Origin of the sequence: Streptomyces sp. NPDC127595 (assembly GCF_042671685.1) — a bacterium.
Lineage (GTDB): Bacteria > Actinomycetota > Actinomycetes > Streptomycetales > Streptomycetaceae > Streptomyces.
This window is the reverse complement of sequence record NZ_JBHXWK010000001.1, coordinates 1,067,832-1,114,904: the sequence shown is the minus strand read 5'-3', so window position 1 is coordinate 1,114,904 and position 47,073 is coordinate 1,067,832. Positions and strand designations below refer to the sequence as shown.

At 68.9% G+C, this 47,073-nt stretch carries 43 protein-coding genes and 4 pseudogenes (1 of these 47 cut by a window edge); 20 read left to right on the top strand and 27 right to left on the bottom strand.

The genetic code is table 11. The annotated features are described in order from the left end of the window. Positions 1–138: 138 nt before the first annotated feature. From ACFVKT_RS04795 to ACFVKT_RS04780, 4 genes are all read right to left on the bottom strand, one after another. Positions 139–2,190, bottom strand: coding sequence for a DUF1996 domain-containing protein (locus ACFVKT_RS04795; RefSeq protein WP_385727519.1), 2,052 nt, complete (start codon positions 2,188–2,190; stop codon positions 139–141). A 250-nt stretch (positions 2,191–2,440) separates the two neighbouring features. Continuing rightward, positions 2,441–3,892 carry a glyceraldehyde-3-phosphate dehydrogenase gene (locus ACFVKT_RS04790; protein WP_385727517.1) on the bottom strand — a complete coding sequence of 484 codons (1,452 nt, stop codon included), beginning with the start codon at positions 3,890–3,892 and terminating at the stop codon, positions 2,441–2,443. 68 nt (positions 3,893–3,960) lie between these two features. Further along, positions 3,961–4,164 carry a hypothetical protein gene (locus tag ACFVKT_RS04785; RefSeq protein ID WP_385727515.1) on the bottom strand — a complete coding sequence of 68 codons (204 nt, stop codon included), beginning with the start codon at positions 4,162–4,164 and terminating at the stop codon, positions 3,961–3,963. 63 nt (positions 4,165–4,227) lie between these two features. After that, complete coding sequence (locus ACFVKT_RS04780) at positions 4,228–5,088, bottom strand: aldo/keto reductase (RefSeq protein WP_385727513.1); 861 nt, start codon at positions 5,086–5,088, stop codon at positions 4,228–4,230. Between the two features lie 106 nt (positions 5,089–5,194). Between ACFVKT_RS04780 and ACFVKT_RS04775 the strand changes: the two genes are divergently transcribed. Further along, positions 5,195–6,097, top strand: coding sequence for a LysR family transcriptional regulator (locus ACFVKT_RS04775; RefSeq protein WP_385727511.1), 903 nt, complete (start codon positions 5,195–5,197; stop codon positions 6,095–6,097). A gap of 17 nt (positions 6,098–6,114) precedes the next feature. Here the strand turns inward: ACFVKT_RS04775 and ACFVKT_RS04770 are convergent, their stop codons facing one another. Together ACFVKT_RS04770 and ACFVKT_RS04765 are read right to left on the bottom strand one after the other, a co-directional pair. Beyond that, on the bottom strand, positions 6,115–8,604 hold the full coding sequence (locus ACFVKT_RS04770) for a SpoIIE family protein phosphatase (RefSeq protein ID WP_385727509.1): 2,490 nt from the start codon (positions 8,602–8,604) through the stop codon (positions 6,115–6,117). Between the two features lie 303 nt (positions 8,605–8,907). Next, a complete protein-coding gene (locus tag ACFVKT_RS04765) occupies positions 8,908–9,582 on the bottom strand; it encodes a response regulator (RefSeq protein ID WP_385727507.1) in 675 nt (224 codons plus the stop codon). Between the two features lie 185 nt (positions 9,583–9,767). Here ACFVKT_RS04765 and ACFVKT_RS04760 point away from each other — a divergent pair, with 185 nt between their 5' ends. Next, complete coding sequence (locus ACFVKT_RS04760; protein ID WP_385727505.1) at positions 9,768–10,913, top strand: DUF475 domain-containing protein; 1,146 nt, start codon at positions 9,768–9,770, stop codon at positions 10,911–10,913. Positions 10,914–10,944: 31 nt separating this feature from the next. On the opposite strand, the gene ACFVKT_RS04755 is transcribed toward ACFVKT_RS04760, so the two are convergent. Next, positions 10,945–12,060: an AI-2E family transporter gene (locus ACFVKT_RS04755; protein WP_385727502.1), complete on the bottom strand. Its 1,116-nt coding sequence runs from the start codon at positions 12,058–12,060 to the stop codon at positions 10,945–10,947. A gap of 117 nt (positions 12,061–12,177) precedes the next feature. On the opposite strand from ACFVKT_RS04755, the pseudogene ACFVKT_RS04750 reads away from it, so the two are divergent. Further along, a pseudogene (locus tag ACFVKT_RS04750) lies at positions 12,178–12,507 on the top strand (APC family permease); the annotation flags it as partial. Between the two features lie 61 nt (positions 12,508–12,568). Here the strand turns inward: ACFVKT_RS04750 and ACFVKT_RS04745 are convergent. Next, positions 12,569–14,839: a M4 family metallopeptidase gene (locus tag ACFVKT_RS04745; protein ID WP_385727500.1), complete on the bottom strand. Its 2,271-nt coding sequence runs from the start codon at positions 14,837–14,839 to the stop codon at positions 12,569–12,571. A 545-nt stretch (positions 14,840–15,384) separates the two neighbouring features. Here ACFVKT_RS04745 and ACFVKT_RS04740 point away from each other — a divergent pair. The 4 genes from ACFVKT_RS04740 (at position 15,385) to ACFVKT_RS04725 (ending at position 17,090) form a co-directional block, all read left to right on the top strand. Next, the gene (locus ACFVKT_RS04740) at positions 15,385–15,957 is read left to right on the top strand and encodes a hypothetical protein (RefSeq protein WP_385727498.1); all 573 of its coding nucleotides are present in this window, start codon (positions 15,385–15,387) and stop codon (positions 15,955–15,957) included. A 72-nt stretch (positions 15,958–16,029) separates the two neighbouring features. Then, on the top strand, positions 16,030–16,455 hold the full coding sequence (locus ACFVKT_RS04735) for a VOC family protein (RefSeq protein WP_385727496.1): 426 nt from the start codon (positions 16,030–16,032) through the stop codon (positions 16,453–16,455). A gap of 50 nt (positions 16,456–16,505) precedes the next feature. Beyond that, a complete protein-coding gene (locus tag ACFVKT_RS04730) occupies positions 16,506–16,631 on the top strand; it encodes a hypothetical protein (protein ID WP_385727494.1) in 126 nt (41 codons plus the stop codon). A gap of 276 nt (positions 16,632–16,907) precedes the next feature. Further along, complete coding sequence (locus ACFVKT_RS04725) at positions 16,908–17,090, top strand: alpha-L-rhamnosidase C-terminal domain-containing protein (protein ID WP_385728149.1); 183 nt, start codon at positions 16,908–16,910, stop codon at positions 17,088–17,090. Between the two features lie 174 nt (positions 17,091–17,264). On the opposite strand, the gene ACFVKT_RS04720 is transcribed toward ACFVKT_RS04725, so the two are convergent. Continuing rightward, positions 17,265–17,966, bottom strand: a complete 702-nt coding sequence (locus tag ACFVKT_RS04720) for an SDR family oxidoreductase (RefSeq protein ID WP_385727492.1) — start codon at positions 17,964–17,966, stop codon at positions 17,265–17,267. A 94-nt stretch (positions 17,967–18,060) separates the two neighbouring features. On the opposite strand from ACFVKT_RS04720, the gene ACFVKT_RS04715 reads away from it, so the two are divergent. After that, positions 18,061–18,624 (top strand): TetR/AcrR family transcriptional regulator, encoded by a 564-nt coding sequence (locus tag ACFVKT_RS04715; protein WP_385727490.1) that lies wholly within the window; start codon positions 18,061–18,063, stop codon positions 18,622–18,624. A gap of 163 nt (positions 18,625–18,787) precedes the next feature. Then, the gene (locus ACFVKT_RS04710; RefSeq protein ID WP_385727488.1) at positions 18,788–19,249 is read left to right on the top strand and encodes a hypothetical protein; all 462 of its coding nucleotides are present in this window, start codon (positions 18,788–18,790) and stop codon (positions 19,247–19,249) included. Positions 19,250–19,425: 176 nt separating this feature from the next. Here the strand turns inward: ACFVKT_RS04710 and ACFVKT_RS04705 are convergent. From ACFVKT_RS04705 to ACFVKT_RS04650, 12 genes and pseudogenes are all read right to left on the bottom strand, one after another. Beyond that, positions 19,426–19,689, bottom strand: a pseudogene (locus ACFVKT_RS04705) (HIT family protein); the annotation flags it as partial. 50 nt (positions 19,690–19,739) lie between these two features. Beyond that, a complete protein-coding gene (ssuE, locus tag ACFVKT_RS04700) occupies positions 19,740–20,369 on the bottom strand; it encodes an NADPH-dependent FMN reductase (RefSeq protein ID WP_385727485.1) in 630 nt (209 codons plus the stop codon). Between the two features lie 119 nt (positions 20,370–20,488). Continuing rightward, the gene (locus ACFVKT_RS04695; RefSeq protein WP_385727482.1) at positions 20,489–21,256 is read right to left on the bottom strand and encodes an alpha/beta hydrolase; all 768 of its coding nucleotides are present in this window, start codon (positions 21,254–21,256) and stop codon (positions 20,489–20,491) included. A 1-nt stretch (position 21,257) separates the two neighbouring features. Then, positions 21,258–22,286 (bottom strand): LLM class flavin-dependent oxidoreductase, encoded by a 1,029-nt coding sequence (locus ACFVKT_RS04690; protein ID WP_385727479.1) that lies wholly within the window; start codon positions 22,284–22,286, stop codon positions 21,258–21,260. A 127-nt stretch (positions 22,287–22,413) separates the two neighbouring features. Then, positions 22,414–23,754, bottom strand: coding sequence for an LLM class flavin-dependent oxidoreductase (locus ACFVKT_RS04685; protein WP_385727477.1), 1,341 nt, complete (start codon positions 23,752–23,754; stop codon positions 22,414–22,416). A 23-nt stretch (positions 23,755–23,777) separates the two neighbouring features. Next, positions 23,778–24,773, bottom strand: coding sequence for an ABC transporter ATP-binding protein (locus tag ACFVKT_RS04680; RefSeq protein ID WP_385727475.1), 996 nt, complete (start codon positions 24,771–24,773; stop codon positions 23,778–23,780). Then, a complete protein-coding gene (locus ACFVKT_RS04675; RefSeq protein WP_385727474.1) occupies positions 24,770–25,708 on the bottom strand; it encodes an ABC transporter ATP-binding protein in 939 nt (312 codons plus the stop codon). The genes ACFVKT_RS04680 and ACFVKT_RS04675 overlap by 4 nt, the downstream gene beginning before the upstream one ends. Beyond that, positions 25,705–26,595, bottom strand: coding sequence for an ABC transporter permease (locus tag ACFVKT_RS04670; RefSeq protein WP_385727472.1), 891 nt, complete (start codon positions 26,593–26,595; stop codon positions 25,705–25,707). The genes ACFVKT_RS04675 and ACFVKT_RS04670 overlap by 4 nt, the downstream gene beginning before the upstream one ends. Before the next feature lie 2 nt (positions 26,596–26,597). After that, positions 26,598–27,575 carry an ABC transporter permease gene (locus ACFVKT_RS04665; RefSeq protein WP_385728147.1) on the bottom strand — a complete coding sequence of 326 codons (978 nt, stop codon included), beginning with the start codon at positions 27,573–27,575 and terminating at the stop codon, positions 26,598–26,600. Positions 27,576–27,659: 84 nt separating this feature from the next. Then, positions 27,660–29,222, bottom strand: a complete 1,563-nt coding sequence (locus tag ACFVKT_RS04660; protein ID WP_385727470.1) for an ABC transporter substrate-binding protein — start codon at positions 29,220–29,222, stop codon at positions 27,660–27,662. Between the two features lie 481 nt (positions 29,223–29,703). Further along, positions 29,704–30,606, bottom strand: coding sequence for a DsbA family protein (locus tag ACFVKT_RS04655; protein WP_385727468.1), 903 nt, complete (start codon positions 30,604–30,606; stop codon positions 29,704–29,706). Continuing rightward, the gene (locus ACFVKT_RS04650) at positions 30,603–31,037 is read right to left on the bottom strand and encodes an RrF2 family transcriptional regulator (protein WP_385727466.1); all 435 of its coding nucleotides are present in this window, start codon (positions 31,035–31,037) and stop codon (positions 30,603–30,605) included. The genes ACFVKT_RS04655 and ACFVKT_RS04650 overlap by 4 nt, the downstream gene beginning before the upstream one ends. A 138-nt stretch (positions 31,038–31,175) precedes the next feature. On the opposite strand from ACFVKT_RS04650, the gene ACFVKT_RS04645 reads away from it, so the two are divergent. Together ACFVKT_RS04645 and ACFVKT_RS04640 are read left to right on the top strand one after the other, a co-directional pair. After that, positions 31,176–31,682, top strand: a complete 507-nt coding sequence (locus tag ACFVKT_RS04645; RefSeq protein WP_385727465.1) for a cupin domain-containing protein — start codon at positions 31,176–31,178, stop codon at positions 31,680–31,682. A 627-nt stretch (positions 31,683–32,309) separates the two neighbouring features. Further along, positions 32,310–32,870, top strand: coding sequence for a DUF4232 domain-containing protein (locus ACFVKT_RS04640; RefSeq protein ID WP_385727463.1), 561 nt, complete (start codon positions 32,310–32,312; stop codon positions 32,868–32,870). 21 nt (positions 32,871–32,891) lie between these two features. Here the strand turns inward: ACFVKT_RS04640 and ACFVKT_RS04635 are convergent, their stop codons facing one another. The 3 genes and pseudogenes from ACFVKT_RS04635 to ACFVKT_RS04625 form a co-directional block, all read right to left on the bottom strand. After that, positions 32,892–33,380: a beta-class carbonic anhydrase gene (locus ACFVKT_RS04635; protein ID WP_385727461.1), complete on the bottom strand. Its 489-nt coding sequence runs from the start codon at positions 33,378–33,380 to the stop codon at positions 32,892–32,894. 377 nt (positions 33,381–33,757) lie between these two features. After that, positions 33,758–35,242: pseudogene (locus tag ACFVKT_RS04630) on the bottom strand (glycoside hydrolase family 30 beta sandwich domain-containing protein); the annotation flags it as partial. Between the two features lie 150 nt (positions 35,243–35,392). Further along, entirely contained in the window at positions 35,393–36,358 is a 966-nt protein-coding gene (locus tag ACFVKT_RS04625) for a YihY/virulence factor BrkB family protein (RefSeq protein ID WP_385727459.1), read from the bottom strand. A 304-nt stretch (positions 36,359–36,662) separates the two neighbouring features. Here ACFVKT_RS04625 and ACFVKT_RS04620 point away from each other — a divergent pair, with 304 nt between their 5' ends. The 4 genes from ACFVKT_RS04620 to ACFVKT_RS04605 all read left to right on the top strand — a co-directional run bounded on the left by ACFVKT_RS04620 (position 36,663) and on the right by ACFVKT_RS04605 (position 42,385). Continuing rightward, a complete protein-coding gene (locus ACFVKT_RS04620; protein ID WP_385727457.1) occupies positions 36,663–37,997 on the top strand; it encodes a glycoside hydrolase family 18 protein in 1,335 nt (444 codons plus the stop codon). Between the two features lie 237 nt (positions 37,998–38,234). After that, positions 38,235–40,214: a glycosyl hydrolase family 28-related protein gene (locus tag ACFVKT_RS04615; protein WP_385727455.1), complete on the top strand. Its 1,980-nt coding sequence runs from the start codon at positions 38,235–38,237 to the stop codon at positions 40,212–40,214. Positions 40,215–40,869: 655 nt separating this feature from the next. Beyond that, positions 40,870–41,691 (top strand): DUF1996 domain-containing protein, encoded by an 822-nt coding sequence (locus tag ACFVKT_RS04610; protein WP_385728145.1) that lies wholly within the window; start codon positions 40,870–40,872, stop codon positions 41,689–41,691. 70 nt (positions 41,692–41,761) lie between these two features. Further along, positions 41,762–42,385: a DUF305 domain-containing protein gene (locus ACFVKT_RS04605; RefSeq protein ID WP_385727453.1), complete on the top strand. Its 624-nt coding sequence runs from the start codon at positions 41,762–41,764 to the stop codon at positions 42,383–42,385. Between the two features lie 6 nt (positions 42,386–42,391). Here ACFVKT_RS04605 and ACFVKT_RS04600 read toward each other — a convergent pair whose 3' ends face one another. Further along, a complete protein-coding gene (locus ACFVKT_RS04600) occupies positions 42,392–42,928 on the bottom strand; it encodes a DUF2269 domain-containing protein (protein WP_385727451.1) in 537 nt (178 codons plus the stop codon). Between the two features lie 287 nt (positions 42,929–43,215). Here ACFVKT_RS04600 and ACFVKT_RS04595 point away from each other — a divergent pair, with 287 nt between their 5' ends. From ACFVKT_RS04595 to ACFVKT_RS04575, 5 genes are all read left to right on the top strand, one after another. Then, positions 43,216–43,392: a hypothetical protein gene (locus tag ACFVKT_RS04595; RefSeq protein ID WP_384384592.1), complete on the top strand. Its 177-nt coding sequence runs from the start codon at positions 43,216–43,218 to the stop codon at positions 43,390–43,392. A 136-nt stretch (positions 43,393–43,528) separates the two neighbouring features. Continuing rightward, positions 43,529–44,662 carry a YihY/virulence factor BrkB family protein gene (locus ACFVKT_RS04590; RefSeq protein ID WP_385727449.1) on the top strand — a complete coding sequence of 378 codons (1,134 nt, stop codon included), beginning with the start codon at positions 43,529–43,531 and terminating at the stop codon, positions 44,660–44,662. 98 nt (positions 44,663–44,760) lie between these two features. Beyond that, a complete protein-coding gene (locus ACFVKT_RS04585; protein WP_385727444.1) occupies positions 44,761–45,180 on the top strand; it encodes a phage holin family protein in 420 nt (139 codons plus the stop codon). Next, the gene (locus tag ACFVKT_RS04580) at positions 45,177–45,665 is read left to right on the top strand and encodes a DUF3618 domain-containing protein (protein ID WP_385727442.1); all 489 of its coding nucleotides are present in this window, start codon (positions 45,177–45,179) and stop codon (positions 45,663–45,665) included. The genes ACFVKT_RS04585 and ACFVKT_RS04580 overlap by 4 nt, the downstream gene beginning before the upstream one ends. Beyond that, a complete protein-coding gene (locus ACFVKT_RS04575) occupies positions 45,662–45,919 on the top strand; it encodes a DUF4235 domain-containing protein (protein ID WP_385727440.1) in 258 nt (85 codons plus the stop codon). The genes ACFVKT_RS04580 and ACFVKT_RS04575 overlap by 4 nt, the downstream gene beginning before the upstream one ends. Positions 45,920–46,388: 469 nt before the next feature. Here ACFVKT_RS04575 and ACFVKT_RS04570 read toward each other — a convergent pair whose 3' ends face one another. Together ACFVKT_RS04570 and ACFVKT_RS04565 are read right to left on the bottom strand one after the other, a co-directional pair. Further along, a complete protein-coding gene (locus tag ACFVKT_RS04570) occupies positions 46,389–46,796 on the bottom strand; it encodes a DUF3662 domain-containing protein (RefSeq protein WP_385728143.1) in 408 nt (135 codons plus the stop codon). Positions 46,797–46,891: 95 nt separating this feature from the next. After that, a pseudogene (locus tag ACFVKT_RS04565) lies at positions 46,892–47,073 on the bottom strand (sortase); its annotated part runs 99 nt beyond the window's last position; the annotation flags it as partial.

The following is a 47,073-nucleotide window of genomic DNA, read 5'->3' as shown; positions in this document are numbered from 1 at the left end:
GTTTGGGGGGCGCCCCGCCGGGGGCGGCCGGGCTGGGGGGGCGAGCCGCCCCGGGCGGCGGGGCCGCCGGGGCAAACGGGTGGGGGGGCCGGCCGGGCCCGCCCCCACCACCGTTCAAGTGCTCCTCTGGGAGCTCCGTCAGATCTGTCCTCGCCTGATCCGGCGGAGCACGACGATGCCCGCAATCACGAAGACTCCGCCCAGCGCGGCCGGCCACAGTTGTGCTCCCGTTGCGGCGAGACTGCCCGAGCCCTCCGCTTGCGGTTCGATCCCCGATGCGGCGGACGGGTCCGTCCCACCGGGCGGCGGTGTCTGCGCGGGGCTGCCGACCTCACTGCCGTCATCGGCGTCCGAGCCGGCGGGGGACGACGGTGCCTCAGCCTCGTAAGTGGCCGAAGGCGTCTCTACCTTGGGTTCCACGTCGGCAGGGGCGTCAGGCGAGTCCTCGTCGGCCGGTTCGGTGGCCGGTGCGGTGGTCGCGGGCTCCGTGGTCTGGTCACCGCCGTTGTCACCACCGTTGTCGCCCCCGTTGTTGCCGGGCTCCTCGTTCCCCGGCGCCTCGGACGGGTCGTCCGCGGTGGGCGTCTGGGACTGCGGGGGTTCTTCGGAGGCGGGGGGCTCCTGCGACGGCTCTTCGGAGGCCGGGGGCTCCTGCGGCTCCTCGGTACCGTTGCCCGGGTCCACGCCCGCACCGCACTGACGGCCGCTGTTGATGCAGTCGACCATCTCCTGCATGAGGCCCTCGTCGAAGACGTTGATGAAGTCGCCGTGGTCCGTGACCGGCTTGTGGAGCTGCTCGGGGAAGGAGTCCACCGCGAACAACGGTGTCGTCCGGCCGCCGTCGTCAAGGCTCGGCGCGTCCACGTCGTAGACGAGGCGCTGCACCAGCTGCGGAATGGCGCGGAACCCGGCGGGGCAATTGCCCTGGGCGTCCGCGAAGGCCACGTGGGTGCGGTGGTTGGCGCTGTCGATGTTCGCGCCGTCCCAGCAGCTCTGGAACTTGAAGGTGCGCACCACATCGCTGCCCTGCGGGCAGATCGGGTACTTGTCCTTCAGCTGCCGGTCCTCGAGCCCGGTGCAGCTCCACGACGCGTTGGCGTTGGCGTTGCCGTTGACGAACGCCTTGGCGTCACCGGTGATGATGCGCAGCAGGCGCGGCATGGCGGTGACCTCGCTCTGCGGGCTGCCGACGAACGTCAGCGTGACCTGCTTGGGCGTGACGATCTCACCGGCGTTTCCTTCGATGCCGCCCCCCGCCGACCCGGCGTCCTGTTCCTGAGTTCCGTTCTGCAGCCTCAGTACAGGCCAGAAGTAGGACGACTTGTCGCCCTGGTCCTCGCAGGTCGTGTCGCTGTTGGCCAGGTCGTCGTCGCTGGCGAAGGCGTTGTTGGACTGGTTGCCGACGTAGTCGTGGAAGTGGTGGGCGCCGTTGGTGACGCCGGGAGCCACGATCACGTTGTCGGAGTTGAACAGGCCGTTGGCGTTCACACCGCAACTGGTGGCGAACTCGCCGGTGGAGGCGTTGTCCTGGTCCTGCGGGTTCCGCACGTTGGGCTGGACCGAGTTGATGTCCTGGAAGTCCGCGGCCACGGGGCCGTTGCCGACGGGGACGCTCTGCTGGTCATCCGCTCCGGCGTCGCCACCGCCCTGGTTCTGCTCCTCGGCGCCCTGGCCGTCGCCGGCGGCCTCGCCGTTCTCACCGCTGCCGGTCTCGTCGGCGGACTTGAGCAATGTGCACGTCGCGAGGGCCTCGAGTCCCTCCGGACGGTCCCCCGCACCATCGATGGCGAGCACGATGCGGTCGATCGCCGCCGCACGCTTCTCGGCCAGCGGATCCAGAATCTCGCTGTCGTCGACGGCGGCGCCCTGATCCGCGGCCTGCGCCGCGCTCTGCAGCTGCTGGTAGGCCTCGGTGATCTGCTGGTCCAGGACGGCGAGTTCCTTGTCGACCTCTTCCCTGGCGGCGTCCGGCACCGTCGTCAACTGGCTACCGACGTCGGGGCAGTCGATCGTGGCACCCGCCGAGGACAGGACCTGGTTGTCCGGGCCGGACTCGCTGCCCGAACCGCTTTCGGTCGCCGAGGCGTAGACGTTGACCGTTACGAGCCCGACTCCCCCCAATATCAGCGCGACCGCTGCAGAGGTCGCGCGCCGTGCGCCTGTCGGGCGTCTGCGCGTGTTGCGTCTCAAGGAAGGGCTCCTACGCGTGAAGGTCGGCTCGGTCGATGGTCGGCTCGGTTCGGCAATCCCCTGCCCCAATACGCAGCCGCGCCCCGCCGTGTTCAAACGCCTCACAGATTCATAGAAATCTCCTAGGAATCAGGTTTGGCTCCCGACTCCCCCACCCTCCGCGGGGTGCCGGTGTGGCGGCAACTCGATGCGGAACGGAATCAGTTGCCGCCCACCGTCCGGAATTCCCCGGTCCGGCAGTCCACCGAGGTCAGGCCAACGGCACCGGGTACGTCGGGTACTCCACCCCGGACACGTGCTGTACGACGCGGATCACCTGGCAGGAGTAGCCGAACTCGTTGTCGTACCAGAGGTAGAGGATCGCGTCGTCGCCCTCCACCTTGAGCGCCCCGGCGTCGATGATCGAGGAGTGGCGCGAGCCGATGAAGTCGCTCGATACCGCGTCGGGGGCGCTGATGAAGTCGATCTGGCGCTTGAGCGGCGAGGTCAGCGAGACGTCACGGAGGTAGTCGAGGACCTCCTCGCGGGTGGTCTCGCGCGCGAGCCGCAGATTGAGGATGGCGATCGAGACGTTAGGCACCGGGACGCGGATCGAGCTGCCGGTGATCCTGGCCTTGAGGTCGGGCAGCGCCTTGGCGACAGCGGAGGCGGCGCCGGTCTCGGTGATGACCATGTTGAGCGGCGCCGAGCGGCCGCGCCGGTCGGAATCATGGTAATTGTCCAGCAGGTTCTGGTCGTTGGTGAACGAGTGGACGGTCTCCACATGGCCACGCAGAACGCCGTACTCGTCCGCCATCGCCTTCAGCGGCGGGACGATCGCGTTGGTGGTGCAGGACGCGCAGGACAGGATCTGCTCGTCCGGCTTGATCATGTCGTGGTTGACGCCGTGGACGACATTGGGGACATCACCCTTGCCCGGCGCGGTCAGGACCACCTTGGCGATACCCGGGCGGAGGTGCTTCGACAGTCCCTCGCGGTCGCGCCATCTGCCGGTGTTGTCGATGAGGATGGCGTCCTTGATGCCGTACGCCGTGTAGTCCACCGATGTCGGGTCGTCGGAGTAGATCACCTTGATCTCGTTGCCGTTGGCGATGATCGTGCCGTTGGCCTCGTCGACGGTGATCGTGCCGTGGAACTGGCCATGGATGGAGTCACGGCGCAGCAGCGAGGCGCGCTTGACGATGTCGATGTCCTGGCCGGCGCCCTTGCGGACGACGATCGCGCGCAGTCGCAGGCCGTTGCCGGAGCCTGCCTTCTCGATGAGCAGGCGGGCGAGGAGGCGGCCGATGCGGCCGAAGCCGTAGAGGACGACATCGCGGGGCTCACAGCGTTCGATCTTGTTGACACCGGTGGCCCCGGCGACAGACCGAGCGGTGAACTCCTCCACCGACAGGCCGCTGTCGTGGGCCCTGTAGGTAGCGGCGAGCATGCCGATGTCGATCTGGGAGGGGCCGAGGTCGAGCGTGGTGAGGGCCTGCAGGAACGGCAGCGTCTCGGTGACCGAGAGCTCCTCACCGGCGATCTGCCGGGCGAATCGGTGGGTCTTGAGGATGCTGACCACCGACCTGTTCACCAAGGAGCGACTGTGGAGCAGGACCGTGACGTCCCGCTCGCGGTGCAGCTTTCCGATGATGGGGATCATCGACTCCGCGGTTTCCTCGCGGTTCTTCCAGTTGGTGAACGAGTCGTCGTTGACAGTCACAGATCCATCTTTCGAGCTAGGAGGCGCTCATATGCTAAGCCCCCGCCGTTTGGATCATTCAGGCGGTGTCACCTGAGGCGTGTGCCGTGAGCTGCGCCCTTGCCCGAGCGCTCGACGGTGCGTACCCCGAAGGGCTTGCGGTACGACGCCACATAAGGCGCCGCGGCGGGCAGTGCGGCCGGGTCGACGCAGGTCGTGCTGATCACCCAGTCCTCGGCCGCCGGGCCCGCCTCCGTGAGGAACGCGGCCTCCCGGACCGGTTCCGGCGCCATGCGCGTGCCCCGGAAGCCGGCAGCGGCTCCTGATACGGGCCCACCCCGCTCTTCGTCAGCTCATCACGCCCTGTCGAGGCGGGTCAGCTCCTCCGCGGACAGCTTCAGCTCCACCGCGCCGACTGAATCGCGGATGGTCTCGGGGCGCGAAGAGCCCGGAATGGGGATGACCACCGGTGCCTTCGCCAGCATCCACGCCAGGCTCACCTGCTGCGGGCTCACTCCATGTGCCTGCGCCACGTCCGCGAACACGGCGAACCGCGAGCCGAGGTCACCGGCGCGCGAGATCCCGCCCAGCGGGCTCCACGGCAGGAAGGCAATGCCCAGTTCCGCGCAGAGTTCCAACTCCGGCTCGCTCGACCGGAATGCGGGCGAGAACTGATTCTGCACGCTCACCAGGCGGCCGCCGAGGATCTCGTCGGCCTGCCGGATCTGAGCGGGATCTGCGTTGGAGATGCCGGCGAAGCGGATCTTGCCCTCGTCCAGCAGGTCGCGGATCGCCCCGACCGACTCCGCGTAGGGCACGCTCGGGTCCGGCCGGTGAAACTGGTAGAGGCCGATGGCCTCGACTCCGAGCCGCTTGAGCGATGCGTCGCACGCCGCCTTCAGATACTCCGGTGAGCCGTTCAAGGTCCAGGAACCATCGCCCGGACGCAGGTGACCGCCCTTCGTCGCGATCAGCACGTCCGATGTGTCGCCACCGAAGCCGGCCACCGCGCGGGCGATCAGGGATTCGTTGTGACCGACCTCGTCGGCGTCCCGGTGGTAGGCGTCCGCGGTGTCGATCAGTGTCACGCCCGCCTCCAGCGCGGCGTGGATCGTCGCGACCGAGCGCTGTTCGTCGGGGCGCCCCTCGATGGACATGGGCATACCGCCCAGACCGATCGAGCTGACCTGGACGTCGCCAATGGTGCGTGTCTGCATGGAGATTCCTCCTGGGGATTCTTTGGGTACGTCTCAGCCTCCACCCCGGCGTTTAAGCTGTCCAACATAAGAATCTGATCCCTTTGAGCGGCACCGGTGATGAATCATGGAGTTCCGGCAACTCGAGTACTTCGTCGCAGTCGCGGAGGAGTGCCATTTCACGAGGGCGGCCAAGCGCATGCATGTCGCGCAGTCCGGGCTGTCGGCCTCGATCCGGTCGCTCGAGCGTGAACTGGGCGCCTCGCTGTTTCTCCGCAGTACCCGGCAGGTCGAGCTGACCGCCGCCGGCCGGGCACTGCTGGTCGAGGCCCGGCGGGCTCTCTCGGCGACCGACGCCGCCAAGGACGCCGTAGCGGCAGTACAGGGTCTGCTGCGCGGCAGCCTGGCGATCGGCTCCCTTCAGTGCCTGCACGCGGTGCACCTTCCGACCGTGCTGGCAAGCTTCCGAGCCTCATACCCAGGTCTGGAGATCGGGTTGCGCCAGGGAGGGTCCGGCGAGCTGATCGACCATGTGCGTGCGGGGCGGCTCGACCTGGCGTTCGTCTCCCGTCCGGCCCGGTGTCCGGACGACGTCGTGGTGGAACCGCTGGCCAGTGAGCCGATCGTGCTGGCCTGTGCGCCCGGGCATCCGTACGCCGACCGGGCACAGGTCGAGCTGGCCGAGTTGGGCGAAGAGGAGTTCGTGGACTTCCACCCGGACTGGGGCACCCGGGACCTGGTCGACAGCGTGCTCGCCGCGGCACACGTCGAACGCCACGTCGCACTGGAGGTGACCGATACGCACTCTCTGCTGGACCTGGTCACCTGCGGGCTCGGCGTGGCACTCGTCCCACAGTCCTTCGCGGTCAAGACCGATCGAGTGCAGTTCGTCGGGCTTGCCGGGGCCGTTCCGGCGTGGGAGACCGTCACTGTCATGGGCAACCCGACGAGTGCGGCCGCGGCCGCCCTGCTGCGCGAGGTCCACATCGCGAAGAGCGGCCGCCGGGCCGCGGCCGTCATCGCCGACTGACACCGCACGGGGCGGCCCTACCCAGCACCGGTGCCCTCTCCGTCGGCCATCGAGTCCGCAGTGAGCCCTCGGGCGGGCAGTGTCTGCTCGCACCAGATGGTCTTGCCGAACGTCGTCTGTCTGCTGCCCCAGCCCTGGGTGAGCTGTGCGACCAGCAGCAGGCCGCGGCCGTTCTCGTCGTAGGCCCTGGCCCTGCGCAGATGGGGCGCCGTGCTGCTGGCGTCCGAGACCTCACAGATCAGGGTGCGGTCGCGGATCATCCGCAGCTGGATCGGCGGAGTGCCGTAGCGGATGGCGTTGGTGACCAGCTCGCTGACCACGAGTTCGGTGACGAAATCGAGGTCGTCGAGTCCCCAGGCGGCAAGCTGGTCGACAGCGAGCGTCCTGGCATGCGCGACCTGGGCCGGGTCGGGGTGGATGTCCCACGTGGCGACCTGATCCGGGGACAGAGCTACCGTTCGCGCAAGGAGAAGGGCGACGTCGTCGGACGGCCGGCCGTCGAGCAAGGTGTCGATCACCGTGTCGCAGGCGTCTTCCAGCGACTTCACCGGCGCCCCCAGCGCGCGGGTCAGCTCGGCGAGACCGTGGTCGATGTCGCGGTCGCGGGATTCGATCAGCCCGTCGGTGAACAGGGCGAGGACACTGCCCGCGGCCAGCTCCAGCTCGGTGGTCTCGAAAGGCAGGCCGCCGACGCCGAGTGGGGGTCCGATGGGGCCTGTCACCGGTTCCGGGACGCCGCCAGGAGTGACGAGGACGGGCATGGGGTGACCGGCGGTGGCCAGGGTGCAACGCCGGGAGACGGGGTCGTAGACGGCGTACAGGCAGGTGGCCCCCAGGTCGCCGCCGTTCGCAGCCGCGTCGCCCTCGGCGCTGCCCGGCTGTTCGTCACTGGTGAGGTGAATGACCAGGTCGTCCAGGTGCGTGAGGAGTTCGTCGGGCGGCAGGTCGACGTCGGCCAGGGTGCGCACGGCGGTGCGCAGCCGGCCCATGTCTGCCGAGGCGTGAATGCCGTGGCCGACGACGTCCCCGACGACGAGTGCGACCCGGGCGCCGGACAGCGGGATCACGTCGAACCAGTCGCCGCCCACTCCTGCCTGTGAGCCCGCCGGCAGGTATCGGGAGGCGATCTCCACAGCCGGCTGGGCCTGGAGCCGCTGCGGCAGCAGGCTGCGCTGAAGGGCGATCGCGGTGTCGCGCTCACGGGTGTAGCGGCGTGCGTTGTCGATGGCGAGGGCTGCCTTGGCGGCCAGCTCCGTGGCATAGGACAGTTCGGCCTCCTCGAATTGCCCGGTCGGACGGGAGCGCCAGAAGCTGACCACGCCCATCCGCATGCCCCGGGCCTGGAGCGGAGCCGTGATCAGCGAATGGATGCCGTAGTCCAGGATCCGTCGGTTCTGTTCCGGATTCTCGGACTGCCATACGGCGGAGGCCCCCAGGTCGGACTCGATCGCCGCGAGCCCGCTGTCGAAGCTGCGGGCCTGCGGCGTGGACCGGGACAGCGTGATCAGGGCTTCCGCCGGCCGGAGGGGAGAAGCCTTCACGATGCCCCCTATGGCGATCCGGCGCAGTTGCACGCCCTCGGCCGGCAGTTGCTCCCCGCTCTGCAAAGCGGACACAGCCAGGTCCACAGTGACGAAGTCGGCGAAACCGGGGACCACGACCTGCACCAACTCCCGTGCGGTCCGCCCCACATCAAGGGTGGTGCCGACCGCCACGCTGGCGCCGTACAGCAGCTTGAGACGTCTGTGCGCCACGTCCGTCGACTCGCGGCTCTCCTCGAGCGAGTTCCCCATGGTGTTGAACGCGGTCTCGAGCTCGCCGATCTCGCCCGCACCCGTTTCGGGCATGCGCGCCGAGAGTTCTCCGTCGGCGAGCCGCGACGCAACGGCCGCCGCCCTGCGAACCGGGCCGACGATCGCCCGCGAAAGATATCCGGCATACGCGGCAACGAGGAGGACCGATCCCCCGAGCCCGGCCGTCGCCGCGGCGATCGACCACCGGACCCTCTCCTCCGCGACCTCCTCACGCGCCGCAAGAATGAAGCGCGCATCTCTCTCGAAACGGTCGAACTCAGCCCTCAACCCATCGACCCGGTCCTGCCCCTCGGCCGTCGTCGCCACGCTCCGGGTGGCAGGATCTCCCCGCTTTGCCGCCTCTACGAGCGGGATCGAATAGTTCTGGATGAACGACTCTCCGTCACGGGTGATCTGAAGCGCCAGTGTCCGCAGGTCGGCAGGGTCGGTGACCCGCACGAGCTGCCGTGCCTGCGCCGGAAAGTCGCGCCTGGCGGTTTCCCACGGCTCCAGGAAACGGTCCTGCCGGGTGATGACGAAACCGCGCTGGCCCGTCTCAACGTCGAGAACGAGCTTCTCGAGCCCGGCGGCCTCCACAAGCGCGGTCCGGATGCTCTTCCTTGCGTCCGTCGACGCACGCATGTCGGCGATCGCCCACAGCAGCACGCCGAAGGCGAGGCCGATGAGCAGCGCGAGCAAGGTGCTCGCGACCACCGTAAGGCGCGTCAGGCCCCATCCAACGCGCCGCTTCGATCGGGTTGCGGTCATGATCGACCTGTCACTGGCAGCGCTACCGTTTCCTCAGTCTAAGGCGGGTCTGTCCGCCTCCCGAGTCGAACGCAAGCACACAGGCGGTGATTCGTCAGTCGCACAGCGGCCCTGCGGCTGGAGATGCCACTGGTACAGACCTGCTGCTGGTCCGTCGCTTCCTCGCCGTGCTGTCCGGCACGCGCCGCTTCCTACGGCCTTCGCGTTCCTTCGGTCTCTCGCGGGGAACCCACCCGCCCCCGGCATCTGTCAGGCATGCCAGTGGTAGCGGCGTTCCGGGCGGCCCGCGTGTCCGTAGCGCAGCGACACCATCGCCCGGCCCGTGGCGCTCAGGTATTCGAGGTAGCGGCGCGCGCTGACGCGGGAGATGCCGGCCGGCGTCGCGCACTCGGCCGCGGACAGGTTCCCGTCGGCCGCGCGCAGCGTGCGTTCGACCAGCTCAGCGGTCTCCACGCTCATGCCCTTGGGGAGCGCGGGCGTCACGGTCGGTGCCGTCACCCTGCCCAGCGCCCGGTCCACGTCGGCCTGCCCGCTGACCTGGACGGCGTGCGGATTGCCGCGCCGGGCGCCGCAGCGCTCCAGCCGCTCCTTGAGGTCGTCGGCGTCGAACGGCTTCAGGAGGTAGTCGACCAGGCCGTGCCGGACGGCGCCCCGGACCGCCTCCGCCTCCCGAGCGGCGCTGATCACGAGCACATCGCAGTCATGTCCCGCCGTCCGCAGCCGGGGGATGACCTCCAGGCCTAACATGTCGGGCAGATAGAGGTCGAGCACCACCAGGCCGGGCTGGAGTTCGGCGGCGGCGGTGAGCGCCTGCTCCCCGCAGTTCGCCGATCCGACGACACGGAAGCCGTCGACGGCGTCGACGAATCCACGGTGGATCTTCGCCACCATGAAGTCGTCCTCGACAACCAGGACTTCGATCATCGGACTTCCTCCGTCTCCCGGTCTGTCAGCCGGCCCACGGACATCCGGCGGTGAACATGGCGCCCGCGTGTGTGTTGCTCACCGACACCTCACCGCCTCTGCGTTCGCCGTGAAGGCTCCTTCCTGACACAGTCGTCGGGGGTTCCCAGCCCACTCTGAAGTCACCCTCATCGCATGGGAAACAGATGATCCTCAGAACATTTCGCTGGCCGTTGGCCGTCACGGCGCTCGGTCTCGCCTTCGCCGCGTGGCAGTGGGGATGGGAGGCCTTCGGGATCGTACTGATCCTGTCGGTTCTCGAGATCTCGCTGTCGTTCGACAACGCGGTCGTCAATGCCGGAATCCTGAAGCGGATGAATGCCTTCTGGCAGCGGCTGTTCCTCACCGTCGGCATCCTGATCGCCGTGCTCGGTATGCGGCTGCTGTTCCCGGTCGCGATCGTCGCCATCAGCGCCCAGGTCGGCCCCGTCGAGGCGGTACGGCTCGCCCTCGATGATCCGGACCGGTACGAGCACCTGGTGACCGACGCCCACCCGGCGATCGCGGCCTTCGGCGGCATGTTCCTGTTGATGATCTTCCTCGACTTCATCTTCGAGGACCGTGACATCAAATGGCTCGGCTGGATCGAGCGCCCGCTGGCCAGGCTCGGCAAGGTCGACATGCTGTCGGTCTGCATCGCGCTGATCGTCCTGCTGGTCACGGCACTGACCTTCGCCGCCCACGCCCATGTCAGCACGGGCCACGCGGACAAGTCCGCCACGGTACTGCTCTCCGGCGTCGCCGGCCTGATCACTTACCTCGTGGTCGGCGGCCTTTCAGGATTCTTCGAGAACAGGCTCGAAGAAGGGGACGAGCGCGAACAGGAGGAAGAGGAGAAGGCCAAGGCGGAGGGTAAACAGGTACCGGTCGTCGCCCTCGCCGGCAAGGCCGCGTTCTTCCTCTTCCTCTACCTGGAGGTGCTGGACGCCTCCTTCTCCTTCGACGGTGTCATCGGCGCCTTCGCCATCACCAACCACATCTTCTGGATGGCGCTCGGCCTCGGTATCGGCGCCCTGTACGTCCGGTCGCTCACCGTCTACCTGGTCCGCCAGGGCACCCTCGATGACTATGTCTACCTGGAGCACGGCGCGCACTACGCCATCGGCGCTCTCGCCGCGATCCTGCTGATCACCATTCAGCACCAGATCAGCGAGATCATCACCGGCCTGGTCGGCGTGGTCCTGATCGCGGCCTCCTTCCTGTCCTCCGTCCGCCGGAACAAGGCACTCGGATCAGGCGAGCCGCATGACTTCACCCCGGACGAGACGACCGAGGTCCCGCCCGGGACATGAGCGGTGGTGACGGCCCCCGGTCGGCAGACCGCTACGACGGGACTGCGGCGCCGGGCGGCGCGTCATCGGCCTCCGGCTCCTCCGGTGGGTCGCTGAGCTGCTCGCGCAGATAGTTCCAGAAGACCGCGATCATCGCGGCGACCGGTACCGCGAGCAGGCTTCCCACGATGCCGGCCAGGCTGCCGCCCAGCGTCACCGCCAGCAGGATCACCGCCGCATGCAGGCCCAGCCCCCGGCTCTGGATCATCGGCTGGAACACATTGCCCTCAAGCTGCTGCACCACCACGATGATCGCCAGTACGAGCAGCGCGTCCGTCAGGCCGTTCGACACCAGCGCGATGAGAACGGCGACGAAGCCCGCGAACAGTGCGCCGACGATCGGAATGAACGCGGAGACAAAGGTCAGCACCGCCAGCGGAAGCACGAGTGGGATATCCAACGCCCACAGGCCGATGCCGATCAGGACGGCGTCGAGCAGGCCGACGATTGCCTGGGAACGCACGAACGCGCCCAGAGTGTCCCAACTGCGGGCCGCCACGATCGGAACGTCGATGGCGAGCCGACCGGGCAGCTGCCGGGTGAGCCACGGCAGGAACCGGGGGCCGTCCTTGAGGAAGAAGAACATCAGGAACAGCGCCAGCACAGCGGTGACCACGCCATTGATCACAGTGCTCACGCCCGTGGCGAAGGCGGTGACCAGACTGCCGGCACTGTCCTGAAGGCGGGTGATCGCGGCGTCGGAGGCTTCCGCGATCTGGTCGTCGGCGATGTTCAGCGGTGGCCCGGCGGCCCAATCGCGCACCTTCTCGATGCCGTCGACCACGCCGTCGGTCAGATCGCCGGACTGGGACGCCACCGGCACCGCGATCAGCGCCACGATACCCACGGCGACCAGGAGGAACAGCAGGGTCACCGCCGACGCGGCCAGAGCGGGGCGCCACCCGCGCCGCAGCAGAAACCGAGCCAGGGGCCAGGTCAGCGTGGTGAGGATCAGGCCGACTATGAGCGGCCATACGACGGACCACATCCGGCCGAGAAGCCAAAGGGCCACCCCGGTCATCACGAGGACCAGCAACAAGTCGACGGAGACGCGCGCTGAAGTGCGGAGCGCGGCGCGGGCTTTCGTGGAACTCAAGGCGGCGGACATGGGGTCACCCTATGGGTACGTCGGTCGTACTCCGTCGTCGCTACCGCCGAGCGTCCAACCGGACGGCCGGAGTGGCGAGTTGGCTGGTGACGGGGTTCCCGACGGGCTTTCGGCGTACGCCATCCGACGGAGAGCGTGCGCTACTTCGTGCTCGCCGGCCCCGGCCCACTGGTCTGCGCCGGTCCGCTGGCGTGGCTGCTGGTGGAAGCCGTCTCCGACATGGCCGACCCCGCGAACTCCTACAGCGGCGTCTCGTGGTTCGGGCTCGGTCCCCCAATCGTCATCGGCATCGGTATCGCCGGCACGGGTGTGGTCATCATGGTCGTGTGGCGGCTGATCTCACCGGCCTTCTGGTCGGAACGCCCGGGTGTGGCCGACCCCGGGCTTGTCCACGGCAAGGGGTCGGGAGGGGCACTGCCGGGGCCCACTCCCCACTGGCTGGGATGAAAGGGACTGCCCGTCCGGCCCGCGCGAGGCGGTCCGGACGGGCAACGTGGCTCGGGGGAGGTCAGGGGGTGAGCTGCCACCGCTCGATGTAGCCGACATCGATCGAGGCCAGGTCACGGACCCGCAGCTTCCAGGTGCCCTCGATCGGCTGCGCCGAGGCGTCGACCGTGAAGGTCTGGTCGACGTTGTCGGCGGAACCGCCGCTGCGGTTCAGCAGCGAGTAGACGGTGCCGTTGGGGCCCACCAGGTCGACCGTCAGATCACCGCGGTACGTGTGGACGATCTTGACGTAGACCTGGGTGGTGGCCGAGGCGTTGCCGCTCAGGCCGCTGATGACGATCGGGGACTCCACCGCGGCGCCGACGTCGGGGATGTCGACGCGCGTGCCGTTGGCGTAGATGTACGCCACCCGCCAGTCGAAGGTCACCGGGGCGGTCGCTCCGGTGCTGTCGGTGACCGTCAGCGTCACCTCGCTCGTACCGGCAGTGGTCGGGATACCCGTGATCAGCCCCGTGTCACTGAGCGTCAGACCGTCCGGCAGGCCGGTGGCCTCGTAGGTCAGGCTGGCGCCGGAGTTGGTGGTGTAGGCCTCGGCCTGGAGGGAGACCGTCTGGCCCACGCCGCTGGTCTGGTCGGCGATCGGGGCCACGTTGACGCCGAGCGCTATCCGGTCACCGACGTTGATGCCGGCCCAGGCGGCGGCGACGGCGAGGTAGGTGTCGCTGTAGGCGCCGAACAGGTCCGCCGCTGCCCGCAGGGTCGCGGTCCGGGCGCCGGCGTAGTTGGTGGTGGAGGTCATGTACGTGGTGAGGGCCCGGTACCAGATCTGCTGGGCGTTCTCGATGCCGATGCCGGTCACGGCCACGCCGTCGTAGGTCGGGCTGTCGTAGGCGACCCCGTTGACGGTCTTGGTGCCGCTGCCCTCGGAGAGCAGGTAGAAGAAGTGGTTGGCCGGGCCCGACGAGTAGTGGACGTCGATGCTGCCGAGCGTGGAGTCCCAGTTGTCGCGGGACACCCCGTCCTTCGAGGGCTTGTCCATGTACCGCAGCGGGGTGCCGTTGCCGCGGATGTCGATCTTCTCGCCGACGAGGTAGTCGGGGACGTCGGCGGACAGGTTGGCCTGGAACTCCACGGCCGCGGCGAAGATGTCCGAGGTCGCCTCGTTCAGGCCACCGGACTCGCCCGAGTAGACCAGGCCGGCGGTGGCGCTGGTGACGCCGTGGGTCATCTCGTGCGCGGCGACGTCCAGCGAGGTCAGCGGGTGGGTGTTGCTCGCGCCGTCGCCGTAGGTCATGCAGAAGCAGCTGTCGGACCAGAAGGCGTTGACATACGCGTTGCCGTAGTGCGCCCGGCTGTAGGCGGCCACTCCGTCGTTGCGGATGCCGTTGCGGCCGAACACGTCCTTGTAGTAGTCCCAGGTGGCCGCGGCGCCGAACGCGACGTCGACACCGGCTGTCTGGCGGTTGGCCGGAGTACCGTCGCCCCAGACATCGTTGTCATCCGTGAAGAGGGTTCCGGTGCCCGAGGTGCCCTGGTTCAGGTCGTAAGTCTTCTGGTCGGCCCGGTCGGGGTCCTGCAACTGGTAGGTGGTGTCGGTGAGCGTGCTGCCGACCTCGACCGTCCCGCTGTACTGCCCCGTGCCGCTGCCGGTGTGCACCTGCTCGAAGTCGAAGAGGGCCTTGCCCGAGGCGGCGTCGGTGATGACGTGGAGCTCGCTGGGCGTGCCGTCGTGCTGCAGGCCCTCCACCACCGACTCCCAGGCCAGGACCGGCTCGGCGTCGCCGGCCCAGACGACCAGTCGCGGCGCACCGTCGACCGCGGGGCTCTTGGCGTCGGCCTTCTTGGCGGCGGCAAGTGCCTTGCCCGCGGCGGTCTTGGAGGTGATGCGGGGGGTGATCGTAGGCACCTTGATGGCGGCCTCGGTGGCCTCCGACACTGTGGTGCGGCCGTCCTTGACGTGCACGACCAGGTCGCCACCGAGGACCGGCAGGCCGGCGTAGGTGCGCTCGTAGCGGGTGTGCGTGGTGCCGTCGGCGTCCTTCGCGACGTCCTTGACGATCAGCTTCTCTTTGGAGCCGAGGTCGAGGTTCTTGGCGGTGTCGGCGACCGCGAGGCCCGCGCTCTTCATGAGCGCGGCGTGCTTGGCGGGAGACAGTTCCGCCGGGGCCGCACCGGCCCGGGGCGTGGCGACGATCTTCCCGTCGCCACGGTCGCGGGGGGCCGCGGACCCGACGCCGGCCTGGAAACCTGCGGCGAGCAGAGTGCCCGCGGTGGTGAGAGCCAACGCAGCTGTGTATCTACGTCGGTTGAGGGTGCGGTGTGGCCGGAGCAAGGGCTTCTCCTTATGCGACGGAGGCCTGTGAGGGAGGCCGGGAGAGCAGGCCGGCGGGGTATGGCCGGCCTGCGACGCGCTGAGCGAGGAAGGGCACGGCAGGAGAGGACACACGGGACGTGTCAGAACTCCGTGGCATGCAAGAGGTGGGGGGTGAAGGAACGGTGAATGCGCGACGATCAGACTGACATCACGTAGGCGATCTTGTCATGGATGCGCCAATAGAACGGCTCGAATTGGCCCATGCGTGCTGGGAGTTCGTCCTGACGCAGGGCAGTTTTCGGCCGACGGCGGACGGTGGGAGGGCGCGTCCGGGGCGGAGCTCGACGGCGGCCACGTCCTCGACCGGCGCGGGCAGGACCGCCAGCCGGGGCGAGCCGCTCCAAGGCCGATGGAGCAGCCCCGACAGAACTGCTCGCAGGTGGAGCCTGAAGGCGAACGCCTACCGCGGTCAACCCCCGGGAGGGTCACAGCGGCTGGCGGCGTCGAGGCAGCCATGGCAGGGTCGGCATGCTCGTGAACGTGCCGTTGCTGAGGGAGAGTTCGTGGACACGCAGGTGTGGGACGCACTGGTCGCTTCGATGAAGAACGCGTACACCGCGGGTCTGGGCGAGGGCGAGGTGCCCCGCCCGGTCATCATGCCCCTGGTGCGCGGCGAACTGGTCGGCCTGATCTGGGTGCGCCCCATCAAGACCGGCGACGACGCGCTCACCGGCATCGCCCAGCTCTCGAACATCGCCGCGGCGGCCGGGGCGGACGAAGTCGTCCTGGCCTGGGAGACCGGCGATGTGGCCGCCGCCTGCGAGCTGCCGGTCGTCGGCCCGGCCCCGTGCCTGAACATGGTGCACGCCACTAAGGACGGCCACGTCCTCCACCAGTTCCCCTACACCGAGCAGTCGCCGGCCCACTCCCCCGACGGCTCGGCGCCGGTCGAACCACAGTGGCTTCCGGCTCCTGAGCCGCAGCCGGGCGGTGAGCTGGTGCCGCCGGTCCGGGCCGCGGTCGACTTCTCCTTCACCCCGCTCGACCTGGACCACCCCTCGCCCTTCGGCGTGACCGTCATCCTGATGGAGGAGGACGGCTTCAGCGTGCGCCTGACCGAGGCGTTCGCCCCCTGACCGAGCAGGCGCCGTACAGCACGCGCCGGCCGCCTCCACCCCTTGGGCCGCTGTTCACGGCACCCTGGAGCCATGAGCGCACCTGACACGAACCCTCTGGCCCGGGGACGCGTAGCGACCCGGCTTCCCGCCCAGGACCTGGACCGGGCCCGGCGCTTCTACTCCGAACAACTCGGGCTCGATCCCGTCGACGAGCGGCCCGGCGGCCTGCTCTACCGGTGCGGCGGCGTCGACTTCGCGCTGTTCCGATCGACCGGAGCCTCGCCCGGGACCTTCACTCAGATGGGGTGGGAGGTCGATGACATCGAGACGGTCGTGTCGGAACTCCGGCGGCGCGGCGTGGTGTTCGAGGAGGTCGACGTGCCCGGGCTTCGTACCAGGGGCGGCATCGCCCACGTTGACGGCAACTACCCGAGCAAGGGCTCACGGGGTGAGCGCGCCGCCTGGTTCCGGGACAGCGAGGGGAACCTGCTGGGCATCGGCGAGCCGGTCGTCTGAGTGGCCCGCCCGACCTGGGTGACCATGGCCGGCGGTACGTCCGGGAGGTCGTGGCCGCCGGTCCGGCCTCGGCTTCCGGGACGGCGAGGGAGTCCGAGGCCTACTCGAAGGGCGCGAGGAAGTCCCGTACGGGCAAGGCCCGGTTCACGATGCGGGTGTCGCCGATCCACCCGTAGAAGCCCTGTCCAAAGCGCTCGCCGAACTGCGTGGCGCCGATGACGAAGCGTCGAAGCGCCAGTAGGCGACCGTGCCGCGCGGCATGACGGCGGAGGCCGGACGCGGCTTCGGCGGGACGACGGGGCGAAGCCGGCGAACCGGTCGTCGAAGTCGATGCTCAGGCTGAACCGGTCGAAAGCGCCGGCCAGTTCGATGGTCTCCGCCTCCAGCGGCGTCCGCTTCCGCGGGTCGCGGGCGAGGAACCATGGTGAGAAGGTTTCGACGTCGTCGCCGGTATTTCGGCGGGCCGGCCCGGCTACCGTGGGATCGTCATCCGGCCCCGCTCCGGGGGCCAAGTCACCACGGCCCGCGCGACGTTCGCGTCGGTCTACGGCCCGATATCCACGCACTGGCGGCAGCGGACCGGCGGATTCCTCCTGACCTGCGCCGTGCCTCCCAACACGACCGCCGAGGTGTGAATCCCTGCCGACGCTCCGGACACGGTCGCCCACACTCCAGCCACGTTCCTGCGCCAGGAGGACGGCTGCGCGGTGGTACCGGGTCGGTTCCGGCAGCCACCGCTTCACGACGTAGCGCGTGCGCCGCCTGCCCGCGGCGCGTGCACTGCGGGCAGGCGGCACACAGCGCCGGCGTCAGGCCGTGAGCTGCGGGTAGAGGTTGGTGAGGTCACCGGAGATGGCGGCCTTCACCTGACGGGAGGTCTCGTCGGCGAGTACCTCGAACGCACCCTTCTCGATCCCGTCCAGCGCCTCCTTGGCGATGTCGGCGGGCTTCGACTTGGGCTGGGTCACCGCCGCGGTCATGTCGGTGTCGACGTACCCCATGTGCAGGCCCGTCACGCCGATGCCGCGGTCGAGGAGCTCGATACGGATGGCGTTGGTCTGCAGCCAGAACGCTGCCTTGGTCGCGGAGTACGCGCCGTGCCAGGCGACCCAGGAGAGTGCCGAGTGCGCGTTGAGGATGTGGCCGCCGCCGTTGCGCTCGATCACCGGGACGAAGGCTCGGGTCACGTTCAGCGGGCCGAAGAAGTTGGTCTCGAAGACGTTGCGGATGTCGTCGATCGGGGCGTCCAGGTAGGTGTCAGGGGAGCTTCCGCCGGCGTTGTTGATCAGCACGGTGACATCGGGCGCTGCGGCCACCAGCGCGTCGATGGACGCCTGGTCGGTGACCTCCAGAGCCAGCGGTACGACCCGGGGGTCGGTGCTCGGCCGGGGGGTGCGCGCGGTGGCGTACACCTTCTTCACGCCACGGGTGAGCAGATCGTCCACGATCGCCTTGCCGATGCCGCGGTTGCCGCCGGTGACGAGTACGACGGCGCCTTCGAGAGTGGTCATTTTCGACTCCAGAGAGAATGGGAAACCGATCTGTTTCCCCAGACCGTAAACCGATCGGTTTCCTTTTGCAAGCCGAGCCGGTACGCTCCATGACATGACGACCTCGACGACACCCCGTGAGCGCCTGCTCGAGGCCGCGGGCGAACTCTTCTACCGCGACGGCATGGGCGTGGGCGTGGACGCGCTGTGCAAGGCCGCCGGGGTGTCGAAGAAGTCGATGTACCAGTTGTTCCGGTCCAAGGACGAGGTGATCGCCGAGAGCCTCGCCGGCCTCGGCCCGGCCTACCAGGCCGCCCTTCTCCCGCCCACGGACGACGAGCACTCACCGCGCGAGCGCATCCTGACCGTGTTCGAACGACAGGACCGGATGGCCGCCGAGGGCAACTTCCTCGGCTGCCCCTTCGTGAGTGCCGCGGTGGAGCTCAAGGACCCCGCGCACCCGGGCAGCGTCGTCGCACGCCATCTCAAGCAACACCTGACCGACTTCTTCCGGACCCAGCTCACCGCCGCCGCGGCAGCGGATCCCGAGACCCTGGCCGTGCAGCTGACCATCGTCTTCGACGGCACGAGCGCCCGCGCCGTCGTACAGGCCCAGGCTCTCGCCGGCATCGGCACGGTCACGGCGGCGGCGCTGCTGGATGCTGCGGGCGTCAAGTAGGGCGTGCCGGCTTTCCCCCGTGTCCTGGAGACCGCGGCGGGCGAACCGGTGAGCCGCTCCAGCGCGCGGAACCCGTCCCCCATCCAACGCCCCATCCCCGTAGATTCGGTTGGGTCCGGCGAGTCTTCGCGGAAGGAGTGCGCGGAAGGGGGATGGACTTCGGATGACTGACAACACCCCGGCCGCGTGGTGGAAGTTGCTACCGACCGGCATTCGCAAGCAGGTCGACGGGTACGTCCTCCAGGACGCCCGTTTTCAGGCGATCCGTGTCGTCTTCGAGGTCGGCCGTGCCCGCGGTCTGGGCCTCAACGACGCCCAACTCATTGTCCACGACCGCTATCTCCACCACGGAGACAGGATCGCCCGCACCCCTGACAGCCCATTCGACCTGGAGTCGCTGGTCGCCCGAGCTGCGGGTGCCCCCGGACGTGTACTGGCGACCGAGGCCGTCCGGGACGGCGACACCCTCCACGACTGGTTCGTGAATCTGGTGGCCGTCACCACTGGCCCCGCCGGCGGGCATCCGCCGGCCACCATCCACTGGGGTTCAGCTGTGAGGCACCTTGATGACGAGAGTCCTGGACCACTCCAAAGCGGTGGTAACACCCCATGCCTATCGATGTAGTTGGGCACGGAGCGAGCGCGCCATGCAGCCGCCTGCGCAGGTGTGACTCGCTCCTCCTGCGGGCGCCGGAGCAGGCCGAAGACGGCAGGTCCTCGGTGCTCCGGTGGCAGGTCCGGCATGCGCGGCACGATGTGGAAGTGCACGTGGGCGAAGCCCTCGGCCTCGGCGAATTGGACGACGTAGGTCTTGAGGCAGCCGGTCACCTTGCGGAGGGCCCGGGAGAGTTCCACCTGCCACACCCCGAGCGCGGTTGCCTCCGCGTCGGTGAGGTCGTGAACGGCCGTGACGTGACGTCGAGGGAGGAGGACCAGCCAGCCCGGCACCGTGGTGTTGAAGTCGTGGGCCACCCGCCAGTGCTGGTCGAACGCGAGGCACTCGCGTGGGGGGAGTTCGCCGAACTGCGCTTCCTTGCCGCACGCGTAGCACTCGGAGTTCGTCATGAACCGAGATGGTAGGACTCCCGCCTCGTACCGCCTCCCCGGTGATCTGCCTATCCCGCCCTGCGGGCGACCTGTCGGCCTCCTCCCGAGGCACTGACTGCGGTGTGAGGTACGGCGGGCCGGGCGGATACGGGCGCCGGCACGGGCGGCCGGCCGCCAAGTGCGATGGAGAACTGGTCCGTCACCTGGGCCAGCGCCTCTGCGGCGGCCGGCGCGACGGTCAGTGTGCCGCCGTCGCCCACTGTGATGTCCTTGTCGAGCGTGAACCAGCCCGGAACGATGTGCGCGGCCCCCATCGAGCTCAGCACCGGTCGCAGCGCGTAGTCGATGGCCAGGACGTGGGCCGTGCTGCCGCCGGTGGCCAGCGGCAGCACCGTCTTGCCGGTCAGCGCGTACTGCGGGAGCAGGTCGAGCAGCGACTTCAGGAGCCCCGAGTAGGCGGCCTTGTAGACGGGGGTTGCGATCACCACCCCGTCCGCCTGCTCGAACAGTGCCGTGGCCTCGACGATCGCGGGGTGCCCGAAGTCGGCGCCGAGCAACGCCTCGGCGGGCAGGGTCCGCACGTCCAACGGGGTCACCTCATGGCCCTGGCTCCGGAGCCGGTCGTCCAGGTGGCGCACAAGCCGTGCGGTGCGAGAGGTGGCGGAGGGGCTTCCGGAGACGGACAGAATGGCGGCCATGAAAGGACCTTCCGGGTTCGGGGATCAGAAGTACCGGTACCGGCTGAGCGGGACGGTTCTCCGTCGGCGTACGTCTGCGGAGTGCTGCCGCTGCTTGCGTGCCGGACGGACAGCGGCTGTCACCAGGCGCTGGATTCCACCGCGATCACCGGTACGAGTTCGTTGCGCAGGGCCTCCAGGAAGGTGACGGTCTCGGCCGCCACCGAGCGGTGCTGCAGGTCGTTCAGGACGTCGTGGTGGGCGCCGCGGACGACCGACAGACGGGCACGCGGCAGTGACTTGGCCGTGCGGGCGAGTGCGTCGTGGTCGGCCAGCGGGTCGGCGTCGCCGACGAGGATCAGCGCGGGGACGTCGACTTCGCCGTCGTACGCCGCCGTGAGCAGTTCGGCCGGCACGGCGTCGTTGAGGGAGCCACGCCGGACCTGGGAGTCGTCGGTGAGCGTGCCTCGATGGGCGGGGCAGGAGGTACGTACGTCGAGTTCGTCGTCCCAGGTGCCGACGGCGGTGGCGGTGTGACCCGGGAGGCCCGCGAGAACGACAGCGTCAGGCCGCCATGCCGCAGGGGACCCCGTACGGCTGAGGAGGGCGGCTACTGCGGCGGCGCCCGTGTCGGATCCCACCAGCACGACGGGGCGTACGACACCGTCCTCGGCCGCCGTGCCCTCGACGGCGTCGGCAAGCCGTGCGCCGAGCCGGGTCAGCGAGCCGCTCAGGTCGTCGGAGCCGATGTCCGGTGCGTCGACCACGCGGACGCGGTAGGCGTCGGCAGCGAGCCGCCTGCCGAACCGACCGTAGGTCGCACGGGTCTCCCCTCTGCCGGGCACCACCACGACGGTGCCGCGCGTACGAAGGCCCTCGGGGCCGTAGTGGTCGGCGTACTCGGTCATTTCATACTCCTGCGGGTTCGGGATCGCGCGTGGGCTTCCAGCCCAGGGCGGGTGCCACCTCGGTCGCGATGAGCTCAAGGGCTCGGACGGCGGCGTCGTGGTCGGGAATAGCGGGGTTGAACTGGGTGATCAGATCGGTCGCGAACGGCAGGACCTTCTCCTGCCGGAGCTCCGCGACGATCTCGTCGGGCGCGCCGTAGAAGGAGTGGAAGCGACGCAGCGCCTCGTTCTCGTCGAGGCCCTTGGGGAAGGCACCGCTCTCCGCCATGCGCAGCGCCGCCCGGTGGACGTCGTCGCCGATCTGCCGGAGCGCCGTACGTCGGTCCTTCGCAGGGAAGACGAAGCGGGACAACCCGATCCGGGGGCGCCGCGGTTGATCCCAGGCGGTGAGGAACGCCTCCGCCCAGGGACGCTGCACCTCGTCGGTCGGGGCGTCGAATCCGTACGCCGCACGGTTGAGCAGAAGGTTCGAGCCACCCTCCGCGGCGTAGGCCGCCCCCTCCCCGCTGAAGACGCCCTGCCAGATCCGGTCGGTGAAGTCGTCGGCCGGCGGCTGAATACGAAAGCCGGGTGTGCCCACTTCGCCATTGGCCAGTGCCTGGCGCAGCACGCGCAGGTTCTCGCTGGTCAGCTCGCGTTTGCGGGCCACATCCTTGCCGAAGGCGGCGTACTCCAGGCTGCTTGAGCCGCTGCCCACCCCGATCTCCACGCGCCCGCCGCTGAGGGTGTCGACGGCGGAGACGTCCTCGGCGAGGCGGACCGGGTCCTCCAGCGGGAGGATCGTGATGGCGGTGCCGAGCCGGATCCGGGTGGTCCTCGCCGCCGCGTGGGCGAGGAAGGTCCACGGCGAGGACAACCCGCCACCGCCCAGGGAGACATGGTGCTGGGCGACCCAGCCGACGTCGAAGCCGAGTTCGTCGGCGACGACGAACAGTTCCTGGGCGTTGCGGTAGGTCCGGGCCAGGTCGTCGCCGCGGCCCTGGACATGGGTGAGAAAGCCGAGCCTGAAGCGCGGCGTCTCGGTCGTCATGATGGGGTCGCCTTTCGGAGGTCAGGCTGCGGAGAGGTCACCGGAACGGCTCGTGCCACCCATGGTTGACGGGCAGTCAGTTTGCGGCGGCAGGCTCATGAGACACCGCTCGCTTTCGGCTCGGCCCTCAGTCGTTCACGAGCTCGGGCTCGCGGGTGTGGCGGTTGGCCGGGATCGGCAGGCCGAGGTTGCCGCGCAGGGTGTCGGACGCGTACTCGGTGCGGAACAGGCCGCGCTTCTGCAGGAGCGGGACGACTCCGTCGACGAAGAGGTCGAGGTCCTCGTTGGTGCGGAAGGCGAGGTTGATGCCGTCGAGGGTGCCCGCGTCGAACCACTTCTCGATGGTGTCGGCGACGGTCTCGGGCGCTCCCACGAACGGTGCCGGGCGGAACGCCGAGAGGGAGTCCGCGACCTGGCGCAGGGACAGGTTCTCGGCCTTGGCCCGCTCGATGATCTTCGCGGCGCCGGTCCTGCCGCCCTTCTCCGCGAGGTGCGCGACATCCGGGAAAGGCGCGTCCAGGTCGTGCCGGCTGAAGTCGTAGGCGCCGAAGGAGCGGCCCAGGAGAGCGAGGTTGCGCGCGAAGTCGTTGTCCTCCTCGAAGATCTCCCGCTCACGCCGCTGGGCGGCCTCGTCGGTGGGGGCGACGACCGGGCTGCCGTGGATGAAGATCTTGATGTGCTCGGGGTCGCGGCCGTACGCGGCGGTGCGCCGCTTGATGTCGGCGTAGTACTCCTGCGCCTGCTCCAGCGTGCCGCCCGGCGCGTAGATGCCCTCGGCGACCTGCGCGGCGAGGTCACGGCCCTCCTCGGAGACACCGGCCTGGAAGATCACCGGCTGGCCCTGGGGCGAGCGGGAGAGGTTGAGCGGTCCGGCGATCTTGAAGTGCTCGCCCACGTGGTCGAGCGCGTGCAGTTTCTCCGGGTCGAGGAAGACGCCCCGCTCCACGTCCGCCGGGAAGGCGTCGTCCTCGTAGGAGTCCCACAGGCCCCGGGCGACCTGGACGAACTCCAGGGCCCGGCCGTAGCGGGTGGTGTAGTCGAGGTGCTCGTCGAGACCGAAGTTCCTGGACGTGCCGGTGTCGAAACTGGTGACGACGTTCCAGCCGGCCCGGCCACCGCTGATGTGGTCGAGCGAGGCGAACCGGCGGGCGAGGTTGAAGGGCGAGTTGTACGTCGAACTCGCCGTGCCGACCAGGCCGATGTGCTTGGTGTGGGTGGCGACCGCCGACAGCAGGGTGAGGGGCTCCAGCCGGTTGAGATAGTGCGCCGGGTAGGTGGCGTTGATGAACTGGCTGTCGACCACGAACAGGGCGTCGAAGAGGGCGTGTTCGGCCGCCTGGGCCTGCTGGATGTAGTAGTTGATGTCGATGCTGGCGTTCTTCGCGACGCGCGGGTCCTTCCAGAGACCGTGCTGGCCGGGGCCGCCGACGCCGTACGGGTGCAGCGCGAGGTGGAGCGTGCGGGACATGGGTGTTCCTCTCGGTGGTGTGCTCAGGCGTTCAGCAGGGCGCGCAGGGCTTCGCGCTCGGCACGGCCGACGGGGCTGGTGCGCAGGGTGGGTGCGGAGCTGACCAGCAGCCGGGTGTACACGTGCTGCGGGCGGGTGATGACGTCACGGGCGGCACCGACCTCGACGAGTTCGCCCTGGTAGAGCACGGCGATTCGGTCGGCGGTGCCGGCGATGGAGCCGAGGTCGTGGGAGATGAAGACGAGGGCGACCCCGTCGGCACGGAGTTCCTTGAGGATCTCCAGGACCTGGACGCGGTTGGCGGAGTCCAGGGCGCTGACCGGTTCGTCGAGGATGACCAGCTTGGGTTCGGTGACCAGCGCCCGGGCCACGGAGACCCGTTGACGCTGGCCGCCGGAGAGTTCCCCGGGCAGCCGGTCCAGAAGGTCGGCGGTGAGGCGGACACGGTCGAGGAACGTGCGGGCCCGGGCGGCCGCCTCCTGGCGCGGAACGCCCTGGACGAGCAGCGGTTCGGTCAGGGAGTCCTCGATGGTGAGGTCGGGGTCGAGGCTGCGCAGCGGGTCCTGGAAGACGTACTGGATCACGCCGCGGCGGCGCAGACCGCGCCACTGGCGGCGGCCGTACCCGCTCACGTCCTCGCCGCCGATGCGGATCGAGCCTGCCGACGCCGGCACCAGGCCGAGAACGGCGCGGGCGAGGGTGGACTTGCCCGAGCCCGTCTCGCCGATGACTCCGATCGTCTCGCCGGGCTGGACGCTCAACGAGACGTCGTGCAGGGCGCGTCGGCGCCGGCGGCCCAGGCCGTAGTGCACTTCGAGGCCGGTGATGTCCAGGACCGGGCCCGGCGTCTCGTCGTGTCCGGCCGGGACCTTGCCGTGGCCGGCAGGAATCTCCTCGACGCCGGCCGGAGTTCCCTCACGGCTGACCGGGACCTCCTCGTGGCCGCCCGCCGCCCCCTCGACGCCGGCCCGAGTCTCCTCGTGCCCGCCCGCTGTCAGTTGCGTCTGTTCGGTGGTCATGACGTCTCTTCCGCTGCGAGGAACTTCTCCAGGCCGTACTGGTCGTGTTCGGCGATGAGGAGCCGGGTGTAGTCGTCCTTCGGCTCGTGCAGCACCTCCCGCGTCGGGCCCTGCTCCACCACCTGCCCCTCACGCATCACGAGGACCTCGTCGCACAACTGGGCGACGACAGCCAGGTCGTGGGAGACGATCACGAGGGCCAGTCCGGTCCGCTCGCGCAGTTCGGCGAGCAGGTCGAGGATCTCCGCCTGGACGGTGACGTCGAGTGCCGTGGTGGCCTCGTCGGCGATGAGGATGCGCGGTTCGGCGGCGATCGCCGCCGCGATCAGGACGCGTTGGAGCATGCCTCCTGAGAGCTCGTAGGTGTACTGGCCGTAGACCAGCTCCGGGTCACGCAGTTGCACCGCCTGCAGCAGTTCGACGGCACGGTGGCGTGCCGCGCGCCGCTTCAGTCCCTGCTTGGCCCGGATGACCTCGGCGATCTGGGCGCCGACGCGGATGGAGGGGTTGAGATAGGAGGCGGGGTCCTGGAAGACGGCGCTGATCGTGGATCCCCGCAGCTCGGTCCACCGTCGGGGTGTCAGGGTCGCGATGTCGGTGCCGGTGATCTCGACGGAGCCGCCGGAGACCTCGAAGTGCGCGGGCAGGATGCCGAGCGCGGCACGGCAGGTGAGGGTCTTGCCGCTGCCGGACTCGCCGACGATGCCGACCGTCTTGCCGGGCGTGAGCTCGAAACTGACCCCATGGACGATCTCCCGGTCGGTCACCGGGTCGCTGATACGGACATCGCGCAGGGTGAGCACCGGCGCGGCCGCCGGGTCGGCCGGGCCGGAGTGCTCGGCGCTCTGGGTCCGCTCCGGAGCGGCGCTCTGGGTCCGCTCGGGAGCAGCGCCCTGGGTCCGCTCGGAAGCGGTGTTCTGGGACAGCGTCGTCATCGGGCACCTCCGGCGGAGACGGGATCGGCCTTGTCGAGGCGGTTGGCGCGCGCCTTGCGGGTGTTGAGCAACGCCCGGCCCGCCTCGCCGGAGACATCGCGAATCGCGTCGGCGAGCACGTTGCTGGCCCAGACGGTGACCATGATCAGCAGGGCGGGTGCAAGTGGCGCCCACGGCCGGTAGCTGAGGTAGCCCAGGTCGGAGGCGAGCAGCCCGCCCCAGGTGGGCGCCGGGGGCTGGACCCCGATACCGAGGAACGTCAGGCTGGAGACGATGACGAAGCCGACACCGATGGTCTGGGCGAGCGCGACCGCGATGGGCGGGAGCACTTTGGCCCACACGTGGCGGCGTACGACCCAGCCGATGGACGCACCGGAGATGAGCGCCGCCTCCACGTACGGAGAGCGTGCGACCGCCAGTGTGGCCGCGCGGGCCACCCGGTAGAAGAGCGGGGAGACCAGCGCACCTGTGACGAGCATGGCCTGGGTGATGCCGTTGCCGAGCAGCGCGATCACGGCGACCGCGAACAGCAGGAACGGCAGGGCGACCAGGGTGTCGGCGAGTCTCAGGGTGAGCCACTCGAAGGCCCGGCCGAGGTAGACCGACAGGATGCCGGGGATCGCGCCGACGACCAGTGCCATCAGCGCCACCTCGAGCGAGCCGAGCACGCTGACGCGGGAGCCGTCCAGAAGGCGGCTGAACACGTCACGGCCGAGATAGTCCGTGCCCAGCCAGTGCGCGCCCGAGGCGGCGGCGAGCGTGTGGTCGCTGGTGGCCAGCGGATCCTGCGGGGCGAGCCACGGGCCGAGGATCGCGAGCAGTGCGATGACGGCGAGGACGGTGACGGCGATCCGTCCGGACGTGAGCGCGAGGACGCGGCGCACCATGTTCACACCCCTCGTTGAGATGCCGGCGTCACGCGCGCCAGCACCAGGTTGACGATCAGGTTGAAGGCGACGACCAGCACGATCGACACGACGAGTACGCCCTGTACGGCGGGCACGTCACCGGCCTGGGCTGAGTCGTTGGCGAACCGGCCGAAGCCCTGCAGGCCGAAGATCCATTCCGTTACGACGGAGGCGCCGACCAGCGAGGGGAACTTGAGGCCGAGTGTGGCGAGCGCCGGCCCGAGGCCGTTGCGCAGTACGTGGCCGAAGAAGATCCGGCGTGGACTCAGTCCCCGTACCACCGCGCCCGTCACGTAGTTCTCGCGGTAGGCCGCGACGAGACTGCTGCGCAGCTGACGGGCGACGTCGGCGATGACGTCGAAGCTGAGGGCGACCGCGGGCAGGGTGATGTGCGCGAGCCACGGACCTACTCCCTGTTCCGCCGGAACGTACCCGGCGGCCGGGAAGACCTGGAATCCGACCGCGAACACCGCGACCAGCACGATGCCGACGACGAAGGCCGGCATCACCGAGATCACGGTGACGAATCCCGTGATGGCACGGTCGATGACAGTGGTGCGTTTCAGTGCGGCCACCGTGCCGAGGACGAACCCGACGAGTACGCCGATGATCAGCGCGAACGTCGCGACCGAGAGGCTCACGCCCAGGCCGAGGCCGATGAGCGTGGAGATGTCGGCGCCGTTGGTCCAGCTGGTGCCGAGCTGTCCGTGCAGGATGCCGGTGAACCAGTCCCAGTACTGGGTCAGGAAGGGCTTGTCGAGGCCCCACTGTGCCTCGACGCGTGCGATCGCTTCGGGAGTCGCCTCCTCGCCCAGCTGGATCCGCGCGGGGCTGAGCCCGCTCAGCGACCGCAGCGCGAACGTCACGAACGTCGCGACCAGGAAGACGGGCACGAAGATCGCGATCGACCGGGCGAGGGCGACCAGGACGCGGCCCAGCGTGTGCCGCGCCCTGGCCATGGCGACCCCGCGACGGCGAACAGGCTTGTCCTGTACCGCGGTTGTCGTCGTCATGGGTTGCCCCCTCTCTGTCATGGGTGGATGTCAGTTGGCGCCGGAGATGGTCACGCCGGTCCAGTCGATGTGGGCCGGGTTCTTCGGCAGGCCGGAGATCGACTTGCTCTTGGCGATCAGGTTGGGCTGGGAGAACGTGAAGACCAGCGCCTTGCTCTCCAGGCCGGCCCGGGTCGCCGCCTGCAGGACGTCCGCGTAGTCGGGCGCGTCCAGCGGGGTCTCACGGACCTTGGCGATGGCCGCCTCGAAACCGGCCGGCTCGTAGGGGGAACTGAGGTTGAGCGGACCGTTGGGGCCGAAGTGGGCGGTGAGCGTCTGCGCCGCGGAGTCCCGGCCCGTGGTCCCGTAGAGGGAGAACGTCAGGTCCTTGGCGAAGAACGGCGTGGCCCAGTTCTTGTCGATCTTGATGTTGACCGTGATGCCGACCTTGGCCAGCTGAGACTGGACGATCTCGGCCTGCGGGTCCTCGGCGGGGATGACCAGGTCGAGCTTGATGTCGCCGGACTTGTAACCGGCCTCGGCGAGGAGTTCCTTGGACTTCGCGGGGTCGTACGGGTAGGTGTTCTCCGACTTCGGGTCGTAGGCGACGTAGCCCTTGGGGAACGGCTGGTCGGTCGCCGATCCATAGCCGAAGGTCAGCTTGTCGACGAACTCCTGGCGGTCTATCGCGTAGCGGACGGCGTCGACGACCTTGTCGTTGTTGAACGGCGCCTTGTTGATGTTCAGGCTGATGTTCGAGGCGTTGAAGCCCGGCTGGACGAAGACGTCCAGACCCGCCTTCTTGGCGGCGTCCGCCTGGCTCGGCTTGATGTCCGCGAAGTTGTAGACGCCGGTCTGCAAGCCGGAGACGACCGTGGCGGAGTCAGGGGCCGAGGTGAGTTCCACGTTGTCGATGTGGATGTTCTTCGCGTCCCAGTAGTCCGGGTTCTTCTTCAGCAACACCTTGGTGCCCGGCACCAGCTGCGTGACGGTGAACGGCCCGGCGCCGACCGGGGCCTGGTCGAGCTTCTCCGGGGACGCGGCCGCCTTGGGGCTGGCGATCTGCAGGACGCGCTCGCCGAGCAGTTGCGGTATCTGGTAGTCGACCTGGTTGAGGTGGATGACGGCGTCCAGTCCGTTGGCGTCCACCGACTTGATCGAGGTCAGGTCGCCGAAGAGCGCGGAGTCCTTCTGCTCCTTGGCCCGTTCGATGGCCGCCTTGACGGCGGCGCCGTCGACCGGTTCCCCGTCGCTGAACTTCAGGCCGGGGCGCAGATGGAAGGTGATCTCGTCACCCTTGTCGTTGTACTCCCAGCTCTTGGCGAGGTCCGGGACGGCATTGCCCTTTTCGTCCGTGCGCGTCAACGACGCGTACACCAGGGCGAGTTCGCGGAACTGGGCACCGCTTCCGCCGACCACCGGGTCCCAGTGGGTCGGGAAGTAGGAGGACGTCCACTTGAGGGTGCCGTTGGCGCTCGCGGAGGAGGCTTCACCGCCGCACGCACTGAGGGCGGGGACGAGCACGGTGACGAGGGCGGTTCCGAGGGCCGCGACACGCAGGCGGGCGGATCGGCGGTCCAGTCTGGGGCGGCGGAGCGTGAGTCGTCCGGACATCTCATTCTTTCTTTGACGGCCCGAACCCGTGCCGGGGCGGCAGGATCGGGGCGCGGGGTCCGGCCCTGCCCGTGCCGGCCGTCGACACAGACCTGAGTGGGCATGACGACGGGGGCTTCGATGCACACGTCGGGCACGCCACCCTCAAGGCATGGGGCGTCGGCAGGTTCGCGGAGCGGAGGGGACCGGGAAGCGGAGGGGAGAAGGGAAAACGACGGGGCGCGGAGGTGGCGCGGGACGACGGGCGCGGCTCAGCGGGGCGGCGGGAGGCCGGTGCTGCCGGGAGCCGTCAGGCGCCTGTGGGCCGTGAGCGGCTGGCGGTCAGCGACAGAGGGCGCTGGAGGTGCGCCGCAGATCCACGTAGCGGCATTCCACGCCGGGGTGCGTCGTGAGCATGCTGCACATCCTGGGGGCAGCCGTCAGCGGCTGTCAATGGACACCAATTGGTGTCTCATTCGGCGGGACAGCACCTGTCCGCAGATCAGAGCCCCGCGTCGGCCTGAGGGACCGCCGTCGGGTGCACCGGCGCCTCCTGGGGATGCAGCCACACCGGGCCGTTGCCGGTATCCACCCGTACGGCGTCCGGGGGCGGCCAGGACCCCTCCGTCAGAAGCCGGAACTCCGGCCCGGCGAGGCTGCGATGGCGCTCCAGTGCCACTGCCGGAAGGAGCGGCCCGGGGACCTTCAGCAGTCCTGGACAGAGTTCGTCGACGGCCGCCGCGTACGCCTCGAAGGGCCGCCAGCCGGGTACCGCCCGGTACCCCGCGGGGGCGCGGACCAGCAGGGTCGGCAGGGCGTACCGGTGCCCACCGTCGACGGTCTCCTTCGCCGCGCCGGGATGCGGCAACCCGCCCTGTACGGCGAGCACTTCGGGTACGGGGCGACGCGCCTCCCCGTGGTCGGCGCGGACCCTTTCCAGCACGCCGGCGGACGCGGCATCGGCCGCCAGCCGCTGTGGGTCCAGGCCCGGCACGCCGCGTGCCGCGGACAGCGCCAGCGCGAGGGTGTCCGCCGGTTCACCGAGCACGAAGACGGTTTCCCGCAGCCGCCGCAGCACCCGCTCGGCCACCTCGGCGCCCTGGAGTTCCGCGGCCTTGGCGACGAGCGAGGCGGGCCAGGAACTGGCCGCCACCCGGCTCAGCCGCGCCGCGCGCGGAGCCCCTGTGTGCCCGCTGATCTCCTCCACGTACCGCGTGTACCAGGCCGTTTCGGCCGCGGGATCGGGCGCCGGGTCGTCGTCGTGGTCGAAGAGGATGGCGTACGCCCGCCGCCAGCGGACCCGGTCACCCAGAGCCGACCGCAGCTTTCTGAAGACGGGCTCCGATCCCCAGGCCCAGGGACACAACGGATCGGTGTACTCGACGACTTCCGGGACAGCCGTCACGCGGCGCCGACCTTCTGCCGCCGCTCGAGCGCGTCGGCGGGCAGCAGTGAGGCGAGGGTCAGTCCGCCGAGGACCGCCGCTGCGCCTGCCTCGACCCGGCGCCACACTCCGGGCATCCCTCCGGCGGGACCGGGGTAGTCGAGCCCGGCCAGCGGCTCGCCGCGCAGGGTGATGACCTCGCCGTCGATGGCGCGTACGACGTCCAGAAGGGTGATGTCCTCGGGGGGCCTGCCGAGCCAGTAACCGCCTTCACAGCCACGCTGGCTGCGCACCAGGCCCGCTTTCCTCAACTCGCCCACCACGGACTTCAGGAACCGGAACGGGATCTCCTGGGACGATGCGATGGCCTCACAGGTAAGCGGACGCTCAGGCTCACAGGCGAGCTCCAGAAGAGCCCGTGTGGCGTAGTCCGCCTTCGCGGAGATATGCATGCCCACATCATGCCTGACGGCCGGCCGCCGGTGCGGGTCTCCACCGGTTCACCGCAAGCATTGCGGCAACATTGCCGCAGATGAAGGCCAATGGACACCTCTTGACATCCTTTCCGGCACCGCTCTAGCGTCCCCGCCATGAGCGAGCCGTTGACGACCCCCGGCGAGGGCTTCCACCCTCACCTCCACACCGCCCAGGGCGACCTGACGGCACCCCTGCGGGCCCGTCTGCACCACATCCGTGCGGACTCGCTGGACGGTGACACGGCACAGACTGGCGGCATGCGCCGGTTCGCCGCCGTCAGCGGGAGGACCGTCGGCTCCGAGAAGCTGTGGATGGGCCAGACCCACGTGGCCCCCGCCACCTCCTCCTCAGACCACCACCACGGTGAGTCCGAGACCGCCATCTACGTGGTCAGCGGACACCCCGAGTTCGTCTTCGTCGACGACTCGGGAGAGGAGCCGGAGGAAGTACGGCTGCGGACCACTCCCGGCGACTACATCTTCGTACCGCCTTTCGTGCCGCACCGGGAGGAGAATCCCGACCCCGCGGAGGAGGCCGTCGTCGTCATCGCCCGCAGCACACAGGAGGCGATCGTGGTCAACCTTCCCCGGCTGTACGCCCTTTCAGCCGACGAGCGCTGACCGGCGCCGGCTGAACGCCCTCCGGCCGACGAAAGCCTGACCCGCGCGCCGCGCAAGCGCCGCCTCCGCCCCGGTCACGCCGGCATCGGTGCCGGGTCGGAGCGGTCGGCGCCGCAGTGCTCCGGGTGACCCTCGACGTGCGGTTGCGGCAGGCGCCGCGATCAACTGTCCGGCCCAGCCGCCCTGTCGGACCAGCGCGACCACTCCGTACGAGGCTTCGACGGACAGCAGGTTCATCACCGCGGTCCTGACCGCCACGGCGACACTGCCGTAGTCAAGCGGGTCAGGACCGTGTCGTCGCCAGTGGGGAGTGGGTCACCCTTCTCCTGCGACGCGACGCTCTCCGCCGTACGGCGAGCCGCTCGATGCGTGCTGGCGCTCGTCGGTTTCGGACAGTCCAACGCCGAGATCGCCGGAACGGTCCACCTCGGCGTCACCACCGTCAACACCCACATCGCGCCTCGGTCACGGACAAGCTGCGGCGGCAGTGCAAGGAAGAACCAATCGAGGGTCAACAGCGGGCCTTGCACAGCAAAGATCGCGAATCCTGTGAACCGGGTTCTCTTCGCCGCACTCCTATTCCATAACGGCGTCCCGAACGGGGAGGCGCCCAATAGGGGAGAAATCATGCGGGACAACCAGCGAACCCGACTCCGTGTCACCAGTGTCGCCATCGCCGCGGCATCCGCCCTGGCTCTGGCCGGCTTCACCGCCGGTTCCTCTCAAGCCGCCGTGTCGTCGCAGTCGCGAACCACGACGGCGCGGCCGGCCTGGGCTGACACCAGCTCCCTGAGCGTCAAGATCCACGCCCTCGACCCCGGAGCCGGCCAGCGCTACGCGTCGGTGGTCCTCACCAACAAGACCCACAAGACCGTCCGAACCCAGGGGTACGTCGGCCTGCAGCTCCTCAACTCCCATGGCAAGAACGTCACCACACATGTGGTCCGCGACGCCGGACACACCCCTTTGATCACTCTCAAGCCGGGACAGAGCGTCCACACCACGCTGCACTGGACCGTCGTCGGCGCCACGGGCGAGCCCACCAAGGCCGAGAAGAACCCGACCGGCCTGGAGGTGACCCCGCCCGACTCCCGTCACCATCTGACGACAGGCTGGAAACTCGGCGACGTCCTGCAGAAGGGCCGCATCGACATCACGCCGCTGGCCAAGGGCAGCGGACCGAAGTAGACCGGCGCCCCGGCGGGCGTGTCAGACGACTTCGTTCAGCTTGCCCGTGGCGACGTCGAACACGAAGCCCCGTACACCGTCCTTGTGCACGATGAACGGATCGGCCTTGATGCGGGCGATCGACTGCCGTACGTCGGCGTCCAGGTCGGGGAACGCCTCGGCCGCCCATGAGGGCCGGATCCCCGTCTCCGCCTGGACCGAGTCCTTGAAACCGTCGTCGGTGAAGGTGAGCATGCCGCAGTCGGTGTGGTGGATGAGGATGATCTCCTCGGTGCCGAGCAGCCGTTGGCTGATGGCGAGCGACCGGATCTCGTCCTGGGTGATCACACCGCCCGCGTTGCGGATGACGTGCGACTCGCCTTCGGCGAGACCCAGGATCGCGTACACGTTGAGCCGGGCGTCCATGCATGCCACCACAGCGAGCTTCTTCGCGGGCGGAAGGGGGAGCGGGCCGGTGAAGGTCTCGGCGTAGCGGGCGTTGTTGGCCAGCAGTTCATCGGTGACGGACATGGTGGGCCTCTGTTTCTGGGATGCGGCGGATGCACCGCTCACATAACTGCACGGTGAGCGGTTCGGGGAGGTCGACACACGGAGCCGGATGCGCGGTGCGGGCACGCGACATGGCCCGGGGGTTGCCGAACGGCTCCTCGGGGAGCAGCCCGACGCCCCCTAGCGACAGAAACCGTCGAAGAGGTAGACGCGACGCGAGGGCCAGAAGCCCTCGGTGAAGCGCAACATGCGGCCAGTGAACACCGGGGCCGGTCCACCTGGCAAGAGCACGGGAGTTCGGGGAGAGCCCTGCGACGCCGGCCCGTTCGCCGACAGCATGGAACGCCTGCCTTCAGCGGCGCCGACGGGCCGCTGAAGGCAGGCGGTGGTGCCGTCTACCAGGTGAAGGTGGCGGTGGTGCGCGCCGGGAGTGTGTAGACGTAGGACTGGCTGCCCCAGTTCACCCGGATGGACTGGGTGCTGGTGCCGCCGTTGTGGGCGATCAGGGCCTTGGAGCCGTCGGGGTTGCGCCAGGCGACGTTCTGCACCGTGCTGTTGGCGGTGGAGGCGATGCGGTACGCGCCGGGCTTGACGAACTTGGTGAGGTGGCCGGTGGTGTAGTACTCGACGGTGTAGTCGACCTGTCCCGCCCGCGCGCCGCCTTCCTGCACGGTGATGAGTCCGGTGCAGGTGCCGCAACCGCCGTTGTGCGGGCCCATGTTCTGGTTCAGCGCCAGGCTCCACTTGACCAGGCTGCTGCTCCAGTTGCGGGCGTAGTTGACGATGTCGGCGAGGTCCTCGTTGTGCTGGTTGGTGATCCAGGTGCCGCCCGAGTGCTCGGTGCTGAACTGCTTGACCGTCGGATACGCGTTGTGGACCTGGGTGCCGACCGCCGGGTCACCGAAGTAGCCGTGCCAGGCGATCCCGCCGAACAGCGGGTCGTTGCGGACACCGGCGTCGGCGAGGATCGCCGAGCCGAAGTTGGCGTAGTCACCGTAGTTCCAGTCGTGCACGAGGACCTTCGTGGTGGTGATGCCCGCGGCGCGGAGGGCCGGGTAGAGGTGATTCTTGGTGAACTCCACGAGACCCGAGGGGTTCCAGCTCATGCCCGGGTAGTTCATCGCCGTCGGGTTGCTCGCCTGGCAGCAGTTGGGCTCGTTCTGCACCGAGAGGTAGTTGATGGGGATGCCCGCGGCCTGGTAGCTCTGGATGTACTTGACCAGGTACTGGGCGTACATGGGGTAGTACTCCCACTTCAGCCAGCCCATCTGGTCCATGCGCCCGTTGTCCTTCATCCACGCCGGCGAGCTCCATGGCACGCCCTTGACCCGGAGGGCCGGGTTGAGCTGCTTGGCCTGCGTGGTCAGGAGACGGACGTTGGTGTCGTAGCCGTTGGCGCCGAAGTCGTTGAGGTTGCAGCAGGTGTCGTCGAGCGAGACGTTGCCCGGCCGGGAGAGGTCGGAGGCTCCGATGGGGTTGCGGACGAACGACAGCCCGATGCCCGCGGTCGGTGAGAACAGCTTCTGCATGACGGTGTCGCGGGTGGCGGCGGTGATCGGGCCGCCACGCAGCAGATAGGCGGTGGTGTCCGTGATCGAGGCACCGCCGCCCTCGAACTGCTGGTACGTGGTGTTCTCGTCGACGGTGATCGTGTGCTGGGCCGTTCCGCCCGCGGGGCCGAACCGCAGCGCGGTCTGCTGCGCCAGACCACGCGTCACGTTGCGTCCGGCGGAGTCGGAGGTGGTGGTCAGCCAGACGTTGACCGGTTCGTTCACCGCCTGAGCGGTGCCGCCGGTCGCGGCGAGCGTGGCCGCCGCGACAACACCGGCCAGCAGAAAGCGAGTTGCCCGAGACAGGGAGGACCGGGGACGGGATCGTGTCATGCTGTCGCCCTTCGCAATGGTGGGGGCAGTGCAAGGCATTCAGATCCATGACCAGAAGGCCAGTGTGTGACCAATCGCCGCAAAAACTAAAGGTCTGAACCAGACACGTCAAGACTGAACACAATCCGCGGCAGCCGCAGGGCTCCGAGGTCACGCACCTGGCCCAGGGTCCGGTTTGACGGCGTCGGTGATTCCCGCCCGGGCCGCTTCGAGCTGAGCGGCGAAGGCGATGCCGAGGAACAGTGTCACGCCGGTGAGGTTGGCCCACAGCAACAGTGCGACGAAGGCCGTCAGCGGTCCGTACACGGTGCCGAACGATCCGCTCTCGGCGACGTACAGCGACAGCAGCCACGTGGCCGTGACCCACAGCACGAGATGGACCGCCGAGCCGAACGCCAGCCATGTGTAGCCCGGTTGGTCCCTGCGCGGAGCCCAACGGAAGATCACCGCCGAGGCGATCCAGGCGAGCGCGACACCCAGGGGCACCTGAAGGACACCCCACCAGTCGAGCCGCTCCCGGGGCCAGCCGAAGGTCTCCCCCACCGCGTCCCCGACGGCATCCCCCGCGACGAGCACCAGGAACCCGAGGACCATCGGCATCCCCGCGGCGAGGGCGAGGAGCAGGGCCCGCCCGTACTTGGCAAGGAACGGCCGGTCGCGTTCGATTCCGTAGATGCGGTTGGCGCCTCGCTCGACCTGCGCCATCGCCGAGGCGAGGTTGAGTACGGCGAAGGCCAGCCCCAGCCACATGGCGACGGCGCTCCAGACTCCGGAACCAGCGCTGCGTTCGGTGCCGTCCAGAGCGTCCGCGACCAGCCGTGAGCTGGCACCCGGCACGATGTGCCCCAGGGTGAGTTCGATGATCCGCCCCACGCTCTCCGTGTGCACCGTGGTCGCCACGCCGACGAGGGCGATGGTGAACGGCACCATGCCCAGGACCACTTGGAACGCGAGTGAACGGGAGCTGGTGAACCCGTCGGCATAACGGAACCGGGCGAAGGCGTCGAGCAGCAGCCGGCGGCCTCCGTAGTGCCGCAGCGCGGTCAGCGCCTCGTCTCCGGAGAGTTCGTCCCCGATCATGTCCCGCGTCTGCGGAACGTGTACAGCGGTCCCCATGGCGAGCGTCTTCCCTCCGGTCGTACTGACCCGCACGGTACAACCCTCACCGGGCCCGGCCGCCGTCGGACGTCCAAGGTCAACGCCACGCGAGGCGCACCCGCCCATGCCGTCCGGCTTCGAGTACAGCCTGACCCCGCTCGGAGGTTCCGAACGGGAACCCGGCGTTGCGATCGCACAAGTTCCCTACGGCAACCAGGCGTTGGCGGTAGCCCGGCGGCGCGTGGTCAAACCCGCAAACCATCCCGGTCGAGCACCAGCCGCACTCTTGACCGCAGATGGTACAGACCAATAGCTTCCGGGCATGCGTCGAAGACTCCTCGGCAGGCTGGCACTCGCCGCCTGCGCCATGTCCCTTCCCGTCACTCTCCTCGCCACGGCCCCCGCGTCCGCCGATGGCACTCTCACGTCAAAGTCCCCCGCCTACAAGAGCGTCGGCTACTTCACCCAATGGGGTGTCTACGGCCGCGACTTCCAGGTCGCCGACCTGGAGACGAGCGGAGCGGCAGCCGCCCTCACGCACATCAACTACGCCTTCGGCAACGTCAGTTCTGACGGCAAGTGCTTCACGGGGAACATCCCCGGGGAGGCCGACGCCTGGGCTGACTACGCGCGCCCGCTGGACGCGGAGAACTCCGTGGACGGCGTCGCCGACACCGACACACAGGCGTTGGCGGGCAACTTCAACCAGCTGAAAGAGCTCAAGGCGAAGAACCCGGGCCTGAAGGTGCTGATCTCCCTCGGCGGCTGGAGCTGGTCCACCCACTTCTCCGACGCGGCCCGCACCGCCGCCTCCCGTGAGGCGTTCGTGGCCTCGTGCCTCGACCTGTACATCAAGGGCAACCTGCCCGTCGACGGAGCGCGCGGCGGCCAGGGCGCCGCGGCCGGGCTCTTCGACGGTGTGGACCTGGACTGGGAGTGGCCGGGGTCCGCAGGGGACACCGACACGGTCTACCGCCCCGAGGACAAGCGGAACTTCACCGCGCTGGTGCACGAGTTCCGGCGGCAGCTCGACGCGTACGCGAGCAGCCAGAAAAAGGGCAAGCACTACGAGCTGACGGCGTTCGTGCCGACCGCCCCCGAGAAGATCGACGCGGGCTTCGACGTACCCCGCATCATGCGGGACCTGGACTTCGTCAACCTTCAGGGCTACGACTTCCATGTCTCCGGTGAGGCGACCACGAACCAGCAGTCCGCGCTGTACGCCAAGAACGACTTCAGCGTCGACCAGACCGTCGACGCCTGGCTCGAACGGGGCGCACCGGCGCGCAAGCTGGTCGTCGGCATGCCCTTCTACGGGCAGGGCTGGACCGGCGTGACCGGGGGCGGCGACGGCCTGAACCAGCCCGCGGCGGCCCCCGCGCCGGCGACCTGGCAGGCAGGGTACGAGGACTACAAGGCGCTCAAGAAGCTTGCGGACTCGGGTAGTTACTCCGTTTACCGCGATCGCAGGAACGGCCACGCCTGGCTCTTCGACGGCACGACCCTGTGGACGTACGACGATCCGCAGGTCCTCACCGCGAAGACCGACTACATCCGTCGGCACCGGCTGGGCGGGGCGATGATCTGGTCCCTCGACGGAGACACCTCCGACGGTGAGTTGATCCACGCCATCGACAAGGGGCTCACCCAGCGCTGAGCCGCGCTCTTTCCGCACCACACAATCGCGTACGGGCTCCGACGGTGGGGCGGTGGGTTTGCCCACCGCCCCACCGTCGCGCCGGGGGAGTTCAGATCTGTTGTGCGCCGGGGACGCGGCCTGAAGTTTGTAAAACTTTTGGAAGTGGTGGTTGCTGTTCTGTTTCGTGGGCTCCTGGGGCAGGATGACGCGCACACGCCCCCCAGCGTGTCCGTGCCAGGACAAGGAGCCGCAACCTTGATCACCTCGCAGCGCAGTACACCCGGCAGATCCCGCCCCTTCATCGGACTGCTGGTCCTCGCCGTTCTCTCCGCCTGCCTCGGCCTGGTCGGCGCGCCGACCGCCACCGGGGCAACGGTGAGCACGGCCAGGTCCACCGTCGTGGACGTCACGGACTTCGGTGCCGATCCCCGCGGACGCACCGACTCGGCACCCGCGGTGAAGACTGCGCTCCGGCACGCCAAGACCGTGAAGGGGCCCGTCAGGATCGTGTTCCCGCGCGGTACCTACCAGCTGTACCCGGAGAGCGCCGAGGTGCGCGAGCTGTACGTGTCGAACACGGTCGGCGCCGATCAGCGCTACCGCGACAAGTCGATCGGGCTGCTCATCGAGGACATGCGCGATGTGGTGGTGGACGGTCGCGGGTCGACCCTGCTGTTCCACGGGCTGCAGACGGCGTTCGCCAGTATCCGCTCGCACAACGTGACCTTCACCGGCTTCACCTTCGACTATGTCGCGCCGAAGGTCGTCGACGCCACGGTGAAGACGGCCGGGGTGGAGAACGGGCGCGCCTACCGGATCCTGAGCGTGCCGGCCGACAGCCCGTACAAGGTGGCCGACAACAAGGTGACCTGGCTCGGCGAGACCAGCCCGGTGACCGGAAAGCCCTACTGGTCCGGCGTGAACGGCCTGGAGTACACCCAGATCAAGGACCCGAAGGCGCAGCGGTCCTGGCGCGGTGACAACCCGCTGTTCAACGACGTGGCGTCGATGACCGACCTGGGCGGGCAGCGCATCCGGATCGACTACACGAGCTCCGCGACCCCCTCCGACCAGGGGCTGGTGTACCAGATGCGGCAGATCGAGCGGGAGCAGCCGGGAGCGTTCATCTGGGAGTCCTCCGACGTCACGGTCCGCAATCTGGTCGCCCGTGAACTGCAGACCTTCGGTCTGGTCGGGCAGTTCAGCGAGAACATCACCATCGACCGGGTCGACTTCTCACCGGATCCGGACTCCGGCCGAGCCACCGCCGGGTTCGCCGACTTCATCCAGATGTCCGGGGTCAAGGGCAAGGTGTCGGTCACCAACTGCGTCTTCGACGGCCCGCACGACGACCCGATCAACATCCACGGCACCTATCTGCAGGTGGCCGCGCAGCCCTCGGCGAACAGCCTGACGGTGAGTTACAAGCATCCGCAGACCGCGGGATTCCCTCAGTTCTACGTCGGTGACAAGGTCCAGTTGGTCGACAGCGCGACGATGCGCCCGGTTCCTGGCGGTGCGGCCAAGGTGACCGCGGTCGACGGGCCGAGCGGACAGGACCACGACACCTCACTGACCGACATGACGATCACCCTGGACCGGCCGGTGCCCGCAGGCGTCAAGATCGGCGGCACGGACGTGGAGAACCTGACGTACACGCCGAGCGTACGGATCGCCGGCAACGTCTTCCGCAATGTGCCCACGCGCGGGATCCTCGTGACCACGCCCAAGCCCGTCGTGATCGAGAACAACCGCTTCGAGCGGACGACGATGGCGGCGATCTACATCTCCGCCGACGCCTACCAGTGGTACGAGTCGGGCGCCGTCTCGGACGTCCTCATCCGCCGCAACACCTTTGTGAGTTCGACCGGTCCGGTCATCTTCGTCGAACCGACCAACCAGGTGCTGAACGCCGCGGATCCGGTGCACCACGGGATCCGGATCGAGCGGAACACGTTCGAGGTCGGCGATGTCACCGTGGTGGACGCCAAGAGTGTCGGCGGGCTGTCCTTCACGGACAACGTGATCAAGCGGGCCGCGGGCGCGACGGCGCCGTACTCCTCCCGGCTGTACGTCTTCCGGGGCTCGAACGACGTGCTCATCGAGGGCAACCGGTACGCCGGCGGGCTCAACGCCCGCGCCGATACGGAGTCCATGGACGCCTCATCGGTAACTGTGCGCTCGGATGCTGCACGGATCAACGCGGACAACGTGCTGCCGGTTCGCGGCAACTAGCGCGTCAAAGACGGCGGTGTGGCAGTGGTCCACCGAGCCCGGTGTCGATCGGGCCCGGCGACTCCTGCCCACCGTCGTCCCTCACCGACTCCGCCATGGCGGCCGTACGGCGTCCCCGTCGGACACCCGGTGATCCCCCCGGCTCGTGCCTGCCTGCTGCACGGCATACCCGTCTCAACGTCGTACCAAGACGCCTCAACCTCCTGAAACTGGCGCACGGGTCGCGACCGGGCCACGGCGAGCCCGTCCATGCGTACGAGCATCGCTGCCCGCCGCCTCGCGACGGCGCCGGACGGGTGCGTGGGACACACATTCGCTGCGCAGCCCGTTCCCAACTGCTTCCCGGGGCCGCGGGCGCAGGCCTCCCGCCGACCGTAGAGGGAAGGCATTCCCTCTACGGTCGGCTTGAAGTCTTGAAGCCAACACGGGGCGCAGGCGTACTAATGCCGACGAGAAGCATTGACAATGCCATGTCATGTGACTTCACTCCCACGGCAGAGCGCCGGAACCGGTTCCGGTACCGGTTCCGCTCACCCCCCACTCCCCAAGGAGGAGTGCTGTGTTAGCCGATTCCCCACGCCCCACCACAGCCCGCGTACGCAAACGGCCTGGCTGGACTGCCGTACTGGCAGCGTTCGTTCTGGTGGTGACCACGATGTACGCGGCTGCGACGCAGGCCACAGCCGACCGCTCGACCACCACAGGGGCCGAAGTCGTCAAGGTCGCTGAGTTCCTGGCCGAGTGTCCCTACAGCCACCGCCTCCCCGACGACCCGATCGTCGCCCCCGGGCTGCCCGGCGCCTCCCACATGCACAGCTTCTTCGGCAGCCGGGTGACCAACGCCAACACCACGGTGACCAACCTGCTGGGTTCGGCCAGCACCTGCAACCCGACCGTGGACACCTCGGCCTACTGGGTGCCGACCCTCTACCGCAACAACGTGGCGGTCGAGCCCACCGGCACCACCTTCTACTACCTCGGTGAGGGCGTGCGCGACGACATCATCCAGCGCACCCAGCCCCTCCCCCAGGGCCTGCGGATCGTTGCCGGAAACGCGAAGGCGACAGGTACGACCGACCCCACGTCCATCGCTCGCTGGTCGTGTCTGTGGCACGGCGAGGTCGCTCCTTCCAAGGACTTTGTGACCTGCCCGGCCGACTCGTACCTGGAGTCCTACCTCGACTTCCCGCAGTGCTGGAACGGCAGGGACCTGGACTCCGCCGACCACAAGAGCCACATGGCCTACCCGGTGGGCGGCGCGTGCCCCGCGAGCCACCCCGTGCCCGTGCCGAAGCTGCGTCAGGTACTGCGCTACCCCGTCACCGGCGCGACATCGGGACTGCGGCTGGCATCCGGTGCCGGCTACACGATGCATGCCGACTTCTTCAACGCCTGGCCCGCGGCCGAGATGGCACGCAGGACCACCAACTGCATCAACGCCATCGTCAAGTGCGGCGCTGACGGCAACCCCTCCTGAACGGCGCTCCCAACCTGCCCCGCACACGCGGGACATGACAGGCACCACGGCCCCGAGGCAGGAGACGGTCATGGCAAAACCCGCACCACCAACGGGCCGTGGGGGCCGGGCACAGCTCGTCGTGACGCTGCTGTGTGTTCTGTTGCTCCTGCCCGGGTGTGCCGGCTCCCAGCAACGGGCCGGCACACCCGCCGGGGCGGCTGTCACCAACAGCGCCCCAACGAGCGCTTCCGGAACGGCAGCCGGAACCTCCGGCACATTCAGTACGACGGACATCGCCTGGCTCCAATTGCTCATCGCGATGGACGACCAGACCCGGTCCATCCTCGAACTCGTACCGCGCCATGGCGGTGAATCCGCACTCAAGACCTGGGCCGCCGAGGTGGCCCGTGACAACCGCAGCCACCTGACAGCCCTGCGTGAGCTCCTCGCCACGACCGGCGTACCGGACACCAACCCGCACGAGGGCCATGACATGCCGGGGATGGTCAATGCCGAGGAACTGAAGGCACTGGGTCATGCGACAGGTTCGCAGTTCGACGCACTGCTGCGCTCCGCGTTGCGCGAACACCTCACCCACGCCGAGCAGTTGTCGACCGACCTGCGGAAGAACGGGTCCGACCCGACGGTGAAGAAGCTCGCGGCCACCGTCAAGGAATCCGCCGCGGCGCACCGGCAGCGTATGCCGATCTGAAATGGTTCAGGCGGTCTGGCGAGTTCGCCCGGTGTCCACCGGAGTGCGGGCGGCCGCGCGCAGGCTGCGGCCGCGTCGGGTCAGTCCCCAGGGCTTGAGGACCGAGATCACTGTCATGAAGACGTATGCGGACAGCGAGACGACAGGCCCGAACAGGACATCGCCGGAGTCGGGCAGCGGTCCGCCCGCGGCGACGGCGGCAACCGCGTGGTTCACTCCCGGGCGCAGCGCGAAGACGGTGGCGGTGAGGGTGGCCAGGGTCAGCCAGAACTTCGTGAACACCCATCGGTGCCTCGCCAGCCCCCACGGAGTGCCCAGCGACAGCACCAGCCCGCTGAGGAAGGTGAGGAACGCGACGGGGAGCAGGAGCCAGTCGGCGAAGAGCTTCATGGCCCGGACGGAGGCCTCCACGGTCACCGCGGAGCCTGTGGTGGCCGCGGTGATCCCGAGGGCGAGCAGCCCGAGCGTGAGCCCGAGCCAGCTTGCGGAGGCGGCTACATGGACGACCAGGTTGGCCCGGCGTGCGGGGCGGCTTAGTTTCACCTGACCCACGGTGCCGGGCGGAGTCCCGGAGGACGTCTGCCAGCGGGAGTATCCCCGCGTACTAGGCTCGGCGTACGGGGTGTGAGGGCGAGATACACGTCGTCCGGAAGTCCCGGCCTTCTCGGTCCGGACAGCCCTGATATCAACTACGCGGCTGCAGGTACTCGAAGACGGAGCCGCCCGGGTGGCGGACCACGATCCCGGTTTCGGAGTCGTGGGTCTGACGGCGGTTTTCGGGGGAACACGTAGCGCACCACGACGACATGACGAAATAGGGGAGCTGTTCCATGCTTGGTATTGCCGCGGCCGTGTTGTTCTTCATCGCCTTTTTGATCAACGCTGCCGAGATCGACACGAACGACACATTCTCGTCCGGAAACGTCATGCTCCTCGGCCTCACCCTGCTGGCGCTGCATGTGGCGGGGATCGGCAGTGGCTGGGCGAGCCGGGCCCGCAGACGCTGACGCAGTCGCGGCTGAGTGACTGAGCGCCGACACCGTTTCGGGGTGCCGGCGCTCAGCCATTTGCGCGGACCGACTGTCGTGGACACATACAGAACCGGGCCGGTGTAGGACGCGAATACCGGGTCACCCGTCGTGCATGACACGCCTTCTCGGTTTCGGACACCGGCGCACCTCGGACCGGCATGACGGTGAGCCCCCGCACCACACACGCGAGGAACCTGCGGCAGGTGACGGGAGCGGCGGCCCCGGCCAGTCCTCGTCGGACGACCGCGTGCCCAACGAGGGCTTCGGTCCGGACGCGGAGGTGGAGCGGGATGCCCCGGACACTCCTTCGGAGATGCCGAAGAAGTCATGGTGGGCGGTGTTGCGGCGGACGTTCGGCGAGTTCAAGGAGGACGAGCTGACCGACCGCGCCGCGTCGCTGACCTACTACGGAGTGCTGTCGCTGTTTCCCGCACTGCTGGTACTGGTCTCGCTGTTGGGACTGGCCGGCCAGTCGGTCACGGACAGCATTCTCGACAACCTCACCCAACTGACCCCGGGCTCGGCCCGTGATGTGATCACGAGCGCGGTGCAGCAGCTGCAGGGCAACGCGGACACCGGCTCGGTGATGGCGATCGTGGGTCTGGCGCTGGCGGTGTGGTCGGCGTCCGGCTATGTGGCCGCGTTCATCCGCACCTCGAACGTCGTCTACGACATTCCCGAGGGACGGCCGGTCTGGAAGGTACTTCCGGTCCGCGTGGGTCTCACCGTGGTGCTGATGGTCCTGGCGGTCGCCAGTGCGCTGATCGTCGTCTTCACCGGCGGTCTGGCCAGGCAGGCCGGCGCCGCATTCGGGATCGGTGACACCGCGTTGGACGTGTGGTCCATCGCCAAGTGGCCGGTGCTGGTGGTACTGGCGACCATCATGATCGCGATCCTCTACTGGGCGACGCCGAACGCCCGGGTCCGCGGCTTCCGTTGGATCACTCCGGGCAGCTTCCTCGCGCTGCTGATCTGGATGCTCGCCTCCGCCGGGTTCGCGTTCTACGTGGCTACCTTCGCCTCGTACAACAAGACCTACGGCACCTTCGCCGGAGTCGTCGTCTTCCTGCTCTGGCTGTGGATCTCCAATCTGGCGATCCTCCTGGGCCTTGAGTTCGACGCCGAGTTGGCCCGCGAACGCGCCATCGCCGGTGGCCTCCCCGTCGAGGCCGAGCCCTACGTCGAGGCGCGCGACACGCGGAAGTGGGACGAGCGGGACAAGCGGCGGCTCCGAGAGCAGCAGTGACCCCGCCCGGCCGCATGCCGACGAGGGTTCGGATCGATTCACCGGGTACCCGGCACCAACACAACCGCTACGACGGCAAAGAGAGAGGGTGAACCGCCATGACCACGGTCGACTCCCAGAACAACAGGAGCGACGCCGAACAGCCGGTGGGCGAGCTGGTCCAGCGCGCCTCGCAGCAGTTGTCGCAGCTGGTGCGCGACGAAATGCGGCTGGCGCAGGCAGAGATGGCACGCAAGGGCAGGCAGTTCGGGCTCGGCAGCGGGCTGTTCGGCGGCGCCGGGCTGGTCGGAGTGCTGGCTCTGCAGGCCCTGGCCGCCACCGTGATCGCCGCCCTGGCGCTGACGCTGCCGGTGTGGGCCTCGGCTCTGATCGTCACCGGTGCACTGGCCGCGGTCGCCGCGGTTCTCGCCGTGGCCGCCAAGCGGCAGATCAGCAAGGCCACCCCGCCCGTGCCCGAGCAGACCATAGGCAGCGTCAAGGCTGACGCGGCCGAGATCAGGGAGAAGGCTCACCGATGACCCAGCACAAGCCCGAGGACAGCGGCCACGCGCCCACGCCCGAAGAGCTGCGCGAGCAGGTCGAGCACACCCGCGAGGAGTTGGGGCATACCGTCGAAGCCCTGGCCGCCAAGACCGACGTCAAGGGCCGCGCCATGGAGACTGCCGCCGAGGCCAAGGAGCAGGCCGGCCAGAAGGCAGCTCAGGTCTCGGCCCAGGTACGGGCCACGGCCGCCCACGCCGCGCAGTTGGTGAAGGACAAGACCCCCGAGCCCGTACGCGACAAGGCCGGCCGTGCGGCCGTACAGATCCGGGAGAAAGTCACCGAGGCCGGGCACCTCGCGCACGACAAGGCTCCGCAGCCGGTTCGCGAGAAGGCCGACCGGACGGCGCAGGTGGCACGGGACAACCGCACGGCGCTGCTGGCCGCCGCCGGAACCGCCGTCGTCCTGCTGCTCGCACGCCGTTCCGTCAAGGCGCGCCGTACGCGTAAGGGACACCGGTGAACACCTCCAAGCTGGTCTACAAGCCGGCCGGCTTCGCGCTCGGGGCGGTCGGCAGCATGCTGGCCGGCGCCGCGTTCAAGCAGACCTGGAAGCTGTTCGGCCCCGACGAGAACGCGAAAGGCACCACGGACGAGGACCGCCCCTGGCGGCAGGTTCTGCTCGCCGCGGCCCTTCAGGGCGCCACCTTCGCGGTCGTCAGGGCCGTCGTCGACCGCTCGGGCGCGGCAACGACCCGCCGCCTGACCGGAGCCTGACCCGGACCCGCCGGATCCCCTACCTGCGGCCCGTGCCTGCCAAGCAGCCGGCACGGGCCGCAGTGAACCGCGGCCCCCTGGCCATGTGCAGCGAAGCGAGTGGCCCCGACCCCTCGTACAGACCTCCGATTGCGCGAGGGCTGGTCAGAAGGCCGAGTCCGAGGCCACTATCTGGCTTGATCCCGTGGGTCGGGCCACCCGCCCAAGTCGGGCGTGCCCGCCCACCATCCGCTCCGACATCCCGCCGGTCCTGCACGGCCGGCCGACCCGTTCCGCATCGCGAAGAGAAAGACCAACATGGCGGAGACCACGTTTTCACGCGGCGTCTCGACTCCCGTCGGGGCCGCCCTGTGACGGTCGCCCGCATCCCCGGCCTGATCCTGCCGGTCACCTTTCTGGTGGCTACCCTGATCTGCGCCGTCTGGTACTGGCGACACCGCGGCGAGTAGGCCGGATTTGGGATGGCTGCCTATGCTCGCGGCGGCGGCAGGAACTCGTCGGCCCGCACGTTCGGCATCACTCGACTCGCCACGCGGTAGCGGCCGTTGGGGACATCGCGGGACTTCGTGACATGCACCGCGAGCGGGCCGGCCCATTCGTAGCCCTTGCGTTCCCCGTGACGGACCAGGGTGTCGGTGAGTACCTGGTCGATGCGGTCGTCACCGTTGCGCTCGAGTTCCTCGTGGGCGAACTCGGCCAGTTCTACGTCGTAGGCGTTGGGGACGACGACGCGGCTCTCGCTGCACACGATGGCGTGGTCGTCGCACTCACGCCGCAGGGCGTCGACGAGCTCGACCGGTTCCTTGTCCCGGATCTGCCCCAGCACCCTCTGGCCGAAGCGCTCCAGCGCCCGCTCCAGGCCGGTGAGCGGGCTCACGTCTGTCTCGTCCGGCACGCTTCCTCGGTCGTTGCGTTCTCTTCGCGTCATCCACCGCGGGTTCCCGGACTCCGGAGGTCGACGCGTGCGCGCGGCTACTGCGTCGAAGTCGACGTCAGGACGCCGATCTTGTCGATGCGGTGTTCGGGGTTTCCCCTGTCGTCGCGCCAGTGGTTTCCGGCGGCGTGTCCTCGGGTGTCGCACACGTGGAGATGGTGATCATCGCCTGCGTGGGGCCTCTACCCGGGTGACCCGGGACCACCGCCCGTTGTTCGGC

What these genes read in the sequence shown, in the direction of transcription:
- ACFVKT_RS04650 (WP_385727466.1), bottom strand. Translation starts at nt 31,037, where the DNA reads ATGCATATCTCCGCGAAGGCGGACTACGCCACACGGGCTCTTCTGGAG.
- ACFVKT_RS04735 (WP_385727496.1), top strand. Translation starts at nt 16,030, where the DNA reads ATGAGCGCACCTGACACGAACCCTCTGGCCCGGGGACGCGTAGCGACC.
- ACFVKT_RS04680 (WP_385727475.1), bottom strand. Translation starts at nt 24,773, where the DNA reads ATGACCACCGAACAGACGCAACTGACAGCGGGCGGGCACGAGGAGACT.
- ACFVKT_RS04605 (WP_385727453.1), top strand. Translation starts at nt 41,762, where the DNA reads ATGGCAAAACCCGCACCACCAACGGGCCGTGGGGGCCGGGCACAGCTC.
- ACFVKT_RS04640 (WP_385727463.1), top strand. Translation starts at nt 32,310, where the DNA reads ATGCGGGACAACCAGCGAACCCGACTCCGTGTCACCAGTGTCGCCATC.
- ACFVKT_RS04685 (WP_385727477.1), bottom strand. Translation starts at nt 23,754, where the DNA reads ATGTCCCGCACGCTCCACCTCGCGCTGCACCCGTACGGCGTCGGCGGC.
- ACFVKT_RS04670 (WP_385727472.1), bottom strand. Translation starts at nt 26,595, where the DNA reads ATGGTGCGCCGCGTCCTCGCGCTCACGTCCGGACGGATCGCCGTCACC.
- ACFVKT_RS04595 (WP_384384592.1), top strand. Translation starts at nt 43,216, where the DNA reads ATGCTTGGTATTGCCGCGGCCGTGTTGTTCTTCATCGCCTTTTTGATC.
- ACFVKT_RS04690 (WP_385727479.1), bottom strand. Translation starts at nt 22,286, where the DNA reads ATGACGACCGAGACGCCGCGCTTCAGGCTCGGCTTTCTCACCCATGTC.
- ACFVKT_RS04710 (WP_385727488.1), top strand. Translation starts at nt 18,788, where the DNA reads ATGACTGACAACACCCCGGCCGCGTGGTGGAAGTTGCTACCGACCGGC.
- ACFVKT_RS04635 (WP_385727461.1), bottom strand. Translation starts at nt 33,380, where the DNA reads ATGTCCGTCACCGATGAACTGCTGGCCAACAACGCCCGCTACGCCGAG.
- ACFVKT_RS04755 (WP_385727502.1), bottom strand. Translation starts at nt 12,060, where the DNA reads ATGTCCGCCGCCTTGAGTTCCACGAAAGCCCGCGCCGCGCTCCGCACT.
- ACFVKT_RS04765 (WP_385727507.1), bottom strand. Translation starts at nt 9,582, where the DNA reads ATGATCGAAGTCCTGGTTGTCGAGGACGACTTCATGGTGGCGAAGATC.
- ACFVKT_RS04720 (WP_385727492.1), bottom strand. Translation starts at nt 17,966, where the DNA reads ATGACCACTCTCGAAGGCGCCGTCGTACTCGTCACCGGCGGCAACCGC.
- ACFVKT_RS04780 (WP_385727513.1), bottom strand. Translation starts at nt 5,088, where the DNA reads ATGCAGACACGCACCATTGGCGACGTCCAGGTCAGCTCGATCGGTCTG.
- ACFVKT_RS04625 (WP_385727459.1), bottom strand. Translation starts at nt 36,358, where the DNA reads ATGGGGACCGCTGTACACGTTCCGCAGACGCGGGACATGATCGGGGAC.
- ACFVKT_RS04665 (WP_385728147.1), bottom strand. Translation starts at nt 27,575, where the DNA reads ATGGCCAGGGCGCGGCACACGCTGGGCCGCGTCCTGGTCGCCCTCGCC.
- ssuE (WP_385727485.1), bottom strand. Translation starts at nt 20,369, where the DNA reads ATGGCCGCCATTCTGTCCGTCTCCGGAAGCCCCTCCGCCACCTCTCGC.
- ACFVKT_RS04660 (WP_385727470.1), bottom strand. Translation starts at nt 29,222, where the DNA reads ATGTCCGGACGACTCACGCTCCGCCGCCCCAGACTGGACCGCCGATCC.
- ACFVKT_RS04645 (WP_385727465.1), top strand. Translation starts at nt 31,176, where the DNA reads ATGAGCGAGCCGTTGACGACCCCCGGCGAGGGCTTCCACCCTCACCTC.
- ACFVKT_RS04610 (WP_385728145.1), top strand. Translation starts at nt 40,870, where the DNA reads ATGTACGCGGCTGCGACGCAGGCCACAGCCGACCGCTCGACCACCACA.
- ACFVKT_RS04695 (WP_385727482.1), bottom strand. Translation starts at nt 21,256, where the DNA reads ATGACCGAGTACGCCGACCACTACGGCCCCGAGGGCCTTCGTACGCGC.
- ACFVKT_RS04785 (WP_385727515.1), bottom strand. Translation starts at nt 4,164, where the DNA reads ATGGCGCCGGAACCGGTCCGGGAGGCCGCGTTCCTCACGGAGGCGGGC.
- ACFVKT_RS04760 (WP_385727505.1), top strand. Translation starts at nt 9,768, where the DNA reads ATGATCCTCAGAACATTTCGCTGGCCGTTGGCCGTCACGGCGCTCGGT.
- ACFVKT_RS04590 (WP_385727449.1), top strand. Translation starts at nt 43,529, where the DNA reads ATGACACGCCTTCTCGGTTTCGGACACCGGCGCACCTCGGACCGGCAT.
- ACFVKT_RS04620 (WP_385727457.1), top strand. Translation starts at nt 36,663, where the DNA reads ATGCGTCGAAGACTCCTCGGCAGGCTGGCACTCGCCGCCTGCGCCATG.
- ACFVKT_RS04775 (WP_385727511.1), top strand. Translation starts at nt 5,195, where the DNA reads ATGGAGTTCCGGCAACTCGAGTACTTCGTCGCAGTCGCGGAGGAGTGC.
- ACFVKT_RS04585 (WP_385727444.1), top strand. Translation starts at nt 44,761, where the DNA reads ATGACCACGGTCGACTCCCAGAACAACAGGAGCGACGCCGAACAGCCG.
- ACFVKT_RS04715 (WP_385727490.1), top strand. Translation starts at nt 18,061, where the DNA reads ATGACGACCTCGACGACACCCCGTGAGCGCCTGCTCGAGGCCGCGGGC.
- ACFVKT_RS04675 (WP_385727474.1), bottom strand. Translation starts at nt 25,708, where the DNA reads ATGACGACGCTGTCCCAGAACACCGCTTCCGAGCGGACCCAGGGCGCT.
- ACFVKT_RS04580 (WP_385727442.1), top strand. Translation starts at nt 45,177, where the DNA reads ATGACCCAGCACAAGCCCGAGGACAGCGGCCACGCGCCCACGCCCGAA.